49 protein-coding genes and 3 tRNA genes are annotated in these 54,003 nt (G+C 69.2%); 30 read left to right on the top strand and 22 right to left on the bottom strand.

Annotation, left to right across the window (positions count from 1 at the left end):
• On the top strand, nt 1-255 hold a 255-nt coding region (locus BW41_RS21335), incomplete at its 5' end, for a DUF3617 domain-containing protein (RefSeq protein WP_037531355.1).
• Nucleotides 256-278: 23 nt separating this feature from the next.
• Here BW41_RS21335 and BW41_RS03100 read toward each other — a convergent pair.
• Nucleotides 279-971: an NnrU family protein gene (locus BW41_RS03100; protein WP_037531315.1), complete on the bottom strand. Its 693-nt coding sequence runs from the start codon at nt 969-971 to the stop codon at nt 279-281.
• Nucleotides 972-1,055: 84 nt separating this feature from the next.
• Entirely contained in the window at nt 1,056-1,931 is an 876-nt protein-coding gene (locus BW41_RS03095) for an alpha/beta hydrolase (protein ID WP_037531313.1), read from the bottom strand.
• A gap of 253 nt (nt 1,932-2,184) precedes the next feature.
• On the opposite strand from BW41_RS03095, the gene BW41_RS03090 reads away from it, so the two are divergent.
• Nucleotides 2,185-2,679: a DUF427 domain-containing protein gene (locus BW41_RS03090; protein ID WP_037531353.1), complete on the top strand. Its 495-nt coding sequence runs from the start codon at nt 2,185-2,187 to the stop codon at nt 2,677-2,679.
• Nucleotides 2,676-4,139 (top strand): deoxyribodipyrimidine photo-lyase, encoded by a 1,464-nt coding sequence (locus BW41_RS03085; protein ID WP_235199477.1) that lies wholly within the window; start codon nt 2,676-2,678, stop codon nt 4,137-4,139. Before BW41_RS03090 ends, BW41_RS03085 begins: the two co-directional genes overlap by 4 nt.
• On the opposite strand, the gene BW41_RS03080 is transcribed toward BW41_RS03085, so the two are convergent.
• Both BW41_RS03080 and BW41_RS03075 read right to left on the bottom strand, forming a co-directional pair.
• Complete coding sequence (locus tag BW41_RS03080) at nt 4,124-5,167, bottom strand: glycosyl hydrolase (RefSeq protein ID WP_235199475.1); 1,044 nt, start codon at nt 5,165-5,167, stop codon at nt 4,124-4,126. The genes BW41_RS03085 and BW41_RS03080 overlap by 16 nt on opposite strands.
• Complete coding sequence (locus BW41_RS03075) at nt 5,164-6,507, bottom strand: glycoside hydrolase 5 family protein (protein ID WP_051583208.1); 1,344 nt, start codon at nt 6,505-6,507, stop codon at nt 5,164-5,166. Before BW41_RS03075 ends, BW41_RS03080 begins: the two co-directional genes overlap by 4 nt.
• Before the next feature lie 362 nt (nt 6,508-6,869).
• Between BW41_RS03075 and BW41_RS03070 the strand changes: the two genes are divergently transcribed.
• On the top strand, nt 6,870-10,208 hold the full coding sequence (locus tag BW41_RS03070) for a TonB-dependent receptor (protein WP_161773109.1): 3,339 nt from the start codon (nt 6,870-6,872) through the stop codon (nt 10,206-10,208).
• A gap of 73 nt (nt 10,209-10,281) precedes the next feature.
• Here BW41_RS03070 and BW41_RS03065 read toward each other — a convergent pair whose 3' ends face one another.
• The 6 genes from BW41_RS03065 to BW41_RS03040 all read right to left on the bottom strand — a co-directional run bounded on the left by BW41_RS03065 (nt 10,282) and on the right by BW41_RS03040 (nt 19,904).
• A complete protein-coding gene (locus tag BW41_RS03065) occupies nt 10,282-11,520 on the bottom strand; it encodes an ROK family transcriptional regulator (protein WP_037531307.1) in 1,239 nt (412 codons plus the stop codon).
• A gap of 185 nt (nt 11,521-11,705) precedes the next feature.
• Nucleotides 11,706-13,163: a carboxylesterase/lipase family protein gene (locus BW41_RS03060; protein WP_235199474.1), complete on the bottom strand. Its 1,458-nt coding sequence runs from the start codon at nt 13,161-13,163 to the stop codon at nt 11,706-11,708.
• The gene (locus BW41_RS03055; RefSeq protein ID WP_037531303.1) at nt 13,163-13,900 is read right to left on the bottom strand and encodes a GDSL-type esterase/lipase family protein; all 738 of its coding nucleotides are present in this window, start codon (nt 13,898-13,900) and stop codon (nt 13,163-13,165) included. The genes BW41_RS03060 and BW41_RS03055 overlap by 1 nt, the downstream gene beginning before the upstream one ends.
• Nucleotides 13,901-13,919: 19 nt before the next feature.
• A complete protein-coding gene (locus tag BW41_RS03050; RefSeq protein WP_037531301.1) occupies nt 13,920-15,866 on the bottom strand; it encodes a glycoside hydrolase family 97 protein in 1,947 nt (648 codons plus the stop codon).
• Nucleotides 15,863-19,234: a glycosyl hydrolase 2 galactose-binding domain-containing protein gene (locus BW41_RS03045; protein ID WP_235199473.1), complete on the bottom strand. Its 3,372-nt coding sequence runs from the start codon at nt 19,232-19,234 to the stop codon at nt 15,863-15,865. Before BW41_RS03045 ends, BW41_RS03050 begins: the two co-directional genes overlap by 4 nt.
• 208 nt (nt 19,235-19,442) lie before the next feature.
• Nucleotides 19,443-19,904 (bottom strand): PaaI family thioesterase, encoded by a 462-nt coding sequence (locus BW41_RS03040; protein WP_037531297.1) that lies wholly within the window; start codon nt 19,902-19,904, stop codon nt 19,443-19,445.
• Between the two features lie 345 nt (nt 19,905-20,249).
• Here BW41_RS03040 and BW41_RS03035 point away from each other — a divergent pair, with 345 nt between their 5' ends.
• The gene (locus BW41_RS03035) at nt 20,250-21,029 is read left to right on the top strand and encodes a sulfite exporter TauE/SafE family protein (RefSeq protein WP_200870331.1); all 780 of its coding nucleotides are present in this window, start codon (nt 20,250-20,252) and stop codon (nt 21,027-21,029) included.
• Nucleotides 21,030-21,127: 98 nt separating this feature from the next.
• On the opposite strand, the gene BW41_RS03030 is transcribed toward BW41_RS03035, so the two are convergent.
• The 3 genes from BW41_RS03030 to BW41_RS03020 all read right to left on the bottom strand — a co-directional run bounded on the left by BW41_RS03030 (nt 21,128) and on the right by BW41_RS03020 (nt 22,742).
• Nucleotides 21,128-21,204, bottom strand: a tRNA-Pro gene (locus BW41_RS03030).
• Between the two features lie 100 nt (nt 21,205-21,304).
• Nucleotides 21,305-21,380: transfer RNA gene (locus BW41_RS03025), tRNA-Thr, on the bottom strand.
• A 30-nt stretch (nt 21,381-21,410) separates the two neighbouring features.
• The gene (locus BW41_RS03020; RefSeq protein ID WP_037531296.1) at nt 21,411-22,742 is read right to left on the bottom strand and encodes a replication-associated recombination protein A; all 1,332 of its coding nucleotides are present in this window, start codon (nt 22,740-22,742) and stop codon (nt 21,411-21,413) included.
• 141 nt (nt 22,743-22,883) lie between these two features.
• Between BW41_RS03020 and BW41_RS03015 the strand changes: the two genes are divergently transcribed.
• A complete protein-coding gene (locus tag BW41_RS03015; RefSeq protein WP_037531295.1) occupies nt 22,884-23,489 on the top strand; it encodes a PadR family transcriptional regulator in 606 nt (201 codons plus the stop codon).
• Nucleotides 23,486-23,776, top strand: a complete 291-nt coding sequence (locus tag BW41_RS03010) for a DUF2218 domain-containing protein (RefSeq protein WP_037531293.1) — start codon at nt 23,486-23,488, stop codon at nt 23,774-23,776. The genes BW41_RS03015 and BW41_RS03010 overlap by 4 nt, the downstream gene beginning before the upstream one ends.
• A gap of 12 nt (nt 23,777-23,788) precedes the next feature.
• Here BW41_RS03010 and BW41_RS03005 read toward each other — a convergent pair whose 3' ends face one another.
• Together BW41_RS03005 and BW41_RS20795 are read right to left on the bottom strand one after the other, a co-directional pair.
• Entirely contained in the window at nt 23,789-24,931 is a 1,143-nt protein-coding gene (locus tag BW41_RS03005; RefSeq protein ID WP_037531290.1) for a glycosyltransferase family 4 protein, read from the bottom strand.
• Nucleotides 24,918-25,124 carry a hypothetical protein gene (locus tag BW41_RS20795; RefSeq protein WP_152542074.1) on the bottom strand — a complete coding sequence of 69 codons (207 nt, stop codon included), beginning with the start codon at nt 25,122-25,124 and terminating at the stop codon, nt 24,918-24,920. The genes BW41_RS03005 and BW41_RS20795 overlap by 14 nt, the downstream gene beginning before the upstream one ends.
• A 71-nt stretch (nt 25,125-25,195) precedes the next feature.
• Here BW41_RS20795 and radA point away from each other — a divergent pair, with 71 nt between their 5' ends.
• The 7 genes from radA to BW41_RS02970 all read left to right on the top strand — a co-directional run bounded on the left by radA (nt 25,196) and on the right by BW41_RS02970 (nt 31,704).
• Nucleotides 25,196-26,566, top strand: a complete 1,371-nt coding sequence (radA, locus tag BW41_RS03000) for a DNA repair protein RadA (RefSeq protein WP_037531287.1) — start codon at nt 25,196-25,198, stop codon at nt 26,564-26,566.
• 336 nt (nt 26,567-26,902) lie between these two features.
• Nucleotides 26,903-27,454 (top strand): CvpA family protein, encoded by a 552-nt coding sequence (locus BW41_RS02995; RefSeq protein ID WP_037531285.1) that lies wholly within the window; start codon nt 26,903-26,905, stop codon nt 27,452-27,454.
• A complete protein-coding gene (locus BW41_RS02990; RefSeq protein WP_037531283.1) occupies nt 27,451-27,888 on the top strand; it encodes an iron-sulfur cluster assembly scaffold protein in 438 nt (145 codons plus the stop codon). The genes BW41_RS02995 and BW41_RS02990 overlap by 4 nt, the downstream gene beginning before the upstream one ends.
• Complete coding sequence (locus BW41_RS02985) at nt 27,881-29,647, top strand: cation:proton antiporter domain-containing protein (protein ID WP_037531343.1); 1,767 nt, start codon at nt 27,881-27,883, stop codon at nt 29,645-29,647. The genes BW41_RS02990 and BW41_RS02985 overlap by 8 nt, the downstream gene beginning before the upstream one ends.
• Nucleotides 29,644-29,970 carry a DUF423 domain-containing protein gene (locus BW41_RS02980; protein ID WP_037531281.1) on the top strand — a complete coding sequence of 109 codons (327 nt, stop codon included), beginning with the start codon at nt 29,644-29,646 and terminating at the stop codon, nt 29,968-29,970. The genes BW41_RS02985 and BW41_RS02980 overlap by 4 nt, the downstream gene beginning before the upstream one ends.
• Before the next feature lie 172 nt (nt 29,971-30,142).
• The gene (locus tag BW41_RS02975) at nt 30,143-31,012 is read left to right on the top strand and encodes an EamA family transporter (RefSeq protein ID WP_037531280.1); all 870 of its coding nucleotides are present in this window, start codon (nt 30,143-30,145) and stop codon (nt 31,010-31,012) included.
• Nucleotides 31,009-31,704: a M24 family metallopeptidase gene (locus BW41_RS02970; protein ID WP_037531278.1), complete on the top strand. Its 696-nt coding sequence runs from the start codon at nt 31,009-31,011 to the stop codon at nt 31,702-31,704. The genes BW41_RS02975 and BW41_RS02970 overlap by 4 nt, the downstream gene beginning before the upstream one ends.
• Here BW41_RS02970 and BW41_RS20295 read toward each other — a convergent pair.
• The 3 genes from BW41_RS20295 to BW41_RS02960 are packed head-to-tail and all read right to left on the bottom strand — an operon-like array spanning nt 31,701 to nt 33,507.
• A complete protein-coding gene (locus tag BW41_RS20295; protein WP_081792855.1) occupies nt 31,701-31,841 on the bottom strand; it encodes a DUF2256 domain-containing protein in 141 nt (46 codons plus the stop codon). The genes BW41_RS02970 and BW41_RS20295 overlap by 4 nt on opposite strands.
• Complete coding sequence (gene aroB / locus BW41_RS02965; RefSeq protein WP_037531277.1) at nt 31,841-32,941, bottom strand: 3-dehydroquinate synthase; 1,101 nt, start codon at nt 32,939-32,941, stop codon at nt 31,841-31,843. Before aroB ends, BW41_RS20295 begins: the two co-directional genes overlap by 1 nt.
• The gene (locus BW41_RS02960; protein ID WP_037531275.1) at nt 32,938-33,507 is read right to left on the bottom strand and encodes a shikimate kinase; all 570 of its coding nucleotides are present in this window, start codon (nt 33,505-33,507) and stop codon (nt 32,938-32,940) included. Before BW41_RS02960 ends, aroB begins: the two co-directional genes overlap by 4 nt.
• Nucleotides 33,508-33,583: 76 nt before the next feature.
• Between BW41_RS02960 and BW41_RS21935 the strand changes: the two genes are divergently transcribed.
• The 4 genes from BW41_RS21935 to BW41_RS02940 are packed head-to-tail and all read left to right on the top strand — an operon-like array spanning nt 33,584 to nt 37,462.
• Nucleotides 33,584-33,718: a hypothetical protein gene (locus tag BW41_RS21935; protein WP_268747100.1), complete on the top strand. Its 135-nt coding sequence runs from the start codon at nt 33,584-33,586 to the stop codon at nt 33,716-33,718.
• Between the two features lie 30 nt (nt 33,719-33,748).
• Complete coding sequence (locus BW41_RS02950; RefSeq protein ID WP_037531271.1) at nt 33,749-35,593, top strand: hypothetical protein; 1,845 nt, start codon at nt 33,749-33,751, stop codon at nt 35,591-35,593.
• Nucleotides 35,590-36,504: a tyrosine recombinase gene (locus BW41_RS02945; protein WP_037531269.1), complete on the top strand. Its 915-nt coding sequence runs from the start codon at nt 35,590-35,592 to the stop codon at nt 36,502-36,504. Before BW41_RS02950 ends, BW41_RS02945 begins: the two co-directional genes overlap by 4 nt.
• A 10-nt stretch (nt 36,505-36,514) precedes the next feature.
• Complete coding sequence (locus BW41_RS02940) at nt 36,515-37,462, top strand: acetyl-CoA carboxylase carboxyltransferase subunit alpha (RefSeq protein WP_037531267.1); 948 nt, start codon at nt 36,515-36,517, stop codon at nt 37,460-37,462.
• Between the two features lie 73 nt (nt 37,463-37,535).
• Here BW41_RS02940 and BW41_RS02935 read toward each other — a convergent pair whose 3' ends face one another.
• A complete protein-coding gene (locus BW41_RS02935; RefSeq protein ID WP_037531265.1) occupies nt 37,536-37,703 on the bottom strand; it encodes a Flp family type IVb pilin in 168 nt (55 codons plus the stop codon).
• 136 nt (nt 37,704-37,839) lie between these two features.
• Nucleotides 37,840-37,992 carry a Flp family type IVb pilin gene (locus tag BW41_RS02930; RefSeq protein ID WP_327195557.1) on the bottom strand — a complete coding sequence of 51 codons (153 nt, stop codon included), beginning with the start codon at nt 37,990-37,992 and terminating at the stop codon, nt 37,840-37,842.
• An 80-nt stretch (nt 37,993-38,072) separates the two neighbouring features.
• Between BW41_RS02930 and BW41_RS02925 the strand changes: the two genes are divergently transcribed.
• Together BW41_RS02925 and BW41_RS02920 are read left to right on the top strand one after the other, a co-directional pair.
• Nucleotides 38,073-38,519 carry a (deoxy)nucleoside triphosphate pyrophosphohydrolase gene (locus BW41_RS02925; RefSeq protein WP_051583205.1) on the top strand — a complete coding sequence of 149 codons (447 nt, stop codon included), beginning with the start codon at nt 38,073-38,075 and terminating at the stop codon, nt 38,517-38,519.
• 42 nt (nt 38,520-38,561) lie between these two features.
• Nucleotides 38,562-38,635, top strand: a tRNA-Cys gene (locus tag BW41_RS02920).
• A gap of 15 nt (nt 38,636-38,650) precedes the next feature.
• Here BW41_RS02920 and BW41_RS02915 read toward each other — a convergent pair.
• The gene (locus BW41_RS02915; protein ID WP_037531339.1) at nt 38,651-38,989 is read right to left on the bottom strand and encodes a hypothetical protein; all 339 of its coding nucleotides are present in this window, start codon (nt 38,987-38,989) and stop codon (nt 38,651-38,653) included.
• Nucleotides 38,990-39,147: 158 nt separating this feature from the next.
• On the opposite strand from BW41_RS02915, the gene BW41_RS02910 reads away from it, so the two are divergent.
• The 8 genes from BW41_RS02910 (at nt 39,148) to BW41_RS02875 (ending at nt 49,561) form a co-directional block, all read left to right on the top strand.
• Nucleotides 39,148-39,828: a protein-L-isoaspartate O-methyltransferase family protein gene (locus tag BW41_RS02910; protein WP_037531261.1), complete on the top strand. Its 681-nt coding sequence runs from the start codon at nt 39,148-39,150 to the stop codon at nt 39,826-39,828.
• Between the two features lie 18 nt (nt 39,829-39,846).
• Entirely contained in the window at nt 39,847-41,352 is a 1,506-nt protein-coding gene (locus tag BW41_RS02905; protein ID WP_037531258.1) for a TolC family outer membrane protein, read from the top strand.
• A gap of 41 nt (nt 41,353-41,393) precedes the next feature.
• Nucleotides 41,394-41,951, top strand: coding sequence for a DUF2497 domain-containing protein (locus BW41_RS02900; protein WP_051583204.1), 558 nt, complete (start codon nt 41,394-41,396; stop codon nt 41,949-41,951).
• A 79-nt stretch (nt 41,952-42,030) separates the two neighbouring features.
• Nucleotides 42,031-44,064, top strand: coding sequence for a S9 family peptidase (locus BW41_RS02895; RefSeq protein WP_037531254.1), 2,034 nt, complete (start codon nt 42,031-42,033; stop codon nt 44,062-44,064).
• 46 nt (nt 44,065-44,110) lie between these two features.
• Nucleotides 44,111-44,320, top strand: coding sequence for a hypothetical protein (locus BW41_RS02890; protein ID WP_037531251.1), 210 nt, complete (start codon nt 44,111-44,113; stop codon nt 44,318-44,320).
• The gene (locus BW41_RS02885) at nt 44,317-44,928 is read left to right on the top strand and encodes an AAA family ATPase (protein ID WP_037531249.1); all 612 of its coding nucleotides are present in this window, start codon (nt 44,317-44,319) and stop codon (nt 44,926-44,928) included. Before BW41_RS02890 ends, BW41_RS02885 begins: the two co-directional genes overlap by 4 nt.
• A gap of 22 nt (nt 44,929-44,950) precedes the next feature.
• Entirely contained in the window at nt 44,951-47,641 is a 2,691-nt protein-coding gene (locus BW41_RS02880; protein ID WP_037531247.1) for a valine--tRNA ligase, read from the top strand.
• 486 nt (nt 47,642-48,127) lie between these two features.
• Nucleotides 48,128-49,561, top strand: coding sequence for an MATE family efflux transporter (locus tag BW41_RS02875; protein WP_037531245.1), 1,434 nt, complete (start codon nt 48,128-48,130; stop codon nt 49,559-49,561).
• Between the two features lie 9 nt (nt 49,562-49,570).
• On the opposite strand, the gene BW41_RS02870 is transcribed toward BW41_RS02875, so the two are convergent.
• Nucleotides 49,571-50,452, bottom strand: coding sequence for a diacylglycerol/lipid kinase family protein (locus tag BW41_RS02870; RefSeq protein ID WP_037531243.1), 882 nt, complete (start codon nt 50,450-50,452; stop codon nt 49,571-49,573).
• A gap of 86 nt (nt 50,453-50,538) precedes the next feature.
• Between BW41_RS02870 and hemB the strand changes: the two genes are divergently transcribed.
• Together hemB and BW41_RS02860 are read left to right on the top strand one after the other, a co-directional pair.
• Nucleotides 50,539-51,531, top strand: a complete 993-nt coding sequence (gene hemB / locus BW41_RS02865; protein WP_037531240.1) for a porphobilinogen synthase — start codon at nt 50,539-50,541, stop codon at nt 51,529-51,531.
• Nucleotides 51,524-53,734, top strand: coding sequence for a spermidine synthase (locus tag BW41_RS02860; protein WP_037531336.1), 2,211 nt, complete (start codon nt 51,524-51,526; stop codon nt 53,732-53,734). Before hemB ends, BW41_RS02860 begins: the two co-directional genes overlap by 8 nt.
• Nucleotides 53,735-54,003 lie beyond the last annotated feature (269 nt).

Below are 54,003 nucleotides of genomic sequence, written 5' to 3'. Positions count from 1 at the left end.
GCGGGGCAGGGGGTGGAGGCGCTGCTCGCACCCGATCCCAAGGCGCAATGCCGAATCGAGAGCCAGAGCGTCGCCGACGGGCGCTATGCGCAGACGCTCGCCTGCCCGCAGAAAAAGGGCACGCCGGTCCGTATCGTCCGGACCGGCAGCTATGACGCGACCGGGTTCGCCGGGCAGGCGATCGTCACCGGGACGACGCCCAAGGGCGCCCTGCGCATCATCCTCGAACAGCGGGCGAGCCGCGTCGGCGGCTGAGCGCACCGCGCGCCGGGGGGCGATCAGACGATCCAGCGCCAGATGCCGGCAGGCCAGCCGGCGAGCGGGATATGCGCCCAGGTCGTCGCGAGCCACAGGATCGGCCCGCCCAGGAGCGCAGGCGCGCCGAAACCGCCGAACCGCGCGCGTCCGGTAAGGATCGCGGCGAAGGGCAGCAGGCTCGTCCGTGCCTGCCAGACCGGCCAGCCGTCCGGATCGCGCGCCGCCTTCTTGCGATCCTGCATGACGGCGCCGACCAGCGACAGGCCGATGATCGCACCCGCGAGGATGATCGTCCTGGTCATCGGGTCGACGAGGACGTGCGCCCCGCCCCACAGGGCGAAAGACCAGAGCATCGGGTGGCGGGTCACGGCATAGACGCCGCACGCCGATGCGGCGGCGGGGGCGAGCGGCGATCCGGCCAGCGCCGGATTGCCGACCAGCGAGCCGATCAGCAGGATCGACGCGATCAGCATCACCAGGGTCGCCACCGCCCAAAGCCCGTCGCCGACCGGCCAGAGCGGCATATCGCCGGGCGCGGCGCGATAGGCGTGGACCATCGCCGCGAGCGTCGCCAGCGCGACCAGCGAATAGACGGCGAGAAACGCCCGCTCGCCGATCCTGCTGGCTAGGGGTCGTCGCAACGGATGCGACAGCAGAAGGTGCGTCCCGACGAAGGTCGCGGCGCAGGCCAGCAAGGATCCCATGCCCGTCATCGGTCTCTGGCTCCGCCACGATTGCCGCCCGATCATGCCCGCTGCCGGCGGACCGGTCCATCCTTCGCCGGTATCGCGACAGGCTCACCGTCGGGGGATCAGCCATCCTTCGTCAGCGAGCCAGTCGGCGAGGCGATCCGGCCAGTGCAGGATCGAGATGCGGTCGTTATGAACCGCAAGGTTGAAGCCGTGATCGGTATCGGCGAACATATGCAGCTCGGCGGAGACGCCGGCCTCGCGCAATTGCGTGTACAAGGCGACGGCCGGCGCGGCGCAGCAGGCGTCGCGCGATCCCGCGGCGATGAACGCGGGCGGCGCGCCGGCGGCGGCGCTCGCCGGGATACCGAGCGGCCCCGGATAGACCAGCACCTGGAAGTCCGGCCGTGCCGAGACGCGATCGATCGCATCGTCCGATGTGCGCGCGGGCGGCGGCGGATGATCGGCGACCAGCGACACCAGCTCGCCGCCCGCGGAAAAGCCCATCACGCCGATCCGGTGCGGGTCGACGCCATAGTCGCGCGCGTGGGCACGCACCCAGCGGATCGCCCGCCGCGCATCGGCAGCCGCATCACCTTCGATCGTGTAGGGCGAGCCGGGTTCGCGCGCGAGCCGGTATTTGAGCACGAAGGCGGTGACGCCATAGCGGTTGAGCGCGCGCGCCGGAACGAGCCCTTCATTCTCGAACACCAGCATGCGGTGCCCGCCACCGGGCAGGATGACGATGCCGACGCCATTCGCGCGCGCTGGATCGGGCCGCAGCACGGTCAGCGACGGGCGATGGACGTTGTGGACGTAGACGCCGGCCTCCAGCCGCTCCGGCTCGTCCGCATGCCGAGCCGACCCCGGCGCCCCGGCCGGCCAGATCGCGACCGCGGCGTTTCCCGAGGTCGGCCCAGCCGCCGCGGCGGAGGTGAGGGCAAGCAACGGGGCGACAATCGAGAGCAGAAATCGCACGGACATTCCTCTTCGTCGGCAGCGCGAGGGGACGGTGCGCCGACGATGGGGCGCCGCCGGGATATGGCCATCCCGACCTTGGTCGAATGCGGCATCGATATGCCCGCCACACCGCTCGCCCGTCGCATCGGGAACCGCGGCGGGTCCCTCGCGCTTACCCGTAGCGGCGCGACGTTTCGCAGGAGATGATCATGGGTTCGATCGGGCGAAGACTTTGGGGCGCGGCAGGGCACTCCGCCGGGCAGGCGTCGCCACGGCGATGAGGCCGTATCGCGATCCGGTCGGCGAAGGCCAGCAGAGCGTCTGGGATTTCCCGCGTCCCGCCGTCGCCGAGCGCAGCGACCGGCACGTCCGCATCGAGCATCGCGGCCAATGCGTCGCCGACACAGGCCGCGCGGTCCGCACGCTGGAAACCAGCCATCCGCCGAGCTGGTATCTGCCGCCCGAGTCGATCGCGCCGGGGCTGCTGCGCGCCTCCGATCGCCGCTCGCTGTGCGAATGGAAGGGCGAGGCGGTCTATTGGCATCTCGATGTCGGCGGAACGCTGCTGCGCGACGTCGCGTGGAGCTATCCCGATCCGACCCGCGCCTTCGCCATGCTACGCGATCACGTCGCCTTCTACGCCGCGCCGCTCGATCGATGCACGATCGACGGCGAGGTGGTACGCCCGCAACCGGGCGGCTTCTACGGCGGCTGGATCACCAGCGACCTTGCCGGCCCGTTCAAGGGCGCGCCGGGCAGCATGGGGTGGTGACGCCGGATCTGCCGCCGGCACTCGCCGACTGGCGCGAGGCGCCACGGGTGCGCGCCGCGAATCACCGGCCGGTCCGACACGACGGGCGGTACATATTGTGCTGGCTGCAACAGGCCTTGCGCGCCCGCGACAATCCGGTGATCGACGCGGCGGTGCGGCTCGGCAATGCGCTGCGCCTGCCGGTGCTCGTCTATCACGGCGTGCGCGAGGATTATCCCTATGCGTCCGACCGGTTGCATCGCTTCATCCTCGGTGCGGGCCGCGATCTCGGCGCCGGCTGCGCGGCGCGGGGGCTCGCCTTCGCCGGCCATGTCGACCGTGCCGAGCGGCGCGAGCCTGGCCTCGTTCACCGGCTCGGCGCCGCCGCGGCGGCGATCGTCGCCGAGGATCAGCCGACCTTCGTCGCGCGCTGGCAGGCGGAGCGGGTCGCGGCACGATCGGACGCGCCGGTCTATCTGGTCGAGGCTGCCTGCCTCGTCCCGCCCGCGGTGATCGGCGACGGGATTCGCGGTCGGTCGGGCTTCCTGCGGCGGCACGAGCCCGAGCGTGAGCGCTGGAGCGGGGTGGCGGACGAGCCCAGCGAGGTCGCGCCGTATGCGGGCGCACTGCCCTTCGTCGCCGACCGGCTCGACGACGCGGATCTCGACGCTCTGGTCGCGCGCCTGTCGATCGATCACAGCCTGCCGGCGAGCGACAGCCATGCGCCCGGGCGGGCGGCGGCGCTAATCCGGCTCGCGCGGCTGACGACGGAGGTGCTCCCCGGCTATGCCTCCGCACGCAACGATGCGACCCGCGCCGACGGGGCGAGCGGCCTGTCGCCCTATCTCCACTTCGGCGTGCTCGGACCGCGCGAGGTGATGGCGGCGGTCGACGCCAGCAGGGCCGGCGCGCAGCACAAGCGCAAATTCGCCGACGAGCTGCTCGGCTGGCGCGAATGGTTCCACTATCAGGCGCGCGGCCTTGCCCGGCCCGAGCATTACGACCGGGTCGCCGACTGGGCGCGGCACAGCCTGAGCGACCATGCGGGTGATCACCGACCCGAACTCGAGCCGCTCGCCGCGATGCTATGCGGTGAGACGCGCGACGAGACGTGGAACGCCTGCCAGCGCCAGTTCCTCGTCCACGGCTGGATGCACAACAATCTGCGCATGTATTGGGGCAAGCGCATCCTCGCGATGACGCCCGATCCGCAGACGGCGTGGGCGACCGCCTGCTATCTCAACGACCGGCTGAGCCTCGACGGGCGCGATCCGTCGACCTACGGCAATATCGCGGCGATGTTCGGCGGGGCGCCGTCCGATCGGGACCGCCCCGTCTATGGCCGGGTGGCGACCCGCGGCGACGGTTCGACCCGGCATCGCGACGGCGGCGCGGCGTGGCTGGGGGCGGCAGCGGCGCTCCCGACGCCGGCGGTGTCGGTGCCCGACGCTCTGCCCGGCGATCGCTATCTGGCCGGGTGAGCGACGGCATCGCGCCGCCTCGGAGGGCGCCAGCCGATCGAAGCGGGCAGCTCGTCCCGCGTCACATAGCGTGCCGAGTCGAAAGCGCGGCGGAGCTGGTCGGGCTGATTCTGGTCGTCGCCCATCAGCCAGCGCGTATGCCAGGTCATGAACCACAGCCAGTCCGCGTTCGGCCCGAGTAACGCCGGATCGGGCACCGGGCCGTTCTCATGCAGGCAGATCGGCACCGTCTCGCCGACGATCCGCTTCACCTGCGCGAACATCGGCGCGAGATTGCCGTGGTCCTTCGCATAGATGTCCGCTCCGGCGATATCGACCGAGGCGCGGCCCGGATAATAAGCGGGATCGACATTCTGGCCCGCCCAGCCGAGCACCCAGATCAGATGGTCGAGCCGGTGCAGCCGGGTATAGCGGTCGTACATCAGCGCCCAGAGCGCCTTGAAGGCGTCGGGGCCATGTTTGCCCCACCAGAACCAGTCGCCGCTGAACTCGTGGAACGGGCGCCACAGCACCGGCACGCCGCGGTCGCGCAGCACGGCGAGCCGCGCCGCGGTGGCGTCGAGATCGCGCAGCATCGCCTCCTGCTGCGGCGTACCGGGGCGAAGCGCCGCGGCGACGTCGAAATCGCGCTTGGCATTCTCGTAGCCGGTGCCGATGTCGGGCGCGCCCCAATGCCAGCAGAGCGTGACGATGCCGCCGGCGCGCGCCCAGGCCGTGGCACGGTCGTTGACCGCGTCATTGTCGCGCGGGTTGATATAGTCGAGCCCGAGGATCGCCGGCAGCCGGCCGGTGATCTGCTCGAGATAGGCGAGTTCGCGATTACGATTGGGCGGCAGCGCGCCCTGCTCCTGCTGGCCGGTCAGCGTCCGCCTGCCATATTGGCTCCACAGATAGGCGTAGAGCCGCCGCGCCGCGGGCGACGCCCGCCGGTTCGACAGGATGCGGGGCGCAGCGCCCCGGGCGGGCAGCGCCGGCGCGAGACCGGCAGCCGCCGTCAGCGCGATCGCGGCTCGACGAGTCAGTATCACAGCGCGGCGAGCGTCGCGGCATGGGCGCGGATGACCGCCTGCGTCGCGAGGTCGCTGTCGAACACACCATACCAGCCCTGCGGCTCGTGCGGCGGATCACCCATATAGGCGGTGTCGCCGCGCTGGAAGCGATGGTCGGGATGCTGCGCGCGCGCCTCGCCGTTCCACGCCCAGAAATTGGACCCGGCGAGCGGCCCGCCGCGGCGGGCGTCGGCCTCGACCGCGGCATAGATCTGCCGGTAGAAGCGATCCTTGTAGGTCGTGCCGATCGCCGGATCATAGGCGGCCGCGCCGTCGCGCGGATAGCCGAACTCCTCGATCACCAGCGGCTTGCCGAGCGTGGTCGCCATCCGGATATGCGCGTCGACATAATCGGCGACCCTGGCGGCGCCGGCGTCATAGGTGCCGGCGAGATCGCCCGCATCCATCCAGCTCCAGTTGTTCGGCCAGATATGCGCGGTGAGATAATCGACCGACGCGAGACCGTGCGTCGCGAGCACGATATCCTCGCGCTCGATCGCGCCCTTCAGCCCCTCCGATCCGGTCGAGACGAGGTGATGGCGGTCGAGCGTCTTGATGAAACGCGCGGTCTCGTCGACCCAGCGGTAGAAGTCCGGCAGATGCGCCACCGCCACGGCGGCCGATCCCGCCGGGCGCGGCTCGTTGGCGAGCTGCCAGGCCATGATCGTCGGATCGTCGGCATAAGCGATCCCGGTGACGCTGTTGGTCCGCGACACCAGCGCGCGGACATAGTCGCGATAGAGTGCCTGCGCCGGCGCATTGCCGTAGAAGGCGGCGTTCCAGTCGGCGAAGGCCGGCCAGGGATGCGCCGGATCGTTCATGTCGATGTAGCGGCCGCCGTTGACCCACGACAGATAGGTCATCATCCCGCCCGACCATTCCCAGAAGTTGGTCAGGTAGATCACCGCGGTCATATCGCGCTGCGCCATCTCGGCCAGCGTCCAGTCGAGCCCGTGCAGCAGATCGGCGTTATAGATCGCGCTGCGGTCGCGGAATCCCGGCGTGATCGAGTTCCTGAGCGGCGACAGTTCCGCAGAGCCGAGGATGCGCAGGTTGCGGATGCCGAGCGCCTGCAGCCGGTCGAGCTCCCGCGCGAGCCGCGCCCGGTCGCCGTAACCGGTCGGCGCGCCGAGCCACGCGCCATACCAGATGTTGGCGCCGGCATAGCGATAGGCCTTGCCCCCGCGCCGGAAGCGGTGGCCGTCGACGGTGACGAAGCGCGAGGCGCCCGCCGTGCGGCCCGGCCGTGCCACCGTCGTGCATCCGGCCAGCGCGGCGACGCCGCCGAACAGTGCGGTGCGTCTGTCGATCCTTGCCATCTCTTGCTCCTTCATCGCGACGGACGGACCGGTTCGGCGTGTGCGGTAGGCGGCGTATCCGACACATGCACCGGCTGCCGCAATGCGTGCGGTGAGCATGGCGCCCGCGTCTCCGTGTTGGGCCTCAAGCGCACCCCCTGCTCAGGCGATGCCGACAGATTGATATCGGCCATACCTGTTGCTCAAAACCTACACGCTGCAATTCTTATATCAAGTTTCGATATTTGTCTTGTCGGTGCTTTTCCGACACGATACGCACCAGGTCAGACATAATCGGCAACAATGGCGGATCATATGCCAAGCCGGAAACCTCGGGCGAAACCGGTGGGAATGTCGTGGGATGAGGACTGAAAGGGGACATGATGATGGTTGGTGCTACGCGTCGCGCGGGTCGCAGCTCGCTGCATGAGCTTTGCCTCGGTGTGTCATTGTTCGCGCTGTTCGGAGCGGTGCAGCCTGCCATCGCCCAGGATACCGCAACGCCGACGAAGCCGGTGACGGATGGATCGCAGGGGACGACATCGGGCACCCCCGCCGTCGCTGCCGGCACCGCGCCGACCGCGGAGGGGCAGGCCGCGGCGACCACCGGCACCTCCGGCGCGTCGCAGGACAGCTCGGTCACCCCGCCCGATACCGAACGCGAGGAAATCGTCGTCACCGGCGTCCGCCAGAGCCTCGCCACCGCGCAGAACATCAAGAAGAACAGCGACACCGTCGTCGATGCGATCACCGCGCAGGACATCGGCGCCTTGCCCGACCGGTCGGTCAACGAAGCGTTGCAGCGCGTCCCCGGCGTCGCGATCAGCCGTTTCGCCGCGCCGAACGATTCGCAGCATTTCTCGGTCGAAGGTTCGGGCGTCGTCATCCGCGGGCTGAGCTACGTGCGCGGCGAGTTCAACGGCCGTGACACCTTCGCGGTGTCGGGCGGCCGTGAGATCGGCTTCAACGACGTGCCGAGCGAATTGATCGGCTCGGTCGAGGTGTTCAAGAACCTGACCGCCGACCTGATCGAAGGCGGCATCTCCGGCACGGTCAACATCAACACGCGCAAGCCCTTCGATCAGGACCAGCGGCTGGTCTATCTGTCGGGCAGCATGAACTGGGGCGATCTCGAGCGGCGCGGCGCACCCTCGGTCGTCGGCCTGTACAGCCAGCAATGGGATACCGCCGGCGGCAGCCGCTTCGGAATACTCGCCAGCGCCAGCTATTCGCAGCAATACAGCCGATCGGATTCGGTGTTCCTCGCCTCGATGCTGCCGCGCTACAATGACGATCGCAACGGCAACGGCGTCCAGGATGCGGGCGAGGGGCGGACGATCAACGCCGGCACCGGCTATGCGTCGAGCCTGTTCGATACCTATCCGGTGCCCAATGGCGGTGCCGGTCCGGTCTACGCGCCGGTCGGCGGCGGATCGCGGACGCAGACCTTCGACCGCAAGCGCATCGGCGTCTCCGCCGCCGCGCAGTTCGAAAATGCCGCCAAGACGTTCCTGCTCACCGCGCAATATCTGCGCACCACCGGTGAACAGAACTGGCTGGAGAAGACGATCGAGCCGAACGTCTATTATGGCGACGTCACCACCACCTTCCCGCGCGCCGGGACCACCAACACCTATGACGATAACGGCATCTTCACCAGCGGCTCGATCGTCAAGCGTTCGGGCGCGGTGTTCGGCAATCGGTCGGACGGCACCTATGGCGAGCTGACCCAGTTCGCCCCCAACGGCATCTTCACCACCTTCTCCAACCGCTATTTCTACCAGAAGGCGACGACGCAGGATTTCTCGCTCAACGCGAAGATCGAGCCGATCGACCGGCTGCACGTCAACCTCGACGGCCAGTATGTGAAGTCGCAGTCGAAGAACGTCGACGACATCGTCGATATGGCGACCTTCTCCGGCGTCGATATCGACCTGCGCGGCCAGACGCCGCAGATCACGCTGCGACCGGACGGACGCGACACCGCCGGCTATTTCGGCAACAAGGCGTCGACCTATTTCCGCGACGCATTCAACAACCGCGCCGACAATGACGGCGACGAATGGGCCTTCCGCGGCGACCTGCAATATGACGTCAGCGACGAGAGCTTCCTGCGCAAGCTGCGCGTCGGCGGCCGCTATTCGAAGCGCGACCAGACCGTGCGGACCAACGATTACAACAATTGGGGCGCGGTTTCCGATACCTGGACGGGCGGCGGCCCGGTCGGCTTCAACAGCCTAGCGACCGACCAGGCCTCGCTGTTCGGCTACAAGGACTTCTACCGCAACCAAGCGGTCCAGCCGCCGGCGACCTGGTACATCCCCGACAATATCATGCGCGACCACGACGCGCTGACCGCGCTGCTGCGCACGGTGACCAAGGCGGGCGGAGGCAATTACACGCCGCTGGAGGATCGCAGTGGCGTCACCGATGGCTATTTCCTGCCCAACGAATATTACCGCAATACCGAGGCGACGTGGAGCGCCTACGCCCGTGCCGACTTCGGTATCGACGATTTCGGCGGCGGGATGAGCCTGTCGGGCAATATCGGCGTGCGCTACGTCCACACCAAGGACGAATCGTTCGGCGCGCTGACTTTCCCGACGCCGAACAACGTCTTCACGCCGGATACGCAGAACCCGGCGCGCTATACGGATCTGGCAAGCTACTGCGCCTATTCGATCGCCAATCCGACGCAGCAGGGCACCATTCCGGTGATCTGTACGCTGTCACCGGCGCAGCAATCGGCCATCCAGGCCTTCTCCAACGGCGGGTCGCGTCCGGACGTCGCCAGCCAGAAGTTCGGCAACTGGTTGCCCAGCTTCAACGCCAAGCTGCAGGTCAACGACAAGCTGCTGTTCCGCTTCGCCGCATCCAAGGCGATCTCGCGCCCCAATTTCGGCGACCTGCGCAACTATATCGGTGTCACGCCGTCGGGCGCGAACATCGCGGGCAGTTACGGTTTCCAGGCGTCGGCGCGCAATCCCTATCTGCGGCCGATCGAGGCGACGCAATTCGACCTCACCGCCGAATGGTATTTCGCCAAGGTGGGGTCGCTGACCGGGGCGGTCTTCTACAAGGACCTGACCAACATCATCCTCGACAATTACGGCTATCAGCGCTCGTTCACCAACAACGGCCAGACGTTCGACGTCACCGTCAATGGCCCGGCCAATGCGCCGGGGCATGGCAAGGTCAAGGGCTTCGAGCTGAGCTACCAGCAGACCTATGACTTCCTGCCCGGCGTCCTGTCGGGATTGGGAACGCAGGCGACCTTCACCTTCGTCGATCCGAGCAACATCCCCAACGGCGTGCCGACCAACGGATCCGCCGATGGCTCGCGGCCGCCGCTCGACGTGACGGGGATCTACAGCAACCTGCCGCTTGCCGGCCTGTCCAAATATAATTTCAACGTCGCCGGCTTCTACGATCGCGGCGGCATCTATGCCCGTTTCGCCTATAGCTGGCGCTCGAAGTTCCTGCTGACCAACCGGGATTGCTGCTTCCCGTTCCTGCCGGTCTATTCGCTGTCGACCGGGCAGCTCGACGGGTCGGTGTTCCTGACGGTCAACAAGAACTTCAAGATCGGGATCGAGGCGCAGAACCTGTTGGATACGACCACGAAGACGGTGTTCCTGCTCAATCCGCAGGGGCTGACCGCGCCGCGATCCTATTTCAAGAGCGATCGGCAATTCTCGATCACGACGCGTCTGACCTTCTGATCGGTTCCTCCCCGAGCTGGGTGGAGGGTCGTCCGGCCCTCCACCCTTTTTGCCCGATATCCGGCCGACGCGATCAGCGGCCGCTCTGGATCAGGATCGCGTCGGACGGCAGGATATGGTCGAGGAACGGCAAAATCGCCGCGCCGATCGCCGGCGCGTCGCGGGCCATCACCGCGGGCATGACCTTGGCGCGCGACGGCTGCGGCACCGCGTCGAGCGCCGCGGTCAGGCCCGTCGCGAGCCGCTCAATCAGCGGCATCGGCAGCCGCCCGCCGATCAGGATCGCATCGGGATCGAGCAGGCAATTGATCGCGACGAGCGGCGCGGTGAGTGCCCGGGTGGCATCGGCCAGCCAGCCGTCGATCACCGGCGCCATTCGCGGATCGTCCCCGCCGAGGTCTTCGACGCTCGGCCGCCCGAGCCCCGCTTCTTCGAGCCGGGCGAACAGGGCCGATAGCGATACCGTATCCTGCACCGTCGCGCCGGGGCGGCCCGTCGTATCGGGCATCAGGCCGATCTCGCCGCTGCGGGCGTTGGCGCCGCGATGATAGGAGCGATCGATCACCGGCCCGCCGCCGAGACCGGCGCTGATCAGCAGGTAGAAGAAGCTCGGATTGTCGAAGGCGGTGCCATATTCGGCCTCCCCCAGCGCGGCGGCTGCGGCATCATTGTCGCAATGGATCGGCCACGGCAGGATCGACAGCAGCTCCGCCAGGTCCACGTCGCTCCACCGGTCATAGCCGGCGGGGCGATGGGGCAGGGCGATGCGGCCGAGATCGTCGGGAATGGCGACGCCGACGCCGAGCAGGCGATCGCGGTCGACCCCGCCTTCCGCGATCGCGCGGTCGATCTCCGCGCCGACGAAGGCGACGACATCCTCGGGCATGGCGAAGGCGATCTCGCGCGTCGTCCGGCTGCGGACCTGTCCGGCGAGATCGAGCGTCACCAGCGTCAGATGATCGCGGTCGATGTTGAGGCCGATCGCGAAGGCGCCATCGGGATCGATTTGCAGGCGCAGCGCCGGCTGCCCGCGCCCGCCCTGCATGCGCCCGGCATGACGGACGAGGCCCATGTCGACCAGCCGGGTGGTGATATTGGCGATGGTCGGCGCGGTGAGCCCGGTCTGCTGCGCGATCGCGGCGCGGGTGGTGTCGCCGTTCAGCCGCACCGCCTGCAACACGGCGCGCAGGTTATAGTCGCCGGCGCGTTCGAGGTTGGTGCCGGACAGGCTGCGCGACAGCCGGGCGTCGCGCCCGTCGGCGAGCATGGCATCGGTGCGCCCGTTCGATTTGCTGCCGAAGCTGATCGCCATCCCCATCCTCTTCTGGTCTGTGCCGTTTCGTAGAGACGTCGCCGCGTCGGTCACGCGATCGGCGAATCAGCTTGGCCTCTTCCCGCACCAACTATCGCGCTTCACCTCCAGCAATGGCAAGGTATCATACCAATATAAGCCAAATTCGTCGCGACGTCGGCGGATGCGATGCCGATCGCGCACGGTCATGGCATGTCGCGCAGCGCGCACAGGTCCTTGCGCACGTCGGTTTCGACGACCGGCCCGTCCTGATGGAAGGCCATCGAGACGCGCGTCGCCGGCACATAGGCGGGCCAGACGGGAAGCCCGGCGCCGTTCGGCTGCCCCGTCTTGACGAACTGCGCCCAATAGGCCTGGAGCGGCGGCTCTCCCGGTTGCGGCGGGTCGAAGACGTAGCGCAACTCGCTCGCATGGGCGACGGCGCCGCCCGGCGGGGCATAGTCGAACTGATAATGCCACACCGCGCCGCCCCGGCCGGCGAGCGCATCGGCCACCACGAGCGCGGGGCAGCGGAAGGTGACGTCGGTCGCCAGCTGGTCGGTGATGTCGCCCAGCCGGGGATCGCGCAGCGGCGTGCCGCCGGGTTGCAGGCCGTAGCGGCGCAAGGCGCGCTCGGCATTGCCGCCGTATTCACGGCGCACCGTCGCCGCGGCGGCGGGCAGGCCGCCGTGCAGCGTCAACTCCTTGGCGTTCGTGCCGATCAGCAGCGGTGCGGGGTTGACCCGGCCTTGCGCCAGCAGCCGTGCCGGCGTGTCGCGCAGCACGCGGCCGTCGACGATCGCCTGCAACCAGACGAAACTGTCGTCGTCGAGCTCGGGCACATCGACGCCGGCATCCGCCGACAGCACCGCCGCCACCGGCAGGGCGCGCAACTGCGCGGCGCTGGTCGTCGCGGGCAGGCCGGCGCGGCGCGCGATGCGGACGCCGAGCGCCTCGTTGCCGGCAAGGCTGCGCGGCGCGGTGCCGAAGCCCGCGGTGCCGCTCTCTTCGATGGCCTGCCGGAACAGGCCGCGCGAACCCGGGCTGAGCAGGTGCAGCCCGACGTCCATCGCCCCGGCGGATTCGCCGGCGATCGTCACGCGCGCAGGGTCGCCGCCGAAGCGCGCGATATTGCGCGCCACCCAGCGCAGCGCCGCCTGCTGGTCCATCAGCCCGTAATTGCCGCTGTGGCCGCCCTGTTCGCGGCTGAGCGCGGGATGCGAGAGGAAGCCGAGCGCGCCGAGCCTGTACTGCACGCTGACCAGCACGATCCCCCGGTCGGTGATGCGTGATTTGACCGTACCGCCGCCCGCGCCGGCGCGATTGCTGCCGCCATGGATCCAGACCAGCACCGGCCGCTTGCCGGCGAGCGCCGGTGTGCGGACGTCGACGAACAGGCAATCCTCGTCGCTCGCCGCGGCGGCGGCGCGGTTCCAGTCGCCGTAGACGATCTGCGGACAGGCGGCATGCGTCGCCACCGCCGCACGGACCTGCGTCCAGCGGCGCGGCCGCTGCGGTGCGCGCCAGCGCAGGCCCGCGACGGGCGGTGCGGCATAGGGAATGCCGCGAAACACCGCCCCGCGCCCCGCAGCCTCGCCGCGGACCGGCCCGTCGTCGGTCCGCACCACCGGACCTGCCGCCAGCGCGAGCAGCAGCGCGATCATCAGCGCGCCGTCGCGCGCGGCGCGGGTTTCGCCATCGCGGTGCGGATCGCCGCCTCGGCGACCGGTGCCATGACGGCATAGCCCGCCGCATTGGGATGGACCCCGTCATAGGTCCACGCCGCCTTGAGCGCCTGGCCGTCGTGCAACGCGGTCCAGTAATCGGCATAGGTCGCGCCGGTCCTCGCGGCATAGGCCTGCATCCAGCGATTGAGCGCGGCGATCCGGCTGGCGGTGTCGAGACCGGGACGCCACGGGAAATGATCCGCCGGCGGGATCGAGGCGAGGATGACGCGGATGCCGTGCGCCTGGGCGAGTTCGGTCATCGACATCAGATTCGCCTCGGTCTGCTCGGCGGTCATCGGGCCGGTGTTGCCGGCGATGTCGTTCGTGCCGGCCATGATCTGCACGACCTGCGGATGGAGGTCGATGACGTCCTGGCGGAAGCGGAGCAGCATCTGCGGTGTGGTCTGCCCACCGATGCCGCGGCCCTGTCGCCCGTTGGCGAAGAAGGCGGGCACCTTGTCGAACCAGCCCTGGGTGATCGAATCGCCGAGGAAGACGACGCGGACCGGGCCGGTCACCTGCGCATTCGCCGCCCGATAGCGGCCGAGCCAGGCGAAGTCGGTGTGCAACCGGTCCTCGGCCTCCCGCTCCGCCTGCGGCTTCGGTGGCGCGGACGGCGTCGCCTGCGGCACGGCGGCGGCGGAGAGCAGCAGGGCGGCGAACACGGGGGGCATGGTTCAATCTCCCGAAAGGTCAGCGGACCGGGGTGAGGATGGCGACGCCGCCGCCCGAGGCATGGAGGGCGAGGGGAAGGGTGCTCGTGGCGTCGACGGTCCCGCCGCCCGTGGCGAGATCGGCCGCCGTCGCGCCGTCCTGCCAGGTGCGGACGCGGTACCGCCCCTTGCCGAGGAACGTCAGCGGCACGGCGATCGTCTGCCCGGCGTCGGTCATCGCGCCGAGATACCAACGGTCCCCCTTGCGCCGCGCGAGCACGATCAATTCGCCCAGCGTGCCCTGGACGAAGCGCGTCTCGTCCCAGCTCGCCGGCACCTCGGCCAGGAAGTCGAGGCCGGGCTGGCCGCGATAGGCATCGGGCGTGTCGGCGACCGACTGGAGCGGGCTTTCGAACACGACATATTTGGCCAGCTCCGCCGCGCGCGTCGTCTGGGTCTGCGGGCCGTTGACGGCGATGCGGAAGCTTGCCGGCGTGGCGTTGCGATAGCCGCCGGGGGTATAGTCGAGCGGCCCGGCGAGCATCCGCGTATAGGCGAGCGTGATATTGTGGCGCGCGGTGATCCGCTTGGTCCATTTGTTATATTCCGCGCCGAGCACCCCTTCCTGCGTGATGAAGTTCGGCCACGTCCGCGTCATCCCCCAGGGATGCGTCGCGCCGTGCAGGTCGAGCAGCAGATGGTGCCGTGCGGTCGCCGCGGCGAGGCGATGGTAGAAGTCGACCATCGCCTGATCGTCGCGGTTCATGAAATCGACCTTGATGCCCTTCGCGCCGAACTTCTCGACCGCGGCGAGCACCCCCTCCATGTCCCGATCGAGCAGCTGCCAGTTGATCCAGAGGATCAGGCCGACGTCGCGCGCTCGCGCATAGCGGACCAGCCCCGGCAGATCGATCGCCGGGATCGGCCTGGTCGGATCGGCACCGGGCAGGACGAGCGGCCCGGTGCCGCTGTTGGCGTACCAGCCATCGTCGATCATCATATAGGGCAGCTTGAGCGACGCGGCGAAATCGATGAACGCGCGCTCGGTCGCGGCGTTGGACCCGGCCGGCGTGACGCCGGCGAGCAGCGGCCCCGACCACCAGTCCCAGGCGGTCTTGCCCGGCCTGACCCAGGCGAAATCGCCCTGTGGCGGCGGATTGAGGCTGGTGAGCAGCGTATGTTCGATCAGCTTGCCGGCGGTGTCGGCGACCATCACGACGCGCCATGGCGAAACGATCCCGGCGCCGACGTCCAGCCTGACCGCGATCGCCGGATCGTCGGGCCGGCGGGTGAGCTTCGCCGCCACTCCGAGCGCGCCGGTCTCGGTGCCGGTGAGGTACATCACCGGCCAATGCTCCACCGCCGCTTCGGCGATGGCGATCGACGGGCCGGCGTTGCCGGTGTCGCAGACGAGCGGCAGCTCATACAGATTATGGGGGCGAATCGCCGCGGCGCGAACCGGATCATATTCCCCCTCGTGGCTCGTTCCGAAGCTGCCGAGGTTGAGCCCGGTGCATGCATAGTCGCCGGCGAAGGCGAATTGCGTCAGCTCGTTGGCGATGCGCAGCGTCGTCAGACCGGGCTGTTGCGGCACGCCGTAACGCAGCGCGATGCCGCCGTCATAGGCACGCAGGATCAGGTCGAGCCGGCGGTGCGTGCCGCCCGGCTCCGCGAGATGGACGATGATCTGGTTGTAGCGCTCCGCCACCGCGGCGACCTTGCCGGCGCGGAGCGTATAGCGGTCCTCGCCTTGCGACGCGGCGACGCCGGTCGTGCGCAGGCCGTTGGCGAGCTTGGCATATTGCTCGAATTCGAGGCCGAGCGGCGACGGGGTGATGACCGGGCGGCCGGCGACCGCCAGCGCATAGGTCGGCTGATCGTCCGCGTTGGTGCCGAGCGTGACGACCAGCCGCCCGTCGGGCGAGGCGACGGTCTGCGCGGCCGCCGGCGCGGCGATCAGCGTGGCGGCGAGCCACAGCGCCCTCAACGGACCGGCTCCGCCGCCGCGGCGACGTTCCAGCCGCGCAATGCGACGCGGGCGGCGCGCGCCTTCGCGGTCGGATAGCGGACCGTCACCGTGCGCGTCTCGCCCGGCAGCAGCGACACGTAATTGTCGCTGAAATAGGCGGGCAGGATCTGGCTGCCGTCGCCGTTCATCATCGTCAGCTTGGTTTCGATCGCCGGGGTGCGCGCCGGGTTGGCGAGGGTGACGCGGACTTCGGTTTCGTCGCCGACGGCGGCGCTGGCGAGCGTCGTCGTCAGCGTGACCGGCGCCAGTTTGGTCAGGCCGCGATAGGCGGCATCGTCGGCACCCTGCCAGTAGAGGTTGCGGGAGAGGTCCTTGCCCCCCGCATCGCGCGCCGACAGCGCGACGAGGACGAGCCCGTTCGCGGTGAGCGCGGGCAGATCGAGCGCCAGGGCATCGCTGGCCGCCTCGTGCGCGGCGGTGATCGTCGTGCTGCGGTCGAGCAGCGTCCGGCCGGCGAGGTCGACGACCTTGGCGGTAACGGTCGCGCCGGCGATGTCGGTCAGGCGGTTGTTGACGAGGACGACCTTGCCGTCGGGCAGGTTCATCTGGACATGCACCGGCTCCGCCGCCTTCTTGACGCCGTAGAAGCTGGCATGGGTGTCATAGTCGGACGAGAAGATCTGCCACGCCGACGATGGCCAGGCCGGCTGCGTCATCCACAGCATCCGCCCCGAATTCACCGTCCACAGCCCGGCGTTCATCCCCTCGAAGATGGCACGATAGGATTCGTACTGCATCATCTGCGCCTTGCGCTCGAAGTCGGGCAGGCTGGTGCCGGCGCCGAAGCGGGCGGCGAGTGCATCCATATAGGTCTTGACCCCGCCGTTCCCGGTCTGGTGCCAGTCGTGATAGGCCCAGGTGTCGCCGATCGGCCATTGGTCCGCCTTCGGGATCGCGCGCTGCCACGCCTCCAGCGTCGGCAGCGACGGCGTGCCGCTCTCGACCGAGAAGCCGCGGGCGTGCTCGGTGAAATATTCCACCGGCGGGCGCCAGTTGTACGGCCCGGAATTCTGCAGATTCACCCGGTTCGACGAGCCCATGTAGAGCCGCGTGCCGTCTTCCTTGGCGATCAGATCCTCGAGCGCGGTGTTGAGCGCCGGCTGCGGCACGCCTTCGTTGCGCCCGAACCAGACGACGATCGACGGGTGGTTGCGATAGCGTTTCACCACGTCGGTCGCATTGGTCATGAACAGCCCGACGTCCTGTGCCTCGATATTATAGTCCTGCGTCGACTCCCAGAAGTCGCTTAGCACCATCAGGCCATATTCGTCGGCGAGATCGAAGAAGGTCTCGCTGGTGTCCTGGCCGACCCAGTTGCGGATGATGTTGAGATGCGCATCCTGGTGAAGACGGAACATCGGCTCGAGGCGGGCGCGATCGCTCCGCTTCATAAAGTCGTCCATGCCGATATTGCCACCGCGCGCGGCGATCTTCACGCCGTTGACGCGGATGACGAGATAGGGCGACAGGCCCGGCGCATCGGTGACCGGCGTCACCGCCGGGCTTCGTTCGGCACCGGCGACGAGGCTCGCCGCCCAGCCGTCGCGTACCTTCCGGATACCCTCGTGGCTGCCGTCGACGATGCGCTGGTGGAGGCTGCGGGCCTTGGTCAGATCGACGCCGACGCGCTCCAGACGGCCCGCCTGATCCATCAGCGACAGATCGTAGGTGACCTGCCGCATGCCGAACCGCAGGCGTTTGACGTCGCTCGGCGCGCCATCGACGCTGGCGGTGACGGTCAGGTCGTGGAGCGCGGGATCGCCATAGCCGTTCGGCCACCACAGCCGCGGATGGTGCACCGAGAGCGCCGGAAAGTCGGCCGGCGTCATCACCACGTCGGCGTGCTCCCCCGGCATCAGCGACACCTGCTTTTCGACGGCCACGTCATCGAAGGCGGCGCGGACCGTCGCGGTCACCCGCCGGTCGCCGGTGTTGGTGAGCGGCGTCGTGATCTCGACCGCGGCGACCGAATTGTCGGCGCGCGGCAGGCTGGTGACGACGTGGGGATCGCCGATCGCCGCCGCCCCGGTCGCGGCGAGCGAGACACCCTGCCACAGGCCGGTATTGCGGTCGCGGATCGACGGGATCCAGTCCCAGCCTTCGGTGGCGACGAAGGTCGGCCCGTCGAGCATCTGCATGCCGCCATTCTCTCCCACGCCGGCGGTCATCGATTCCTCGTGCGCGATGCCGGGATGGGGCGGCGGCGAGACGCGGACGGCGATCGCGTTGCGGCCCGGCGCCAGGGTCACCGCGAACCGGCCGCGGATGAAGGCGCCCTTCATCGCGCCGACGCGGCGGCCGTTGACCCATATGTCGGCGGCATAATTGACGCCGTCGAAGGTGAGGATCTGGCGCTTGCCGGCGACGTCGGCCGGCGCGTCGAATTCGGTGCGGTACCAATAGTCCTGCCGGGCGAGCGTTTCCGGAATGACCGTGTTGTTGAGGCCGTAGGCGGGGTCGGGATAGACGCCGCGATCGACCAGCGTGGTCAGCACCGTGCCCGGCACGGTCGCGGCATACCAGCGGCTGGCGTCGAACCCGGTGCGGCTGATCGCGGCGGCGTCGCCGGTAACGGTCGGCGCGGCGGCAAGGCGCCAGCCGTCGATCGCCCAGCTGCCGTCGGCGCGACGGACGGGACCGCGCACCACCGGCAGCGGCTTGGCGACGGCGGCGGGGATCGGCGCGTTCGAGCGGGGGCGGGTCCAGGCATCCTGCGGGGCAAGCTGGCCCGCCATCTGGCGCACCTGGACGGGCCAATGCGGGCTGCCTTCGGTGAAGGCGATCAGCGCCGGATCGGGGCGCGTCGCGGCGCGGCTGCGGAGCAGCGCCGGAGACAGGGCGTCGGCCTCAAGCTGGAAGCCGGCGATACGACCGGCGAACGGCGCTCCACTGCCGCGCGGCGCGAGCGTGGCGACCGGCGGCACCGGCGCCACGGCGATCCGTCCGCTGGCGATCATCCTGCCGTCGACGAAGAGGCGGACGCGGCCCGCTTCGGCAATTGCGGCGAGGTGATACCAGCGCCCGGGCAACAGCCTCGTCGTGGCGGTGATCGTCCCGCCTTCGGTGATCAAGGCGGGGTGATCGGCATTCAGGGCAAGGAAGCGGCGCGGTCCCTGCGCCGCATCGCCGAAGCCGGCGACCGGCACCAGGGTCGAGGGCAGCGCCTGTGGCTCGATCCATGCCGACAGCGTCCAGCGGCCAGCCTCGATCGGCGTCGAGGCCTCGCCGATCGTCTGGCGGATCGCTTCCCCACCCGAGGGCAGGTCGGCGTTGAACGGGCCGTAGGTCTGCGCCGTCGCGGCGCTCGCCAGCATCGTCGCTGCCAACAGCCCTATCGATCCAGCTGCCGCCGAACGCTTCGCCATCCTGACCTCTCCCCTTGCGGCGACGTTATCGTCTGCCGTCCGCATCGAGAGGAAGCACAGTCCGGCAGAAAAGCCAAATTGAAATATGTATTGCCGGGGGCATGGTGCGAAGGCGGGGAACTGCGGCTCCCGCGCTCGGCTCGCCAAGCTGGGGGCGCCTGTGGCCGCGTCAGCCTGCCAGCGGGTCGAGGGGGAAGATCAGCAGCGTCGATGTCGCCGAGGCGCAGAGGCGCCCCCGCGCGTCGACCAATGTCGCTTCCGAAAAGCCGACGCGGCGGCCGATCGACATGATCTTGCCCTCGGCGCGGACCGGTCCGCTCGCCTCGCTCAGCGGCCGGTGGTAGGCGATCTTCAGCTCCAGCGTCGTATATCCCAGGCCCGCCGCCAGAGCCGAATGCACCGCGCATCCGCAGGCGCTGTCGAGCAGCGTCGCGGCATAGCCGCCATGGACCGATCCGATCGGATTATAGACCTTGCGCGAAGGCGAGCCGGCGAACACGACGCGGCCGCGCTCCAGTTCGACCATGGTGAAATCCAGCGTCTCGCCGATCGGCGGCTGACGATTGGCCGCCATCAGCGCTGCCAGTTGGTCGTGGCCGTCGAGTCCGGCATGTTCGGTCAGAACGTTCATCGGCGGGCATCCTCTTCGTCATTCGTCGCGACGCACAGCGCCGGTGTGATTCCGGCGCGGGTCGCGCGCGGTCCCCTCTTTGGCGGCGAGGCATCATGCCCGACAAGGCGGGATTTTCCGGCGATCCGCCGATCGCGATAGCGCAGCGATCCTCAAGGCCCGGTCGAACGACAATCCGGCAAGGCGTTCTGATGCCCATTCCGCGGGCGCCGACGCCGCAATGCCCGGCCATCGGCGTGCGCCCGCTCGCCGCAGATTTGGCCCGACGCAGAATTTCTACCTCGATTTGATCGGGGGCGGGGGGCAGGCTAGGCGTCAACGAAGCATGTGCGAGGCTCGATAGTGCTGGCTGACATAAACCCGCTCTATACGCTCGCGGGCGTCGGCGTCGGGACACTCGTCGGATTGACCGGGGTCGGCGGCGGATCGCTGATGACGCCGTTGCTCGTGCTCGCCTTCGGTTTCCACCCGGCGACCGCCGTGGGCACCGATCTGCTGTATGCGTCTGCCACCAAGTCGGTGGGGACCGTCGTCCACGGCGTCGGCGGCACGGTCGACTGGCGGGTGGTCGGGCGGCTGGCCACGGGCAGTATCCCGGCGACGCTGGCGACGCTGGGCGTGATGTCATGGTCCGGCGCGCAACTGGGCGGCGCCGCGCATATCATCACCGCGACGCTCGGCGCCGCCTTGCTCGCCACCGCGATCGCCATTCTCTTCCGGCGACAGATCGTCGCTTATTGTCACGCGCGGCTCGGCACGATGTCCGGGCGCAGCGTCGCGCGCTCGACGATCCTGCTCGGCGTCCTGCTTGGCGTGATGGTCTCGCTCACCTCGGTCGGGGCGGGGGCGCTCGGCATGACCGTGTTGCTGGTCCTCTATCCGCAGCTGCCGACCAACCGGCTGGTCGGGTCGGACATCGCGCATGCGGTGCCGTTGACGCTGATCGCCGGTTCCGGACATTGGCTCATGGGATCGGTCGACGTCGGGCTGCTCGCGTCGCTGCTGATCGGATCGGTGCCCGGGATCATCTTCGGCAGCCTGATCTCGACCCGCATCTCGGACGACGTGCTGCGTCCGATCCTCGCGGTGACGCTCGCGCTGGTCGGGTGGAAGATGTTCTTCTAGGGCCGTAGCGGCGGGCGGCCCGCGTCTGCGCCGCCGAGGCGGTGCCGGGGACGGATTCGTAAAGCGCTGCGCGCGGGTCCTTAGCGATCCGGGGGCGATGGTCGGGGAGACAGGATTCGAACCTGCGACATCCTGCTCCCAAAGCAGGCGCGCTACCGGACTGCGCCACTCCCCGACGCGGGTCAGCCCTTAGGCGGGCGGGGACCGGAATGGCAAGCGGCAATGCGGCTTTGTCGCGCGGGAGAGGCGATCCCACGCCGACCAAAGCAGGAAGGTGGTGCCGGTTGCAGGAATCGAACCCGCGACCTTCGGTTTACAAAACCGCTGCTCTACCAGCTGAGCTAAACCGGCGCGGGCGCCCTCATGGCCGAAGCGCCGGCGCTAGTCCACCCCGACGCTGCGTTCGCGGCGCAGTCTGTCCCAATGCGCCAGCCGTTCCTGCAAGCGCGCCTCGAAGCCGCGGCCGCTCGGTTCGTAGAAGGTCTGCGGCGGCAGCTCGTCGGGCCAGTAATTGGCGCCGGAAAAGGCGTCGGCGGTGTCGTGATCATAGGCGTAGTCCGCGCCATAGCCGATCTGCTTCATCAACTTGGTCGGGGCGTTGAGGATATTGGCGGGCGGCATCAGCGAGCCCGTCTCGCGCGCGCTGCGCCACGCCTTCTTCTGCGCCATATAGGCGGCGTTCGATTTGGGCGCGGTGGCGAGATAGAGGCACGCCTGCGCGATCGCTAGTTCGCCCTCGGGCGAACCGAGGAAGTCGTAGGTGTCCTTGGCGGCGATACACTGGACCAGCGCCTGCGGGTCGGCGAGGCCGATATCCTCAACCGCAGCGCGGGTGAGGCGGCGCAGCAGGTAGAGCGGCTCCTCGCCCGCGGTCAGCATCCGCGCGAGGTAATAGAGCGCCGCCTGCGGGTCCGATCCGCGGATGCTCTTATGCAGCGCGCTGATCAGGTTATAATGCCCCTCGCGATCCTTGTCGTAGACCGCGACGCGGCGCTGGAGGAAGGCGGACAGGCCGGCGGGGTCGAGCGGCGCGTCGATCTGCACCGCGAACAGCGTCTCGGCCTGGTTGAGCAGGAAGCGGCCGTCGCCGTCCGCCTGCGCGATCATCGCCGCGCGCGCCGCGGGGGTCAGCGGCAGCGCGCGCCCCTCCGCCGCCTCGGCCCGGTCGAGCAACTGGCCGAGCGCCTCCGCGCCGAGCCGGTGGAGGATCAGCACCTGCGCGCGGCTCAGAACCGCGGCGTTGAGTTCGAACGACGGATTCTCGGTGGTCGCGCCGACGAGGATGACGGTGCCGTCCTCGACGAAGGGGAGGAAGCCGTCCTGCTGCGCGCGGTTGAAACGGTGGATCTCGTCGACGAACAACAGGGTGCGCTTGCCGATGCGGGCGTGGTCGCGCGCCTCGGCGAAAGCCTTCTTGAGCTCGGCGACGCCCGAGAACACCGCCGAGATGGCGACGAAGCGCAGATCGACCGCGGCGGCGAGCAACCGCGCGATCGTCGTCTTGCCGGTGCCCGGCGGCCCCCACAGGATCATCGACGACAGCCGGCCGGCGGCGACCATCCGGCCGATCGCGCCGTCGGGTCCGGTGAGATGCTCCTGGCCGACCACCTCACCGAGCGCGCGGGGACGCAGCCGGTCGGCGAGCGGGGCGTCGCCGGCGGGGGCGGGCGCGACGGGAGGCTCCGGATCGAGGCCGGTGAGCAGATCTGCCATCGGCCCGAGATAGGCCGGCAGGGGGCCGGCGTCACCCCCCCCGACACGAGTCAGCCGCTTTCCAAAATATATCTTGAGGGGTCTTGCAGCATGACCAGTAAGATATATCTTCGCTGCATCATGACAGACAGGGAATCGATCATGCACGGATTTGGATTTGGATTTGGCCACGGCCATGGCGGCCGTCAGCGCGGCTGCGGCCCCCGCGGCGGGCATCACCGCTGGGACCGTTTCGCTGCGGACTTCGCCGAACGGTGGGACGAGGCGCAGCGCGGCGGCGGCCGGCGGCGGATGTTCGATGGCGGCGAGCTGCGGCTGGTGCTGCTGCGGCTGATCGCCGACGAACCGCGCCACGGCTATGAGCTGATCAAGGCGATCGAGGAACTGACCGGCGGCGTCTATGCGCCATCGCCGGGGATGGTCTATCCGGCGCTGACGATGCTCGCCGAGATGGAGCTGATCGCCGAACAGCCGTCCGACAATGCGCGCAAGCGGTTCGTCGTCACCGCGGCGGGTGAGGCGCATCTCGCCGAACATGCCGAGCAGGTGGCGATGTTGATCGCCCGCCTCACCGAGGTCGGCGCGCATCGCGCGCGCAGCGATCGCGCGCCCGTCCGCCGCGCGCTGCACAATCTGCGCAACGTCCTGCGCAACCGGCTGGAGGCCGACGATCTGTCGGAGGAGGCCGCGCATGAGGTCGCCGCGCTGATCGACGAGGTCGTCCGCAAGATCGAGCGCATCAAGTGAGCGCCTCGGTCGCCCGCGTGCCGACGGCATCGGCCAGCCGCTATCTCCAGCAGCTCGCCAAGCATTGGAGCCACAAGATGACGGTAAGCTTCACCGCCGAGGAGGGGACGATCACCTTCCCCAACGGATCGGTTCTGGCGATGCGCGCCGACAGCGAGACGCTCGACCTGCTGCTCACCGTGCCGGCGGGCGAGGATGTCGAGCGGATGCGCGGCGTCGTCGCCAGCCATCTCGACCGCTTCGCGTTCCGCGAGGCGCCGCTGACCTTCGACTGGCGCGAGGGGTAGGGCGCGCGCCGGTCAGCGGCGGGCGAGCGCCAGATAGGTGTCGAGCACGGTCTGGTTGGCGCTGTCCCAGCGATAATGCGCGGCGCGGGCGATGCCGGCCGCGCTCATGCTCGCCTTCAGGGCGGGATCGCCGACGATGCGCGCGATCGCATCGGCATAGCCGGCGATGTCGGTCGGATCGACGAGGAAGCCGGTGACGCCGTCCTCGACCAGATCGACCGCGCCGGTTGCGCGCGCCGCGACGACGGGGACGCCCGCCGCCATCGCCTCGGTGGTGACGTTGCCGAACGTCTCGGTGATCGACGGGTTGAAGAACACGTCCATCGACGCGACCGCACGGCCGAGGTCGTCGCCCGACTGGAAGCCGGCGAAGATCGCGCCCGGCGCCTGTTCGGCGAACCAGTCCTGCGCCGGTCCCTTGCCGATCACCAGCACCTTGTGCGGCACGCCGCGGCGGGTGAGCGCCTTCACCACCTCGGCGAAGACGTCGAGGCCCTTTTCCTTGACCAGCCGGCCGAGGAAGCCGACCGCCATCTCGTCGTCGCCGATGCCGCGCTCGCGCCGCCAGGCGAGGCTGCGCCGCTCGGGCACGAAGGTGTCGTGATCGATGCCGCGCGACCAGATGGTGATCGGCGTCGTCACGCCCCATTCGCGCAGCAGCGTCCCCATGCTCGGGCTCGGCGGCATCACCACGTCGACGCGATTGTAGAAGCGCGTCATCAGCGCCTTGATCCATGGCTCGACGAAGCCGATCCGGTAATAGCGGAAATAGGTCTCGAACCGCGTGTGGAACGAGGCGACCGCGGGCACGCCGTTGCGCCGCGCCCAGCTTACCGCGCCATGGTTGAGCAGATCGGGCGCCGAGACGTGGACGATGTTGGGGGCGAAGGCCTCGACATCCTCGCGCGTCGTCTTCGGCAGATAGCGGCCGAGCAGATATTCGGCGCGGCCGCCCGGCATCGGGATCGCCGGCACCGAGACGAGATCGCCGACCGGCGGAAAGGCGGGCGGATCGATCGTCGGGGAATAGATTCGCACCGCCGCGCCGCGATCGAGCAGATGGCCGACGAGCAGGTTGAGCGCCTGGTTCGCGCCATCGCGGGTGTAGTTATAATTGCCGCTGAACAGCGCGATACGAAGATCAGAGGGTTGCATACCGACACCGGCCATAGCGGCCCGATTGCGGCGTGACTATGTCGGCGGCCGCAATGATCTTCGGCACCGGCAGCGGATCGGCGGCATGGCCGGTCTTGGCGGTAGTGCGATGATCGTCGCCAGCCGCGAGCAGGCGCGCTGCGGTGCGCCGCAACGGCACCGCCCGTTTAAGCGCCGCTCCGTCCCGGTGCATGCCGTGCCGCCGCAGCGTGCCGGCAAGGATATCTGTTCCCTTCCCGTTCTCGTCACGCTATATCCGCGCGCATGGCGAAACCGCAGAAACGATATGTGTGTCAGGCGTGCGGATCGGTGTCGCATCGCTGGGCGGGGCAGTGCGCCGATTGTGCCGAATGGAATACTTTGGTCGAGGAGGCGGCGGCGGTCGTCACGCCGTTCCAGGCCAAGCACGACCTGCGCACCGGCGGCCGCTCGTTCCAGCTCGTCGGGCTCGACGCCGATATCGTCCTGCCCGAGCGGATGGCGACCGGCATCGCCGAGCTCGACCGCGCGCTCGGCGGCGGCTTCGTCGAAGGCTCGGCGACGCTGATCGGCGGTGATCCCGGCATCGGCAAGTCGACCCTGCTGTTGCAGGCGGCGGCCAAGCTCGCGCTCGCCGGACGCAGCGTCGCCTATGTCTCGGGCGAGGAGGCGACCGATCAGGTGCGGCTGCGCGCACGGCGGCTCGGCATCGGCCAGGCGCCGGTGCAGCTCGCCGCGGCGACCTCGACGCGCGACATCCTAACGACGCTGTCGATCGGCCAGGCGCCGGACCTGCTGGTGATCGATTCGATCCAGACGATGCATTCCGACCTGATCGAGGGCGCGCCGGGCACGGTCAGCCAGGTGCGTGCGTCGAGCCAGGAGCTGATCCGCTTCGCCAAGGAGCGTGGCACCGCGCTGGTGCTGGTCGGCCACGTCACCAAGGACGGCTCGATCGCCGGGCCGCGCGTGCTCGAACATATGGTCGACACCGTGCTCGCCTTCGAAGGCGAGCGCAGCCATCAATATCGCATCCTGCGCGCGATCAAGAACCGCTTCGGCGGCACCGACGAGATCGGCGTCTTCGCGATGCAGAGCGAGGGACTGGCCGAGGTCTCCAACCCCTCCGCGCTGTTCCTGACGCAGCGCGACGAGGGGGTGACCGGCACGACGGTGTTCCCGGCGCTGGAAGGGACGCGGCCGGTGCTGGTCGAGATCCAGGCGCTGGTGGTGCGGCTGGCGAGCGGCGCGACGCCGCGGCGCGCGGTGGTCGGCTGGGACAGCGGCCGGCTGGCGATGATCCTCGCGGTGCTGGAGGCGCGCTGCGGGCTCAGTTTCTCCAACGCCGAAGTCTATCTCAACATCGCCGGCGGCTATCGCGTGCAGGACCCGGCGGCGGACATGGCGGTGGCGGCGGCGCTGATCTCGGCGCTGTCCGAACGGCCGGTGCCGATCGACGCGGTCGCCTTCGGCGAGGTCGCATTGTCGGGCGAGATCCGCCCGGTCGCGCATGGCGCGCTGCGGCTCAAGGAGGCGGGCAAGCTCGGCTTCGAACGCGCGCTGGTGCCGGCGGCGGTGGCGAAGGAGGACAGCGCGCTGCGGATGACGGGCTTCCGGACTCTGGGGGCGTTCGTGGATCATATGCTCGGGCGGTGAGCGTGGGTTGGGCGTTCGGTCAGGCGGCGTCCGTCCGATGTCCGGGAGGCCGGTCCGACAAAGCGGCCTGAAGGTGGCGAGTCGCTGGCAGCCTGTGAGGGGCACACGTGCCATTTTCCCGAGGGCATAGGCAGGTCCACAGCCCCCCATTCGTCATCCCGGCGAAAGCCGGGATCCATGGACACGGCGCTGTCGGTAGTCACGCGCAACCCTGACCGCCCGTATCCATGGATCCCGGCTTTCGCCGGGATGACGAGGGTGGGGCCAGGTGGTCCATCACCGCCGGTGCCGCGACGGGGACTAGCGCCTCCGCCCCGGCATCCCTATTCCCAAGCCATGGCGCTGACCGCTCTCGACATCATCGTTCTCGTCGCCGTGCTCGGGGCGGCGCTGCTCGGGCTCAAGCGCGGGTTCGTCACCGAGGTGCTGTCGCTGTTCGCCTGGGTGGCGATCGTCGCGATGCTCAAGCTGTTCCACGTCACGCTCGCCGCCAAGCTGAGCGGCACGATCGGCACGCCGTCGGGCGCGGCGGTGGCGGCGTTCGTCATCATCGCGGGCGGCACCTATCTCGGCGGCAAGCTCGTCGCCAATGCGATCGGCAAGCGGACGCGGCAGTCGATCCTCGGCCCGGTCGATCGCGCGCTCGGCTTCGGCTTCGGCGCGCTCAAGGGGCTGATCATCGCCAGCCTCGGCTTTCTCGTCGCGGCGCTGCTGGTCGATACCGCCAACGGCGGCCCGGCGCGCCGGCCCGAGTGGATGACCCATTCGCGCTGCTATAATCTGCTCAACGCGACCAGCGCGGGGATCGCCGATTTCGTCGACCGGCGCCGGCGCGGCCTTCCCGTCTTTGGCGCGCGCCCCGCCGCCGAACCATCGAGCCAGCCATGACCGCCAGCCTGTACAATGCCGACATCCTGCGGCTCGCCGCGTCGATCCCGCATCATGCGCGGCTCGACCATGCGCAGGCGACCGCGGAGAAACGATCGCCGATCTGCGGCAGCCGGGTGACGGTCGACATCGGCCTCGACGCGGCGGGGCGGGTGGGCGAGGTCGGGCTGCTGGTGCGCGCCTGCGCGCTCGGCCAAGCGTCGTCGTCGCTGCTCGCGCAGGCGATCCTCGGCAAGACGCCCGAGGAGCTGGCCGCCGCCCGCGACGGGCTGACCGGCTGGCTCGCCGGCGAGGGCGCGATGCCCGATTGGCCGGGGCTGGCGGTGTTCACCCCGGCCCTGTCCTTCACCGCACGCCACGCCTCGATCCGGCTGGCGTTCGAGGCGGCCGCGGATGCCGCCTTCGCCGCACGCGAGGCGCATGCCGATGCATGAGGCGGCGCAAGGCGCGTCGCTGCTGCGCGACGGCGTCATCCTGCTCGGGTTCGGACTCGCCTTCGTCCTGCTGTTCCGCAAGCTCGGGCTCGGCGCGACGCTCGGCTTCCTCGTCGCCGGCGCGGTGGTCGGGCCGCACATCCTCGGTCTGGTCGGCGATGCCGAATCGAAACTGGGGATCGCCGAGCTCGGCATCACGCTGCTGCTGTTCATCGTCGGGTTGGAGCTCAACCCGACGCGGCTGTGGCGGATGAAGCAGGAGATTTTCGGGCTCGGGCTGATCCAGGTGGTGGTGTGCGGGCTGGCGATCTCCGGCATCGTCTATGCCTTCGCGCATTTCTCGCCGACCGCGGCGCTGGCGCTCGGCCTGCCGCTGGCGCTGTCGTCGACCGCGCAGGTGCTGCCGCTGCTGCAATCCTCGGGTCGGCTGCGCACCCCGTTCGGCGAGCGCGCCTTTTCGATCCTGCTGTTCCAGGATCTGTCGATCGTCCCGCTGATCACGATCGTCGCGGCGATGAGCCGCAACCCCGCCGACGCCAACGGACCGCCGGGCTGGCTGCTCGCGCTCTACACGGTGGTGGCGGTCGCCGGGCTGGTGCTCGCCGGGCGGTTCGTGCTGCGGCCGCTGTTCCGGCTGATCGGCAATCTCAACGAGCGCGAGATGTTCGTCTTCGCCGCGCTGTTCACGGTGATCGCGAGCGCGGCGGTGATGGAGGCGCTCGGCCTGTCGACCGCGCTCGGCGCGTTCATCGCCGGGGTGATGCTCGCCGACAGTCCGTATCGCCACGAGCTGGAGGCGGATGTCGAGCCGTTCCGTTCGATCCTGCTCGGGCTGTTCTTCCTCGTCGTCGGCATGATGCTCGATCTGCACGCGATCGCCGAGCGGCCGCTGTTCGTCGCGGGGATGGCGCTGGCGCTGATCGCCACCAAGACTTTGGTGATCACCGGCATCGGCCTGGCCTTCCGCATGACGTGGCGCAGCGCGCTCGCGCTCGGCGTGCTGCTCAGCCAGGGTGGCGAATTCGGTTTCGTGCTGTTCGCGCAGGCGCAGAACGGCCTGCTCGTCGCGCCGGAAGCGGCGAGCCTGTTCGGCGCGATCATCACCGTGTCGATGGCGACGACGCCGTTCCTGATGGGCGCGACCCGGCGCTTCCGCGAGGAGCCGGTGGTCAAGGACCAGGCGCGCGACGGGCCGAAGGCGGAGGGCGCCAATGCGATCATCGTCGGTTACGGTCGCTTCGGCCAGACGGTCGGCCAGATGCTGCTCGCGCAGAAGATCCCGGTGACGCTGATCGACCGCGATATCGAGATGATCGACATCGCCGGTGAGTTCGGCGCGAAGGTCTATTACGGCGACGGCACCCGGCTCGACTTGCTGCGTCAGGCGGGGGCGGCGGAGGCGGAGCTGATCCTGTTCTGCGTCGACGGCGACCAGATCGACCCCGAGACGCTGGAAGGCATCCACGAAGCCTTCCCCGATGCCGCGATCTACGTCCGCGTCTTCGACCGGCGGGCGCTGGTCAAGCTCAAGCGCGCCTCGGGGGTCTTTGTGGTGCGCGAGGTGCTCGAATCGGCGGTGAAGATGGCGCGGGTGGCGATGCGCGATCTCGGCATCGCCGGTGCCGAGATCGATCGCGCCGAAGAAAGCTATCGCGCCCGCGACAAGGAACGGCTGCGCATCCAGATCGCGGCGAACGACATTCGCGCGGCGCGCTCGCTCGTCGCCGAGCAGCAGCCCTGGGGGAATGATCCACGATGATCGTGGCGATACTGGCGGCGCTGTCGGGCGCGATCGCGGTGGCGGCGGGGGCGATGGGCGCGCATGGCGCGACCGGCGTCGCGGCCGAATGGCTCAAGACCGGGGCGCAATATCAGATGATCCATGCGGTCGCGGCGCTGGTCGCGCTCCGCTTCGAGGCGCGCGGGGCGGCGTGGCTGTTCGTCGTCGGCGCGGGGATCTTCGCCGGTACGCTCTATCTGATGGCGAAGGGCGCGCCGCACTGGCTCGGCGCGGTGACGCCGATCGGCGGCGCGCTGCTGATCGGCGGCTGGCTGTGGCTGGGGTGGTCGCTGCGCGGGTGATACGCGGATGAGGGATGGCAGGCTGGCGGCGCAGCTGCATCCGTCATCGCGGCGGTTGTCCTCACCCTTGAGCAGCCGCGCCGGTCTCCCGCACGTCCGCGGCCTCGACCAAATTCGCTCCGTTCCGGCGTAACGGTTCCGCGGGGCGCCGCCGATCCGCTACAGTGATCCTATGTCCCGCCCTGCGTCCAACCTGCTCCCCTATGCCGCGCTGGTCGCCGCGATCGTCGCCTTCTGCGGCGGCACCTCGTTCGCCAAACGCTTGTTCCCGCTGGTCGGGGCGGAGGGGACCACCGCCTATCGCGTCGGTTTCTCGGCATTGCTGCTGCTCGTCGCGATGCGGCCGTGGCGATTCGCGCTGACCCGGCACGATGCCGGGCGGCTGCTCTGCTACGGTCTGGCGCTCGGGGCGATGAACCTCAGTTTCTACATGGCGCTGCGCACGCTGCCGCTCGGGCCGGCGATCGCGATCGAATTTCTCGGGCCGCTGGCGGTGGCGCTCGCGCATGCGCGGCGCGCGGTGCACGTCGCGCTGGCGGGACTGGCCGTGGCGGGTCTGTGGCTGCTGCTCCCGGTCCATGGTGGCGCGCAGTCGCTCGATCCGGTCGGCATCGGCTTCGCGTTCGGCGCGGCGACGGGCTGGGCCTGCTATATCCTCGCCGGGCGACGCACCGGGCATCTGCCGGCGGGGCAGGCGGTAGCGCTCGGCATGGTCGCCGCCGCGCTGCTCGTCGTGCCGATCGGTATCGCGCATGCCGGCGCGGCGCTGCTCACGCCGTCGTGGCTCGGCATGGGGGTGATCGCGGCGCTGCTGTCGAGCGCCATCCCCTATTCGCTCGAGATGATCGCGTTGCAGCGCATCCCGCCGCATAGCCTCGGCGTGCTGCTCAGCCTCGAACCGGTGGTCGGCGCACTCGCCGGCGTGGCGCTGCTCGGCGAGACGCTGAGCCTGACGCAATGGGGCGCGATCGCGATGGTCGTCGCCGCATCGATCGGGGTGATCGTCACGACCCCGGACAGCAAGCAGGAGGTGGCGGCATGACGCCGGATATCGCCGAACAGGATCGCCGTGCCGCGCTGATCGCGGCGGAAGATCGCGCGCTCGAACTGATCGAGCGGATCATCGCCGACGGGCTGATCCGGCCGGGACGCAGCGAGCGCGACATCGAACAGGCGATCAAGCATGTCGCGCAGGACGCATTCGGCGTCGCGCAGGACTGGCACAAGCGCATCGTCCGCGCCGGGCCCAACACGCTGGCGATCTTCGCCGACAACCCGCCGGTGGTGACGGTGGCCGAGGAGGACATCGTCTTCGTCGATCTCGGCCCGGTGTTCGGCACCTGGGAGGCGGATGTCGGGCAGAGTTTCGCGATCGGCAGCGACCCGGCGCGGCAGGCGCTCGTCGCCGAACTGCCGCGCCAGTTCGCGCTGATCGACGCGCGGCTGTCGGCGCAGCCGGACATCACCGGCGCCGACCTCTACGATTATGCCTGCCTCAGCGCGGCGGCGGCCGGCTATCGCTTCGGCGGGCAGATCGCGGGGCATATCGTCGCCGAATTCCCGCACGCCCGGCTGCCGGGTGCGCGGCAGGCGCATCATATCAGCCCGGCCAACCCGCTGCCGCTGAGCGATCCCGACGCGCACGGCCGCACCCGGCACTGGATCATCGAAGTGCATCTGATCGACCCGGACGGGCGGTTCGGCGGCTTCTACGAGCGGCTGGCGGGGCGCTAACGCTTCTTGCGGCAGGCGTCCGAGCAATAGACGACGGCATCCCAGTCGCGCGCCCATTTCTTGCGCCAGGTGAACGGGCGTTCGCAGGCCGGGCAGATCTTGCTCGGCAGATCGCGCTTGGCGACGCCGTTGGGCATCAGCGCGGCTGCCGGTCGAGAAAGGCCGCGACGGTATCGAGATCGACCGTGCGGTCGAGATAGGTCCGGCCGATGCCGCGGGCGAGCAGGAAGGGCAGGGTGCCCGCCGCCATCTTCTTGTCGTGACGCATATGGTCGACCAGCGTCGCACCGTTCGCGCCGATCCCCGCGGCGGCGAGCCCGTCCGGCAGGCCGATCGCGCGCAGGTGGGCGGCGACCCGCGCCGCATCGGCGGCCGGGGCGATGCCCTGTTCGGCGGAGAAGGCGAAGGCGAGCGCGCAGCCGGCGGCGACCGCCTCGCCATGCAGCAGCGCCTGCGAGAAGCCCGCTTCCGCCTCGAGCGCATGGCCGAAGGTATGGCCGAGGTTGAGCAGCGCGCGCGTGCCGTTGGTCTCGTGCTCGTCGGCGGCGACGATCCGCGCCTTGGCGGCGACGGCATGGGCGATCGCCTGATCGCGCGCGGCGGGATCGCCGGCGATCAGCGCCGCGCCATGCGCCTCGCACCAGTCGAAGAAGGCGGGATCGTCGATCAATCCATATTTGACCACCTCGGCATAGCCGGCGCGTACCTCGCGCGCCGGGAGCGTATCGAGCAGCGCCGGGTCGATCAGCACCAGCGACGGCTGGTGGAAGGCGCCGATCAGATTCTTGCCGGCGCGGGTGTTGATCGCGGTCTTGCCGCCGACCGAACTGTCGACCTGCGCGAGCAGCGAGGTCGGGATCTGGACGAAGCGGCAGCCGCGCTTGAGGATCGCGCAGGCGAAGCCGACGAGATCGCCGATCACCCCGCCGCCGAGCGCGATGACATGATCGCCGCGCTCGATGCCGAGATCGAGCAGCCGGTCGCAGAGCGCGGCAAGCTGCGTCCAGCTCTTGGTCTGCTCGCCCGGCGGCAGTACGATCGTCTCGCTGCGCACGTCCGCGGCGGCGAGCACCGCCTGCAGGCGTTCGGCATGGCCGCGGACGTTCTCGTCGGTGACGATCGCCAGCGTCCGCCCGCGCGCGAGCGGGGCGAGGTGGTCGGCGGCGCGGTCGAGGACGCCGGCTTCGATGACGATGGGATAGCTGCGGTCGCCGAGCGCGACGGTGATCACGGTCATGCCGCGTGCCGCCCGTGGCCGATCGCCTTCAGGATCGCGTTGACCGTGGCCTCGTGCGGAGCGGTGTTGCTGGTGATATGGATATGCGCCTCGGCGTAGATCGGGTTGCGGATGGTGGCGAGTTCGGCGAGCACCTGCCGCGGGTCCTTGCCGCGCAGCAGCGGGCGCGTATCGCGCCGGCCGACGCGCTCGGCGAGCACGTCGGGATGCGCGCGCAGCCAGATGGCGGTCGCGTCGGCGAGGATCAGCGCCCGTGTCTCGTCGTTGATGAAGGCGCCGCCGCCGGTGGCGATCACCTTGGGCGTGCCGTCCATCAATCGCTGGATGACGCGGCGTTCGCCGTCGCGGAAATAAGCCTCGCCGAAGCGTTCGAAGATTTCAGCGATCGTCATGCCGGCGGCCTGTTCGATCGCGGTGTCGGCATCCACGAAGGGCAGCCGCATCCGGCTCGCCAGCCGCCGCCCGACCGTCGACTTGCCGACGCCCATCAGCCCGACCAGCACGATCGGCCGAGCCGGATCGCGTCGCTTGGGGCCGGTCGGCGGGGGATGAGCGCTTTGCAACATGGAACGGAGCGCTATACAGCGGGTCCGGACGGGGCAAAAGCTCCGCATCCGCCTTTTACGCGTCTTAAGGTACGGTATGTCTCGCTTGGTTCTCTCCGTCGTCGTCATCCTCGTCGTGGTGGTCGGCGGTCTGTTCCTGCTCGCCGGCCGGGCGTCGGAGCGGCCGCAGACGCATGTCGAAAAGGCCGTGACGCTTGCCAACCTCAGCTGACGCCGGCGTAATCTGGGGTCGGGGGACAGGATGAAGGCTCGCACGCATCGGGCGCGGCGGCTGCGACAGGTGACGCGCGGCGTCGCCGGCGTGGCGATCGTCGCGGCGGCCGTCGCCGCTTACGCGCAGGAGAAGCCCGAATCGATCCTGCCGCCGGGCTTCGGCGAGCCCGCGCCGGCACCGTCCGCCCGCCCGGCGGCGACGCCGCGCCCGGCGCCCGCCGCGAGCGGCGGCGCGGCGAGCGTGCCCGCACCGCTGCCCGTGCCGGCCCCGACCGGTCTGGTCCAGCCGCTGCCAGGCGAGACGCCGATCCCGCTCGCCAGCGCGACGCCGTCGCCGACGCCGACGGTCGACCCCGCGGTACTCGCGCAATATGAGATGCCGCTGTCCGCGCGCCGTTCGCTCGATCGGGTCGGGCCGGCGGGGCCGCGCGAGGGCGCGCTCGCGCCCGACGCCTTCGGTGAGGCGGACGGCCGCTATCTCGAACGGTTGATGCGCAGCGTCGCCGCGCCCTTGCCGTCGCGCTGGCTGTCGATCCTGTTGCGACGCACGCTGGTGGCACAGGTCGATACGCCCGCGGCGGTCGACGGCGCCGACTTCGCGGCCGAGCGCGCCTGGCTGCTGCTGCGCATGGGTGAGGCGGTCGGCGCCCGTGCGGTGGTGCAGAGCGTCGACAACGACAATTACACCCCCAAACTCTATCAGGTCGCGCTCAACACCGCGCTCGCGACCGGCGATCCGGCGGAAATGTGCCCGATCGCCGATGCCGCGCTGGCGGCGACGCATGAGCGGGGCTGGTCGCTCGCGCAGGCGATGTGCGCGGGTCTCGCCGGCGAGCCCGCCCGCGCCAAGGCGCTGGTCACCGCGGCGCGGCGGCGCAACGTCGCGACCGGTATCGATCTGCAACTCGCGCAGAAGGTGGTCGGCGCCGGCCCCAATGGCGGGCAGGCGGTGACGATCGAATGGGCGGGGGTGGATACGCTCACCGCCTGGCGCTTCGGGCTCGCCGCGGCGACCGGGGTGACGATCCCCGATAGCCTGTTCGCGACCGCCGGGGCGCAGGCGCGCTATTGGTATGCGCTGTCGCCGTCGATCCCGATGGCGGACCGCCTGCCGGCGGCGGAGGCGGCCGCCGGGCAGGGCGTGCTGTCGTCGGCGGCGCTGGTCGATCTGTACGGCGCGCTCGACGCCGCCAATGAGACGCCCGCGCCGATCGCCGCGTCGATCAACGATCTGCGCACCGCCTATATCGGCGCCGACATGCCGACGCGGCTGACCGCGCTGCGCAACCTCTGGGGTGGCACCGCCGGACAGCCGGCCTATCCGCGGCTGGTGCTCACCGCCCGCGCCGCGGCGCGGCTGCCGGCGCGGACCGGCATCGCCGAGGCGCCGCAGCTCGTCGCGTCGATGCTGACCGCGGGGCTCGATCGCAGCGCGGCGCGCTGGCGGGCGGCGGTGGACGAGGGCAGCGATGCCTGGGCGATGATCGCGCTCGCCGATCCCGACAGCGGCGGCCGGCTCAGCTACCGGCAATTGTCCGCCTATGCGGGCAGCGGCGATGCCGCGCTCAAGCAGCGGCTGTTCTTCGCCGGGCTCGCCGGTCTCGGCCGGCTCAGCCCCGACGATATCGAGCGGGCGGCAGCGGCGCTCGACGTGCGGATCGGCGCGGAGACCAGCTGGACGCGCGCGATCGATCGCGCCGCGGCGGACAATCAGCCGGGGACGGTGGCGCTGCTTGCCGCGATCGGCATGCAGACGCCGCACTGGCGCGGGGTGCCGCCGGCGATGCTCTACCGCATCGTCTCGGCGCTGCGCGCGGTCGGACTGGAGGGCGAGGCGCGGATGATCGCGGCGGAGGCGCTCGCGCGCGTGTGAGCGGCGACCGCGCGCTGATCGAGCGGTTCCTCGAAATGCTGGCGGCGGAGGCCGGTGCCGCGGCGAATACGATCGCCGCCTATCGTAGCGACCTGACGCTCGCCGCGGCGGCTTTGCCCGACGGGCTCGTCGCCGCGACTCCGAATCAGGTGCAGGCGCTCGCCGAGCAATGGCGCGCGCTGGCGCGCAGCACCGTGGCGCGCAAGGCCGCCGCGCTGCGGCGGTTCTACAGCTTCCTCACCGAAGAGGGCCACCGCGCCGACGATCCGGGCAGCGCGCTGCCGCGGCCGGGGCCGGCGCGGCGGCTGCCCAAGGTGCTCGATCACGGCGATGTCGAGCGCCTGTTCGCGGTGATCGCGGCGCGGGTCGAGGGCGAGCGGCCGCTGCCGGGCGACCTGCGGCTCGCCGCTCTGGTCGAGCTGCTTTACGGATCGGGGCTGCGCGCCACCGAATTGGTCAGCCTGCCGCGCAACGCGATCCACCCCGACCGGCCGTTCCTGATCCTCAAGGGCAAGGGCGGGCGCGAGCGGCTGGTGCCCCTGTCGGATCGCGCCCGCGCGGCGGTGACGCGGTGGCGGACGCAGGTGCCGGTCGACGCGCCCTGGCTGTTCCCCTCGGGCCGCGGCCATCTCACCCGCATCCGCCTCTACCAGTTGGTCAAGGCGCTCGCCGCCGAGGCGGGCATCCCGCCCGACCGGGTCAGCCCGCACGTGCTGCGCCATGCCTTTGCGACGCACCTGCTTGCCGGCGGCGCCGATCTGCGCGCCTTGCAGGCGATGCTCGGCCACGCGGATATCGCCACCACCGAGATCTACACGCACGTCGATGCGAGCCGGCTGGTCGAGCTGGTCAACGCGCGCCATCCGCTCGGCGATCCGGGGCGCGTTGACGGACGCGCGCGTCGCCCGTAACCCGCGCAGCATGGCGAGCTTCCTCGAATTTGAAAAACCGATTGCCGAATTGCAGGGCCGGATCGACGAGCTGCGGGCGACCGCGGCCGACGGTACGATCGACATTGCCGCCGATCTGGCACGGTTGCAGGCGAAATCCGACAAATTGCTGCGCGATACCTTCGCCAAGCTGACCCCGTGGCAGAAGACGCAGGTCGCGCGTCATCCCGAACGGCCGCATTTCAAGGACTATGTCGCCGGCCTGTTCGACGAGTTCGTGCCGCTCGCCGGCGATCGCGCCTTTGCCGACGATCAGGCGATCATGGGTGGCTTCGCGAGCTTCCGCGGCCGCAAGGTGATGGTGCTCGGCCATGAAAAGGGTGCCGACACCGCCAGCCGGCTGCGCCACAATTTCGGCATGGGCAAGCCCGAGGGCTATCGCAAGGCGATCCGGCTGGTCGACATGGCGAGCCGATTCGGCCTGCCGGTGGTGACCCTGGTCGACACGATGGGCGCCTTCCCCGGCATCGAGGCGGAGGAACGCGGTCAGGCCGAGGCGATCGCCCGCTCGACCGAGGCCTGCCTTGCCGCCGGCGTGCCGGTGGTCGCGGCGATCGTCGGCGAGGGCGGGTCGGGCGGCGCGGTGGCGCTCGCGGCGGGCAATCGCGTGCTGATGTTCGAACACGCCATTTATTCGGTGATCAGCCCCGAAGGCTGCGCCTCGATCCTGTGGCGGACCGCCGACAAGGCGGCGGATGCGGCCGAGGCCATGCGCGTCACCGCGCAGGATCTCAAGACTTTCGGCGTGATCGACACGATCGTGGCCGAACCGCTGGGCGGTGCGCATCGCGACCCCGCCGAGGCAATCCGCCTGCTCGGCGATGCGCTCGACGCGGCGCTCGCCTCGCTCGACCATCGCGACGCGGCGACGCTGCGGCAGGAGCGGCGCGAGAAGTTCCTGGCGATGGGCCGGCTCTGACGCGAGGCGGCAAACGAAGAGGGCGGCGGAACCATCGTCCCGCCGCCCCCGTGATTCGGTCGTAAACTGTGGCTCAGGTGGCCGACATGTTCGACGACACGTTCGAGAAGGTGGTCTTCAGCTTGTTGCCGAGGCCCTGCATCGCGGCGATCGCGGCGACCGCGATCAGAGCGGCGATCAGGCCGTATTCGATGGCGGTCGCGCCCTTGCTGTTCTTGATGAACTTGCGGATCGTCTGCATTCCGGTCTCCAATATACGATTACTTCAGTCACCCGGCTGAACCGGTGAACCGGAGCAGCGGTGGTGGGATAGCCTGACCAAGGTTGCTAAACTTTTAAACGAACTGGACATTTTCCGCCGAAACGGTGGCGATCGATCAGCCGGCGTTGATCACCTTGGTGCTCACCGTCTGCCAGACGTTGGTGTTGGCATTGGCGACCTGCTTGAGCGCGACAACCATGACGATGACGATCAGCGCGACGATCAGGCCATATTCGACCGCGGTCGCGCCGCGCGAATCGCGCCACACGGACGACGTCGGGCGCCGGCGGGGGCGACGGGGCAGGCGGATCGTCATTTGATCGGCAAGTAATTGGAGAGATTTAAGGAATGGCTGACGACCGGAGCGAAAACACGGCCGGCGGCATCGCGCTGATGCCGGTGGTGGCGGCGGCTTTGCTCGATGCGCGGGGGCGGGTGCTGCTGCAACGCCGCCCGCCGGGCAAGCAGATGGCCGATCTGTGGGAATTCCCCGGCGGCAAGGTCGAGGCGGGCGAAACGCCCGAGGCGGCGCTGGTGCGCGAGTTGGGAGAGGAACTGGCGATCCGCGTCGTTCCGGCGGCGATGACGCCGCTGGCCTTCGCCAGCGCCGCGCTGGGCGCGAAGCACCTGCTGCTGCTGCTCTACGTCATCCGCGACTGGACGGGCACGCCGCAGCCGCTCGAGGCGAGCGCGCTCGCCTGGGTGGCGCCCGCGGCGATGGCCGAGCTGGCGATGCCGCCCGCCGACGTGCCGCTGGTGGCGGCGCTTGCGCATTTCCTCGCAATCCAAGGTTGACGGTCCGCGCAAAACCGACCATCAGCCGCCCTCCCGCGTCGAGGCCCGATGGCGGAGTGGTGACGCAGAGGACTGCAAATCCTTGCACCCGGGTTCGATTCCCGGTCGGGCCTCCAATCCCTCGCGGGCGGTCAGTCGGACATCTTCACCCGCGCCGCGTCGCGCGGCAGCAGCATCGGCCGCATCCGCAGCCCGAGGCAGATCACTGTCGGCCAGAACAGCGTGTTGAGCACGTCGGACGTGGTGTCCTCCCAGCGCCACGAGCCGAAGTTGAGCCGATCCATCACCTCGTTGAACAGCTCCGCCGCGACGACGAACGACCAGGGCACGAAACTGCCGAGCGAGCGCCGGGTGAGCAGCCGCGCCACCATCAGCACCGCCAGGCCGGCGTGGATATGCAGGATGGTATCGGGCAGGCCGGTGCCGTCGCCGATCCAGTCGATGAACTTGTGATAGGTCGCAGGAAGCATGGCGCGCGCCATAGGCAAGCGCCGCGCCGTACGCCATCGATTTGCCGGCGCGGTGCATTTGCGCTGCCTCCGCTTGGCGCGACGCGCACTGCGCGATACAAGCGCTAGGTCACGAAGTGTATTGCGCAGCTAATACGGTTGTGCGAGAGGGATCCAGCATGAACATCACCGCCGACACCCACCAGCCCGATGCCGCCGAATTGTCGGTGATGCGGCAGGCGATGGTCGCCAGCCAGCTGCGCACCAACGCGGTCAACGATCAGCGGGTGCTGGTCGCGATGAACACCGTGCCGCGCGAGGAGTTCGTGCCCGCCGAATCGCGCGCGCTCGCCTATCGTGACACCGCGCTGCCGGTCGCCGGCGGACGCGCGATCAACCTGCCGATGGTGATCGGCCGGCTGCTCACCGAAGCCTATCTAGAAAAGAACGATCGCGTGCTGCTGATCGCCGCCGCGGGCGGCTATACCGCAGCGCTGCTCGCGCAGATCGTCGCCGAGGTCGTCGCGGTCGAGGAGGATGCGACGCTGCTCGGGCTGGCGCGGCAGGCGCTCGCCGGCACGCCCAACGTCACGCTGGTCGAAGCGCCGCTGCGCGAGGGCCATGCCGCTGCGGCGCCCTATGACGTGCTGATCGTCGACGGCGCGGTCGAGCACCTGCCCGAGACTTTGATCGATCAAGTCAAGGTCGGTGGGCGTGTGGTAACCGGGCTGATCGAAAATGGCGTCGTGCGCCTCGCCAGCGGCCGCAAGACCGAAGGCGGCTTCGGTCTGGCGCCGTTCCTCGACTGCGATTGCGTGACGCTGCCGGGCTTCGCCAGGCCACAGGGTTTCCGGTTCTAGGCAATGATAAACGGGGGGATGATGCGGGGATTGTTGTTGGGGGGCGCGGCGTTGATCGGGCTCGCCGCGCCGGCGGGGGCGGAGACGCTGCGCGAGGCGCTCGCCAAGGCCTATGCTTCGAACCCGACGCTGACCGGCCAGCGCGCCGCGCAGCGCGCCACCGACGAAAATGTGCCGATCGCCCGCGCCAGCGGCATCCCCGGCGTCAACGTCAGCGGCTCGGTCACCGACAATTTCCTCCAGGCGAACAACAATTTCGCCAATCCCGAGCGGGTCGCGGCGACGTCGCTCAACTTCTCGGTGCCGATCTTCCAGGGCGGCGCGGTCAAGAATTCGGTCCGCGCCGCCGAAACGCGGGTCGATGCCGGCCGCGCGACGCTGCGCGGCGCCGAGGCGAATACCTTCACCAATGTCGTCGCAGCCTATATGAACGTGATCCGCGACGAGGCGATCACCTCGCTCAACCAGCAGAACGTCCGCGTGCTCGAGGTCAATCTGCGCGCCAGCCGCGACCGGTTCCAGGTCGGCGATCTGACGCGGACCGACGTCGCCCAGTCGGAGGCGCGGCTCGCGCTGGCGCGGGCGCAGTTGCAGCAGGCCGAGGCGCAGCTGATCTCGAGCCGCGAGGTCTATATTCAGGTGGTCGGTTCGCCGCCGGTCGCGCTCGAACAGCCGCCGGCCCTGCCCAACCTGCCCGATTCGCCGAACACGGCGGTCAGCGCCGCGCTCAACAACAATCCGAACCTGATCGCTGCGCGGCGGCAGGCGGATGCGACCCGCTACGATGTCGCGGTGGCGCGCTCGAACCGGCTGCCGAAGCTGTCGGTCGTCGCCGGGCCGAATTACTTCAACTATCTGCAGACGTTGCCCGCGGGCTCGTCGCTGCCCAATTCGGGGACGGCGGCGTCGGCGGGCTTGCAGGTGACGCTGCCGATCTTCCAGGGCGGCCGCCCGGCGGCGCAGGTCCGTCAGGCGGAGGCGCTGCGCGGCCAGTCGCTCGAGGCGGTGACCGCCGCCGAACGGGCGGTGGTGGCGCAGACCCGCGGCGCCTATGCGGTATGGCAATCGTCGCAGCAGGTGATCTCCAGCTCGGAGACCGCGGTCAACGCCAACAAGCTCAGTCTCGAAGGCGTGCGCGCCGAGAATAGCGTCGGCACGCGTACCATCCTCGACATCCTCAATGCCGAGCAGGAATTGCTCAACAGCCAGGTGACCTTGGTGAGCGCACGCCGCGACGCCTATGTCGCGGGCTTCGCCCTGCTCGCGGCGATGGGCCAGGCGGAGGCGCGCGACCTTGGCCTCGACGGCGGCTCGCTCTACGATCCCACCGTCAACTACCGGCGCGTCCGCAACCGGATCAGCGACTTCGGCGGCGATGGCGAGCCCGTGCCGGTCGCCCCGTCGACCGCACAGACGCCGCCACAAAATGCCGCGGTTGCGAAGACAACCGACCCGATGCTCGATACGCCGGTTGACAGGACCCCCGCGTTGACGACAGGTGCTGCATCGCCAAGTCGCCAATAACGGCGTCGAAAAAGGGTAGGGACGTCAGGACCATGGGGGATATGAGCGCGGAGCCGTCGATGGAAGAGATCCTCTCGTCGATCAAACGTATCATCGCCGAGGAAGGCGAGGGCACGCAGGCGCGCACGCGGCGGACCCGCATGCAGCCGCAGCCGATCGAATCGGAAGCCGAGGTGCTCGAGCTGAGCGATCCGATGCCGTCGCCCGCCGCGCCCGAGCCGGTCGCCGAGGTCGCACCGCCCGCGCCGCAGCCCAGGCCGCAGCCGCAGCCGCAGCCGCAGATGATGCAGCCGCCCGCCCCGCACGCGCAGGCCCAGCCGCAGCCCGCGCCGCAACCGACGCGCGGCCCAGCCGTTCAGTCGCCGATGTCCGAGGAACCGATCCTGTCCCACCATGCCGCCGCCGCCAGCCTGGGTTCGCTGGAAACGCTGAGCAAGCTGCTCGTCAAGCCCGAGGCCGAGAGTGACGGCACGCTCGAAGGGCTCGTCCGCGAGATGCTGCGGCCGATGCTGCGCGAGTGGCTCGACACCAATTTGCCCGGACTGGTCGAGACGATGGTCGCGCGCGAAATCGCCAAGATCACCTCGCAGGTCCGCTAATCATCCAAGGGGCTCCCGTCGATCGGGAGCCGCGTGACGAACGTTGCTCTGCCGGTCCGCTGCTCCTAAGCTCGCCGGCATGAGACGTCTGTTCGCCGCGAGCCTGCTCGCCACCGCCGCGGTCGCCGCGCCCGCCACCGCCCGCCAGCTCACCATCGACGATGTCACCACGCTCAGCCGGATCGGCGCGCCGACCGTCTCTGCGGATGGACGCTGGCTGGTCTGGGCGCAACGCGAGACCGATATCGCCGCCAATCGCGGCCGCTACGATCTCTGGCGGCTCGACCTGTCGCGCAAGGGTGCCGCGCCCGAACCGCTCGCCAATCAGGCCGCGGTCAACGAGAACGATCCGCAGATCGTCGGCGACAGCGTCTATTTCCGCGCCGACGTCGGCGGCGAGGACGCGATCTGGTCGGTACCGGTCACCGGCGGCACGCCGCGCAAGCTGAGCGACTTCAAGGGCGGCTTCGGCGGCTTCAAGGTCGCGCCGAGCGGTGACCGCATCCTCGTCTGGGCCGATCGCAAGCCCAATGCGTCGAGCCTCGCGCCAGCGATGGAAAAGAAGGATCCCGCTGCCGGCGAGGGTCGCGTCTATGACAAATTGTTCGTCCGCCATTGGGATAGCTGGGTCGACGGGACGCATTCGCAACTGTTCGTGCTGCCGCTGAGCGCGGCGGGCGCGCCCGGCGACGGGGTCGCGCTCGAACACGGGCTCGACGGTGACACGCCGTCGCGGCCGTTCGGCGGCGGCGAGGAAGTCGCATGGAGCGCCGACGGCAGGACCGTCTATTTCGCCCTCCGCGTCGCCGGCACCACCGAACCGCGCTCGACCAATCTCGATATCTGGTCGGTCCCTGCCGACGGCTCGGCCGCGCCGCTCAACCTCACGCCCGACAATCCGGCGACGGATACGCTGCCGACCGTCTCGCCCGACGGGCGCAGCCTCGCCTGGGTGGCGATGAAGCGACCCGGGTTCGAAGCCGACCGGCAGGTGCTGATGCTGCGCGATCTGGCGAGCGGCCAGGTGCGCGCGCTGACGCAAGGGTGGGACCGGTCGGTCGGCTCGATCAGCTGGTCACCCGATTCGAAGCGGCTCTACGTCACCGCGCAGGACACGCAGGAAAACCCGCTGTTCGCGGTCGATCCCGCCTCGGGCAAGGTGACCCGGCTGACGCAGCAGGGGCATGTCTCGGCGTTCGCGGCGACGCCGCGCGGCGCGGTGGTGGCGATCAACAGCCTGACCGCGCCCGACGATTTCTACAGCCTGACGGGCAAGGGCAAGCCGGTGCGGCTGACGCAGGTCAATGCCGCCAAGCTCGCCGGCATCGACATGCCGAGCGTGACGCGGTTCAGCTTCACCGGCGCCAACAGCGATACCGTCTGGGGCTATGCGGTGCGCCCTGCGGGGAGCACGGGCCCGGTGCCGGTCGCCTTCATGGTCCATGGCGGCCCGCAGGGATCGAGCGACAACAGCTGGTCGTACCGCTGGAACCCGGCGGTGTTCGCCGGCGCCGGCTATGGTCTGGTTGCGGTCGATTTCCATGGCTCGACCGGTTACGGTCAGGCCTTCACCGATGCGATCAGCGGCAATTGGGGCGGCTGGCCGCTCGACGATCTCAAGGCCGGGCTCAAGGCGGCGACCGATCGCTTCTCCTGGCTCGACGGCAGCCGCGCCTGCGCGCTCGGCGCCTCCTACGGCGGCTATATGATGAACTGGATCGAGGGGCAGTGGCCCGATCGCTTCCGCTGCATCGTCCAGCACGACGGCGTCTTCGACGCGCGCGCCATGGCCTATGAGACCGACGAACTATGGTTCGACGAATGGGAACATGGCGGCAAGGCCTATTTCGAGGACCCGCAGGCGTTCGAGAAATGGAACCCGGTCAATTACGTGCAGAATTGGAAGACGCCCCAGCTGGTGATCACCGGCGAACGCGATTTCCGCATCCCCTATACGCAGGGCCTCGCCGCCTTCACCGCGCTGCAACGGCGCGGCATCCCGTCGCGCCTGCTGGTCAATCCCAATGAAAACCATTGGGTGCTCAAGCCCGCCAATTCGCGGCAATGGTATCGCGAGGTGCTCGGCTGGATGGACCGCTGGACGGCGAAGTAGGTGGAAGGTCGGGTTGCAGCGTCTATATTAGGGATGGAGGCGTGCGATGAAGGTCGAGATCGTCAAGGATGGTATCGACGCCGGCCAATCGGGCCGAGCGCGGTACCGCACGGTGGAGGCGGACGGGACGGCGATGCGCGTTCGCGTCGTCGACGCCGACAGTCCGAGCTTCGCGGCAGACTTCGAGGCGGCGTTCCGCGCGAACGTCCGTCGTATTCGTCGCGATAACCGGGCATTGCGCACTGCCGCCGAATGAATGGCACGGTTCGTTCGGCGCCCCGGCCGCGGTTGTGGATCGTGGCCGGGCCGAACGGGTCGGGCAAGAGCTCGGCCTATGATCGCAGTGACGTCGATGAGTTCGGCGGGTCGGTGTGGATCATCAACCCAGATCTTCTCACCGCCAAGATCATGGCAGTCGAGGGCGCCACGTCGCAGGCGGCCAATCTGGCGGCGGTGACACGGATCGAACAATGGCTCGATGCGTCGATCGACGCCTACCAGACCATCGGCGTCGAAACCGTCTTGTCGACCCCCAAATACCGGCGGCTGGTCGAGAAGGCCAAGGCGCGCGGTTTCGAAGTGCGGCTCATCTACGTGTTCGTCGCGACCGCGGAAATCCAGTTGGAGCGGATCGCGTTGCGCGTCGCCAAGGGCGGCCACGACGTCCCGCCCCCCAAAGTCTATGCCCGACGCGCCCGCTCCTTCGATCAGCTCGGCTGGTTCCTCGAAGCCGCCGACGCAGCCTGGCTGTTCGACAACTCCGGCGCTGCACCGCGGTTGGTCGGCCGCAAGCAGGATGACCTGTTGCAGCTCAGCGAAGGGATACCCGCAGAGATCGTGGATCGCCTGACTTCTCAGGCTTGATCGTTGAAGCTACAGCCCGGCCATGACCGAGCTTGCCAAGACCTTCGACCCCGCCGCGATCGAGACCCGCTGGTACCAGCATTGGGAGACGAACGGCCTGTTCCGCCCCGATCGCCCGAACGCCGAGCCGTGGACGATCGTCAACCCGCCGCCGAACGTCACCGGCTCGCTCCATATCGGCCATGCGCTCGACAATACGTTGCAGGACATCCTGACGCGGCATGCGCGGCTCAAGGGCAAGGATGCCCTGTGGGTGGTCGGCACCGATCACGCCGGCATCGCCACGCAGATGGTGGTCGAGCGGCAGATGGCGGCACGCGGTGAGCAGCGCAGCGACCTCGGCCGCGAGGCGTTCATCGCCAAGGTCTGGGAATGGAAGGCGGAGAGCGGCGGTGAGATCACCCGCCAGCTGCGCCGGCTCGGCTGTTCGATGGACTGGGCGAACGAGCGGTTCACGATGGACGAGGGCTTTTCGAAGGCCGTCGTCAAGGTGTTCGTCGAGCTGCATCGGCAGGGCCTGCTCTATCGCGACAAGCGGCTGGTCAATTGGGACCCGGGCCTCGGCACCGCGATCAGCGACCTCGAGGTCGAGACGCGGGAAGTGCGCGGCAGCTTCTGGCAGTTGCGTTATCCGCTCGCCGACGGCAGCGGATCGATCACCGTCGCGACGACGCGGCCCGAGACGATGCTCGCCGATATGGCAGTTGCGGTGAACCCGGAGGATGCGCGCTATGCCGATCTCGTCGGCAAGCAGGTGCGGCTGCCGATCACCGGCCGGCTGATCCCGATCGTCGCCGACGACCATGCCGATCCGGCGCTCGGCTCGGGCGCGGTCAAGATCACGCCGGGGCATGACTTCAACGATTTCGAGGTCGGCCGCCGCGCCGGGATCGAGGCGCGCGACATGCTCAACATGCTCGATGCCAAGGCGCGGGTCTGCCAGACCCGCGACGGGCTGATCCCGGCCGACCTGATCGGGCTCGACCGGTTCGAGGCACGCGCGCGCATCGTCGCACGGCTCAAGGACGAGGGCGTGCTGATCCCCCACGTCGACAAGGAGGGCGTCGAGCATGACGCCGAGCCGCGGACGATCCAGACGCCCTATGGCGACCGCTCCGGCGTGGTGATCGAGCCGTGGCTGACCGATCAATGGTATGTCGACGCCAAGACGCTGGCGCAGCGGCCGATCGAGGCGGTGCGCTCCGGCGCGATCGCGATGGTGCCGAAGAGCTGGGAAAAGACCTTCTTCAACTGGATGGACAATATCCAGCCGTGGTGTGTCAGCCGGCAATTGTGGTGGGGGCATCAGGTGCCGGCGTGGTTCGACGCCGCGGGCAATGCCTATGTCGCCGAAACCGAAGAACAGGCGCAGGCGCAGGCGGGGGAGGGCGTCGCGCTGACCCGCGATCCCGACGTGCTCGATACCTGGTTCTCCTCGGCGCTGTGGCCGTTCGCGACGCTCGGCTGGCCCGACAATGCCGACCCGACGCTCGGCGGGCGCTATCCTAACGACGTGCTGATCTCCGGCTTTGACATCCTGTTCTTCTGGGACGCGCGGATGATGATGCAGGGGCTGCACTTCCTCGACGCCGTGCCGTTCAGGACGCTCTACCTGCACGGCCTCGTCCGCGCCGCCGACGGCGCCAAGATGTCCAAGTCGAAGGGCAATACCGTCGATCCGCTCGGGCTGATCGATCGCTACGGCGCGGACGCGCTGCGCTTCTTCATGGCGGCGATGGAAAGCCAGGGCCGCGACATCAAGATGGATGAGAAGCGCGTCGAGGGCTATCGCAACTTCGCGACCAAGCTGTGGAATGCGGCGCGCTTCGCGCAGGCGAACGGCATCGGCGGATCGACGCCGGGCAAGGCGCCGGCGGCGTCGCTCGCGGTCAATCAGTGGATCATCGGCGAGACGATCGCGACGGTGCAGGCGATCGATCTGGCGCTTGCCGACCTGCGCTTCGATGCGGCGGCGGAAGCGATCTACCAGTTCGTCTGGAACCGCTTCTGCGACTGGTATCTCGAACTGATCAAGCCGGTGCTCGGCGACGAGGGCGCGCAGGACGCGGCGGCCGCCGCCGAGACGCGCGCCGTGGCGGGCTGGGTGATCGACCAGATCCTCGTCCTGCTCCATCCGTTCATGCCCTTCATCACCGAGGAATTGTGGCATGCGATGGCGCCGCGCGACCATGATCTGATCGTCGCGCAATGGCCGATGGTCGACGGCGAGCATATCGACGCGGCGGCGATGGCCGACATCGCCTGGCGCATCCGGCTGATCGGCGAGGTGCGCACCGCCAAGAACGAACTCGGCATCGCGCCGGGCACGCAGCTCACCGCTTATGTCCGCGACGCCGATGCGACGACGCAGCGGCGCGTCGCCGGCGCCGAGGCGGCGCTGCGCAAGCTCGCGCGGCTGCAGGGCGTGTCGTTCGATCCGGCTCCGGCCGGCGCGGCGATCCAACTCGTCGTCGACGAGGCGACCTATGTCATCCCGCTCGACGGTGTCATCGATCTCGACGCCGAACGCGCCCGCCTGACCAAGGCGATCGCCGCCGCGGCGAAGGAGCGCGACGCGCTCGCCGGCCGGCTCGGCAACGCCAGCTTCGTCGAGCGCGCCAAGCCCGAGGCCGTAGAAAAGGCGCGCGCCGACCACGCCGAGAAGAGCGCCGAAGCGGAGCGGCTGTCGGCGGCGCTGGCGCGATTGGGGTGATGGGCCCGTCGCCTTGGCGGGATGAGAGGTTTCGCGCAGAGGCGCGGAGGACGCAGAGGGGGCGTAGCGCGTACTGCGCCTTCATGGCCGGTGAGGTGGGCAAGCGATCGAATCCATCCCGTTAGCCGTGAGCTTGTCGAAGGGCGGGGCTCCGCTAGCGGTCCGTGTGTGGAAGCCTGTACGTCGACAGGCTCAGCACGAACGGAGGAGAAGCCCCCCGCCCGCGAAAGCTGTTAGGTGCTGGGGCAGGGTGGGGTGGCGGAGCTGCCTTCCGCTATCCTCACCCGCCGCTCTGCACCGCTTCCTCTTCTCTACAGGCAGAGAGCAGCACGCTCGGGCGACTCGGCGGCGACTATCCCGCAAATCTTCGCGCCCGCCGCCCCTCCGCGCGCGATCCCACCGCCAAGGCTGTTTCGCGACGGCAGCGATATGCCGTAGGGAAACGCCGCGATCAGGCCACAGCGGCCACGCGACAGAGGGATGTCCATGGCGAAGCCGCAACGCGACCTGACCACCGGCCCGATCGGCAAGACGCTGCTGCTGTTCGCGCTGCCGACCTTGGGGTCGAGCGTGCTCCAGTCGATCAACGGCTCGATCAACGCGATCTGGATCGGGCAGCTGCTCGGCGAACGCGCGCTGGCGGCGACGACCAATGCCGGGCTGGTGATGTTCCTGCTCGTCTCGGCGGTGTTCGGTTTCGGCATGGCATCGACGATCCTGATCGGGCAGGCGATGGGGCGGCGCGATATCGATGCGGTCCGCCGCGTCGTCGGCACCGCGCACGGGCTGTTCGCGATCCTGTCGATCGGCGTCGTCGCGCTCGGCTGGTGGAGCGCGCCGGCGATCCTCACCGCGCTGCACACGCCGGCCGACGCCTATCCGCTGGCGCTCGCCTATCTGCGCGTCATCTTCATCGCGATGCCGACCAGCTTCCTCGCGGTGCTGCTCAGCATGGTGCTGCGCGGGGCGGGCGATTCGGTGACGCCGCTCAAGTTCATGGCGCTGGGATCGGTGATCGACGTCGCGCTCAATCCGCTGCTGATCCGCGGCTGGGGGCCGCTGCCCGAACTCGGCATCGCCGGATCGGCGACCGCGACCTTCATCGCCAATACCGTCTCGTTCGCCGCGCTGCTCGGCTATGTCTATCGCCGCGACCTCGTCGTGCGGCTGCGCGGGGCCGAGTGGCGCTATCTAATCCCCGATCCGACATTACTCCGCCCGATCGTCAGCAAGGGCGTGCCGATGGGGTTGCAGATGCTCGTCGCGACCGGATCGGCGCTGGCGATGGTCGGCCTCGTCAACGGCTATGGCACGACGACGACCGCGGCCTATGGCGCGGCGAGCCAGCTCTGGACCTATATCCAGATGCCGGCGATGTCGGTCGGCGCCGCGGTCAGTGCGATGGTCGCGCAGAATATCGGCGCGGGGCGATGGGAGCGGGTCGCGCTGATCACCCGATCGGGGCTGCTGCTCAATCTCGTCATGACCGCGGCGCTGATCGGCGTCGTCGCGCTGCTCGACCGCGCGGTGCTCGGGCTGTTCCTCGGCAGCGACGCGGCGTCGATCGATCTCGCCGCGCATATCAACATCATCGGTTCGGCGAGCTTCCTGCTGTTCGGCGTGTCGATGGTGCTGTCGGCGACGGTGCGGGCGAATGGCGCGGTGGTGGCGCCGTTGCTGATCCTCGCGGTGGCGCTGTTCCCGATCCGGCTCGGCATGGCCTATGCGTTGCAGGGCGATTGGGCGGCGGATGCGATCTGGTGGAGCTTCCCCGCCGGATCGGCGGCGTCGATGGTGATGACGATCCTCTATTATCGTTACGGCGACTGGCGTTCCGGCCGGCTGATCCCGGCGCGGCAGGGCGAGGAACAGGCCAAGGCCGCGACCGAGCCCACCGCCAAGCAGATGCCGGTCGGCTGACCGTCCGCCTCAGTCGGCGGGCACCATCACCTCGATGATCCCCGGCGCGACCGCGGCGGTGACCGGGGTGTGCGCGAGCACCTCGCCGTCGATCGAGATCGGCAGCGACGGCTTGGTGTCGATGCGCAGCGACTTGCCGGAGAAGCTCACCGTATCCTGGTGGCGCGCGTCGAGCTTGAAGAAGCTCGCCGCCCAATTCTTGACGAGCGTGCGCTTGTAGCGGGCGCGGACCGCCTGGACGACGATCTCGCCCGACTGGACCGAGGCTTCGTCGACCAGCCAGGTGCCGCCGTGATAGGGGCCGTTCGAGATGCGCACTTCGACGACGCGCATCGTCTTCGCCTCGACGCCGTCGTCGACGGTGAGGATGAACGGCTTGAAGCGCAGGAACTGCCAACTCGCCCAGCCGAGATAGCCGACCCGGCCGAGCACCTTCTTGAGGCCGTGCGGCACCGTCTCGGCGATCTGCGGGCTGATCCCCATCGCCGCGCAATTGGCGAAATAGTCGCCGTCGATCCGGCCGAGATCGATCCGCGCGCGCTTGCCGGTGCGGATGACGTCGATCGCACCCTCGACGTCCATCGGCAGGCCGAGCGTGCGCGCGAAGCTGTTGGCGGTGCCGAGCGGCAGCACGCCGAGCACCACATCATGGCCGACGAGCAGGTCGACGAGGCCGCTGATCGTCCCGTCGCCGCCCCCCAGGATGACAAGCTCCGGTTTCTTGACCAGCGCGTTGCGCACCGTCTCGACCAGATCGTCGGGGTTTTCGACGGCATGGGCATCGACCGGGTAGGGCAGGCCGCTCAACGCTTTGCATGCCCGCTCGAACAATGCCTGGCCGCGGCGCGACTTGGCGTTGACGATCAGGGCGGCGGACGTGAACTGCGTCATGGATGTCCCATCGATTACGGGTGCGCAACGCTTGGCAAGCGCGCCGCGATCCCTCAAAGCCGCAACACCCTCGTCAAGGATGCGTCATGACTGCTGCCTATCCTGCGCTTCGCCTCCGCCGCACCCGCTCCAGCGACTGGAGCCGCCGGCTGCATGCCGAGACGGTGCTGACCCCCGCCGACCTGATCTGGCCGATGTTCATCGTCGAGGGCGAGGGCGTCGAGCAGCCGATCGCCAGCCTGCCCGGCGTATCGCGCTGGTCGGTCGACGGCATCGTCGCGCGCGCCCGCGAGGCACGCGACCTCGGCATCCCCTGTGTCGCGTTGTTTCCCTTCACTCCTGCGGGCTTGAAGACCGACGACGGGCGCGAGGCGCTCAATCCCGACAATCTGATGTGCCGGGCGATCCGCGCGATCAAGGATGCGGTGCCCGAGGTCGGCGTGCTGACCGACGTCGCGCTCGATCCCTATACCACCCACGGTCACGACGGGCTGGTCGATGCGGCGGGCTATGTCGTCAACGACGCCACCGCCGACCTGCTGATCGGCCAGGCGCTCAACCAGGCGCGGGCCGGCGCCGACATCATCGCGCCATCGGACATGATGGACGGCCGGATCGGCATGATCCGCGCCGCGCTGGAAGGCGAGGGCGCGCATAACGTCCAGATCATGAGCTATGCCGCCAAATATGCCAGCGGCTTCTACGGTCCGTTCCGCGACGCGGTCGGGTCGCGCGGGCTGCTCAAGGGCGACAAGAAGACCTATCAGATGGATGCCGCCAACGCCGACGAGGCGCTGCGCGAGGTCGCGCTCGATCTCGCCGAGGGCGCCGACACGGTGATGGTCAAGCCGGGCCTGCCCTATCTCGACATCATCGTGCGGGTGAAGACGCGGTTCGAGGTGCCGGTGTTCGCCTATCAGGTGTCGGGAGAATATGCGATGCTGGAGGCGTCCGTCGCCGCCGGCGCGGGCGAGCGCGACGCTCTGGTGATCGAGACGCTGATGGCGTTCAAGCGCGCCGGCTGCGCGGGCGTGCTGACCTATCATGCGGCGCATGCGGCGCGGCTGCTGCATGGCTGAGCGCGCCGGCGATACCGGCCGCGCCTGCCGCATCACCTTCGTCGCGACGATCCTGACCGGATCGTTCCTGCTGTTCCTCGTCCAGCCGATGGTGGCGCGGATGGCGCTGCCGCGCCTCGGCGGCGCGCCGGCGGTGTGGAATTCGGCGATGCTCGTCTACCAGACGCTGCTGCTCGCCGGTTACGCTTATGCCCATGCGCTGGCGCGGCTGCGGCCGTGGGTGCAGGCGGCGGTGCATGTCGGCGTACTGCTGATCGGCGCGGCATGGCTGCCGATCGGGCTGACCCTGGGCGGCGGCCCGGCCGGGTTGACGCCTGCTTTGTGGGTGCCGTGGCTGCTCGGCGCGTCGATCGGGCCGTTGTTCTTCGCCGTCTCGGCGCAGGCGCCGCTGGTGCAACGCTGGTTCAGCATCGCCAGCCGCGACGGCGATCCCTATGCGCTTTACGCCGCCTCCAATCTCGGCAGCTTCGGCGGGCTGATCGCCTATCCGCTGGTGGTCGAGCCGTTGCTCGCGCTGCGCCAGCAGAGCTGGCTGTGGAGTGCCGGCTATGCGGTGCTGATCCTGCTGGTGATCGCCTGCGCGATCCGCCTGCCGCGCGGGGCGAGCGCCGATGTCGCGCGGCCGAGCAGCGCGCCCGCGACGCGTCGCCGCGTGCTGCACTGGATCGCGCTGTCGCTGGTGCCGTCGGGGCTGATGCTCGCCACCTCGACCTATATCACCACCGATATCGTTGCGATGCCGTTGCTCTGGGTGCTGCCGCTCGGCCTCTATCTGCTCAGCTTCACCATCGCCTTCGCGGCCAATCGCGAGATCGCCGATCTGCTGACGCGGATCGCGCCGATCACCATCCTGATGTTCGGCGGGGTGATGATTGGCGGCTTCAACGAATCGCCGCTGATCAATCTCGCGATCGCGCTGACCCTGTTGTTCATGGTGTCGGTGGCGCTGCATACACAGCTGTACCGGCTGCGGCCCGAGCCCGACCGGCTGACCGGCTTCTACCTCGCCATGGCGGTCGGTGGCGCCTTGGGCGGCGTCTTCGCCGGGCTGGTCGCGCCGGTGGTGTTCGACTGGACCTATGAATATCCCATCCTGATTTTCGCCGCCGGGCTGCTCGTCCCGCAGGTGTTCCTCACCCACCGCATCCGCGGCCTGTGGCGGACGCCGGCCAAGCGCCGCTTCGCCTATGCCGGGGTGATCGCATTGCTGGTGCTGCTCACCACGCTGACCTTCCGCGGCCCGGCCGATCTGTTCGGCGAAGGGCATCAGGGGCTGACCTTCATCGGCATCGCGCTGATCGGCGTGATCTCGGTCGGCGCGCGAACGTCCTACGCGTTGATCCTGGCGGTGGCGCTGGTGATCTTCGGCGGCTGGCGCGCGGTCGAGCTGTCGCTGGCGCATGGCGCGCGGACGCGGAGCTATTTCGGCGTCTATACGGTGCGCGACGGGCGCGGCGTGCGCGAGCTCGATCACGGCACCACCGTCCACGGCATTCAGTTCACCGGCAGCCCGGTGCTCGAACGCCTGCCGACGACCTATTATGCACCGCCGTCGGGCATCGGCCAGGCGATGGAGGCGCTCGACGGCCTCTTCGGTCCGACCGCGCGGGTCGGCGTCGTCGGCCTCGGCACGGGGACGCTCGCCTGCTATGCGCAGCCGGCGCAACGCTGGCGCTTCTACGAGATCGACCCGGTGGTGGTGCGGATCGCCCGCGATACCGGCCAGTTCACCTATCTGCGCGATTGCCTGCCGCATCCCGACATCCGCGTCGGCGACGCGCGGATCAGCCTGGAGGCGGACCGGCCGGCGAGCCTCGACCTGCTCGCGCTCGATGCCTTCTCCTCGGATGCGATCCCGATGCATCTGATGACGCAGGAGGCCTTCGCCGATTATGCGCGCGTGCTGCAACCGCGCGGGCTGCTGCTCGTCCATATCTCCAATCGCTTCCTCGATCTCGAACCCGTGGTCGCGGCAGCGGCGCGGGCTGGGGGCTGGCAGGCGACGAAACTCTATTACCAGCCGCCGCAGCAGACCCCCGTCGCCTCGCCAAGCCAGTGGATCGCTCTGTCGCGCGACGCCGCGACGCTGCGCGCGCTCAAGGCGGCGGACCGACGCTGGGCGCCCCTGGTCGGGCGGCCGGGGTTCGTCGCGTGGACGGACGATTATTCGACGATCCTGCCGCTGCTCAAATGGCACGGATAGGTCGGTGAGTCCGCGCAGAGGCGCGGAGATAAACGTGCCGCCGCGTCAGCGGCTTGTTCACACCAACTGTGATGAGCGGGCCTCGCTTACCGCAGGCGATACACCTCCGCGCCTCCGCGTGAATTACCTTCTCACATGTGTGATCGGGCCCCGCGTTAGGCGATAGCAATCCCGCAGGATGGGATTCACGCGGAGGCGCGGAGGCGCTGAGGAGTTGCGCTCGCTGCCTTGGCGGTACGCGCCTCGGGCCAACTGATGACCGGGCCGCG

It is taken from the genome of Sphingomonas sp. RIT328, from assembly GCF_000632225.1.
Lineage (GTDB): Bacteria > Pseudomonadota > Alphaproteobacteria > Sphingomonadales > Sphingomonadaceae > Sphingomonas > Sphingomonas kyungheensis.
Note: the sequence above shows the minus strand (reverse complement) of the source record. Positions and strands in the feature narration are given on the sequence as shown.

Coding starts and splice junctions, on each gene's coding strand:
- BW41_RS03065 (WP_037531307.1), bottom strand. CDS start 11,520: ATGGCGATCAGCTTCGGCAGCAAATCGAACGGGCGCACCGATGCCATG.
- BW41_RS02915 (WP_037531339.1), bottom strand. CDS start 38,989: ATGCTTCCTGCGACCTATCACAAGTTCATCGACTGGATCGGCGACGGC.
- BW41_RS02885 (WP_037531249.1), top strand. CDS start 44,317: ATGAATGGCACGGTTCGTTCGGCGCCCCGGCCGCGGTTGTGGATCGTG.
- BW41_RS02995 (WP_037531285.1), top strand. CDS start 26,903: ATGGCGCTGACCGCTCTCGACATCATCGTTCTCGTCGCCGTGCTCGGG.
- BW41_RS02910 (WP_037531261.1), top strand. CDS start 39,148: ATGAACATCACCGCCGACACCCACCAGCCCGATGCCGCCGAATTGTCG.
- BW41_RS02870 (WP_037531243.1), bottom strand. CDS start 50,452: ATGACGCAGTTCACGTCCGCCGCCCTGATCGTCAACGCCAAGTCGCGC.
- BW41_RS02860 (WP_037531336.1), top strand. CDS start 51,524: ATGGCTGAGCGCGCCGGCGATACCGGCCGCGCCTGCCGCATCACCTTC.
- BW41_RS03075 (WP_051583208.1), bottom strand. CDS start 6,507: ATGGCAAGGATCGACAGACGCACCGCACTGTTCGGCGGCGTCGCCGCG.
- BW41_RS02960 (WP_037531275.1), bottom strand. CDS start 33,507: ATGTTGCAAAGCGCTCATCCCCCGCCGACCGGCCCCAAGCGACGCGAT.
- BW41_RS03095 (WP_037531313.1), bottom strand. CDS start 1,931: ATGTCCGTGCGATTTCTGCTCTCGATTGTCGCCCCGTTGCTTGCCCTC.
- BW41_RS03070 (WP_161773109.1), top strand. CDS start 6,870: ATGATGGTTGGTGCTACGCGTCGCGCGGGTCGCAGCTCGCTGCATGAG.
- BW41_RS02880 (WP_037531247.1), top strand. CDS start 44,951: ATGACCGAGCTTGCCAAGACCTTCGACCCCGCCGCGATCGAGACCCGC.
- BW41_RS02980 (WP_037531281.1), top strand. CDS start 29,644: ATGATCGTGGCGATACTGGCGGCGCTGTCGGGCGCGATCGCGGTGGCG.
- BW41_RS20295 (WP_081792855.1), bottom strand. CDS start 31,841: ATGCCCAACGGCGTCGCCAAGCGCGATCTGCCGAGCAAGATCTGCCCG.
- BW41_RS02905 (WP_037531258.1), top strand. CDS start 39,847: ATGATGCGGGGATTGTTGTTGGGGGGCGCGGCGTTGATCGGGCTCGCC.
- BW41_RS02950 (WP_037531271.1), top strand. CDS start 33,749: ATGAAGGCTCGCACGCATCGGGCGCGGCGGCTGCGACAGGTGACGCGC.
- BW41_RS02985 (WP_037531343.1), top strand. CDS start 27,881: ATGCATGAGGCGGCGCAAGGCGCGTCGCTGCTGCGCGACGGCGTCATC.
- BW41_RS20795 (WP_152542074.1), bottom strand. CDS start 25,124: ATGCACCGGGACGGAGCGGCGCTTAAACGGGCGGTGCCGTTGCGGCGC.
- BW41_RS03090 (WP_037531353.1), top strand. CDS start 2,185: ATGAGGCCGTATCGCGATCCGGTCGGCGAAGGCCAGCAGAGCGTCTGG.
- BW41_RS21935 (WP_268747100.1), top strand. CDS start 33,584: ATGTCTCGCTTGGTTCTCTCCGTCGTCGTCATCCTCGTCGTGGTGGTC.
- BW41_RS03005 (WP_037531290.1), bottom strand. CDS start 24,931: ATGCAACCCTCTGATCTTCGTATCGCGCTGTTCAGCGGCAATTATAAC.
- BW41_RS03040 (WP_037531297.1), bottom strand. CDS start 19,904: ATGAACGTTCTGACCGAACATGCCGGACTCGACGGCCACGACCAACTG.
- aroB (WP_037531277.1), bottom strand. CDS start 32,941: ATGACCGTGATCACCGTCGCGCTCGGCGACCGCAGCTATCCCATCGTC.
- BW41_RS02875 (WP_037531245.1), top strand. CDS start 48,128: ATGGCGAAGCCGCAACGCGACCTGACCACCGGCCCGATCGGCAAGACG.
- BW41_RS02900 (WP_051583204.1), top strand. CDS start 41,394: ATGAGCGCGGAGCCGTCGATGGAAGAGATCCTCTCGTCGATCAAACGT.
- BW41_RS02890 (WP_037531251.1), top strand. CDS start 44,111: ATGAAGGTCGAGATCGTCAAGGATGGTATCGACGCCGGCCAATCGGGC.
- BW41_RS02990 (WP_037531283.1), top strand. CDS start 27,451: ATGACCGCCAGCCTGTACAATGCCGACATCCTGCGGCTCGCCGCGTCG.
- BW41_RS02940 (WP_037531267.1), top strand. CDS start 36,515: ATGGCGAGCTTCCTCGAATTTGAAAAACCGATTGCCGAATTGCAGGGC.
- BW41_RS02975 (WP_037531280.1), top strand. CDS start 30,143: ATGTCCCGCCCTGCGTCCAACCTGCTCCCCTATGCCGCGCTGGTCGCC.
- BW41_RS03055 (WP_037531303.1), bottom strand. CDS start 13,900: ATGCCCCCCGTGTTCGCCGCCCTGCTGCTCTCCGCCGCCGCCGTGCCG.
- radA (WP_037531287.1), top strand. CDS start 25,196: ATGGCGAAACCGCAGAAACGATATGTGTGTCAGGCGTGCGGATCGGTG.
- BW41_RS02970 (WP_037531278.1), top strand. CDS start 31,009: ATGACGCCGGATATCGCCGAACAGGATCGCCGTGCCGCGCTGATCGCG.
- BW41_RS03100 (WP_037531315.1), bottom strand. CDS start 971: ATGACGGGCATGGGATCCTTGCTGGCCTGCGCCGCGACCTTCGTCGGG.
- BW41_RS02895 (WP_037531254.1), top strand. CDS start 42,031: ATGAGACGTCTGTTCGCCGCGAGCCTGCTCGCCACCGCCGCGGTCGCC.
- BW41_RS02925 (WP_051583205.1), top strand. CDS start 38,073: ATGGCTGACGACCGGAGCGAAAACACGGCCGGCGGCATCGCGCTGATG.
- hemB (WP_037531240.1), top strand. CDS start 50,539: ATGACTGCTGCCTATCCTGCGCTTCGCCTCCGCCGCACCCGCTCCAGC.
- BW41_RS03015 (WP_037531295.1), top strand. CDS start 22,884: ATGCACGGATTTGGATTTGGATTTGGCCACGGCCATGGCGGCCGTCAG.
- BW41_RS02935 (WP_037531265.1), bottom strand. CDS start 37,703: ATGCAGACGATCCGCAAGTTCATCAAGAACAGCAAGGGCGCGACCGCC.
- BW41_RS03060 (WP_235199474.1), bottom strand. CDS start 13,163: ATGATCGCGCTGCTGCTCGCGCTGGCGGCAGGTCCGGTGGTGCGGACC.
- BW41_RS03020 (WP_037531296.1), bottom strand. CDS start 22,742: ATGGCAGATCTGCTCACCGGCCTCGATCCGGAGCCTCCCGTCGCGCCC.